The sequence below is a fragment of the Pseudoalteromonas sp. SCSIO 43101 genome (assembly GCF_023650775.1).
Taxonomy (GTDB): domain Bacteria; phylum Pseudomonadota; class Gammaproteobacteria; order Enterobacterales; family Alteromonadaceae; genus Pseudoalteromonas; species Pseudoalteromonas apostichopi.
The window spans coordinates 1,060,688-1,117,822 of the sequence record NZ_CP072673.1; the positions used below are offsets into that span (position 1 = coordinate 1,060,688).

A 57,135-nucleotide genomic window follows, 5' to 3' on the forward strand; every position below is an offset into this window, starting at 1 on the left:
TGGGCGTTTAGATGTTTCTAATGCAGTATTGGATTCTGACTTTTCTACATTAAGCGTTACTGGTACGGGCACTTTAAATGGTGCAACAACAACCAACGCTACGCTTGATACGACGACTAGTCTTACGTCAATTGCTGATTTAGATATTTCATCTGCAGGTGGTTCACAATCGGCAATCGACGTGATTGATGCAGCACTACGACAAATTGGTAATGAGCGTGCTGAACTCGGTGCTACCCAAAACCGTTTTAGTCAAACAATTAGTAATTTGGCGAATATTCAAGAAAATGCATCGGCATCACGGAGCCGTATTCAAGATACTGATTACGCCACAGAAACAGCGCAAATGACCAAGAACCAAATACTGCAACAAGCGGGTACGTCTATCTTGTCACAAGCAAATCAGTTACCGCAAGCGGCACTTAGCTTATTAGGTTAATAAGTCAAGCAAATAGCGTATAGGTTTGCTAGCTAATACTTAAAGTCAGTATTAGTATTAAAAGGAGGTGGCTTTGGCTACCTCCTTTTGTGGTTTAAGGGTATAAATTAAGCTATTGTTAGTCTGAAAAGCACACAGTTTAGGAGGCGTTATGAATACCATTACTTCAAACGCAGAAGTTACAATAACATCAACACCGTTAGCTGGTGAAGATAAGCAAGTAGGGCAGTCTGGAGCGGCATTGACTCAACGTAGTGTTGATGACGTAAATAAAATGGATGAACAAGGCTCTCAAAACCAGTTAAATAATCAATATTCACAGCAAAGCTCTGAGGGTAATGGTTCACAAAATCAACAGCTTGAGCGTGAGCAGCTTGAAAAGGTGGCGCAGCAATTGCAAGAGTTTATGGGAGAGATGAACCGTAGCCTGCAATTTCAAGTTGATGAAAACTCTGGGCGTGATGTAATTAAAATACTTGATAAAACCAGTGGTGAGTTAATTAAGCAGTATCCTTCAGAAGAAGTACTAAGTTTAGTGTCTAAGCTTTCTGAATCTGCCGGTATTTTAATTGATCAAACTGTTTAGCGGTACTTGCTACACGTATATTTAGTTAGCTTATTTTAAGGTGTTTAAAGAGGTGAAGTATGTCTATTACGTTTAATGGTTTAGGTTCAGGCTTAGCAGTATCAGATATTGTTGATGCGTTAGTTAATGCTGAGCGCACCCCTTTTACTTCACGTTTAAATAATAAAGAAGCAACCCTAACGACAGATATTTCAGCTGCAGGTGCACTAAAATCTGCACTTGAAAAATTACAAACGTCAATGGGAGCACTAGGCGAAGTTGATAACTACCAAAAGCGCAGTATTTCTGGTAGTGATGACTTTGTAACCCTAAGTTCTGACAAAGATGCGGAGCCTGGTGGTTACAATGTAAAAGTAAACAACCTTGCGACTGAACATAAATTGATGTCAAGTGCATTTGCAGAAGATGCCGCAGTTGGTGAAGGGACGTTAACTATAGCGTCAGGTGAGAATAGTTTTGATATTGATGTGTCAGATACTGCAACCTTATCTGAAATTCGTGATGCGATTAACGATAGTAAAGACAACGACAGTGTAACAGCAACGATTATCACCGGCGATAATGGCCAGCATTTAGTTTTATCAGCTAAAAACAGTGGTGTTGAAAACGCAATAAAAGTTACAGCAACTGATGCAGATGGCAATAATACAGACGCAGCAGGTTTATCGGCTCTAGCCTATGACACCGATTCAGGGGTAACAAACATTAGTGAAGTGATTGCTGCAACAGATGCTTCTATCACCATAGATGGTAATTTAACAGTTACAAGCAGTGATAACGAGTTTGCAAATGTTATTGATGGTGTAACGATTACCGCTAAAAAAGCACATGGCACTGATGACGACGATAGCACCCTTAAAATTACAGAAAATAATAATAATATTAAAGCCGGTTTAAATAGCTTTATAGAAAGTTATAACGAATTACTTGAGCTTAGCAATAACTTGGGTAAATCAGGCGAAGACGGCGCTGGTGTGATGGCTGGTGACTCTATGCTTCGCGGGGTAATGTCAAAACTCCGTCAGCAATTAACCAGTGAAGTAACCCTTAGTGATGGCAGTAGTTTGTCGCTATCAAAACTTGGGGTTGAAGTAGACCGTTACGGTAAGTTAAGCCTAGACACTGAACGACTAAACGAACAAGTAGAAGCCGATGTAGACCTAGTACAGGAGTTCTTTATAGGTGAAAATGAAGACGAGGGTGGTTTTGCACAATCTTTTGATGAGCTAATGAGTTTTTATACAGATTCAGATGGTATTGTACAAAACAGAATCGACAGTAAACAGACTCAGTTAGATGGCTTAGATGATGAGCGCATTGATTTTGCAAGAAAAATGGAGTCGTTAGAGTCTCGTTTATATGCACAGTACAATAGCATGGATTTACTTGTAGCCCAAATGAACTCAACCAGTAGCTATGTACAAGCGCAGCTTGATAACATGCCTGGCGTAGTTAAAAAGAGCGATTAATTTATTCCTTTCATTGTTTGAGCGCCAGATTATCGGCGCTTTTTTTGCCTCAATTGTAGTCGCGCAATTTATATCGATTACAGTTATATAACTAAGCTAAATATATAAAGTAAGAATGTGAAAGCAACTAAACGCTAATTAGCGTTTAGTTGCTTTATATTTAGAAATAGCTTTGTGTGATTTACGCTGGTTGATGAGCTCAGCCTGAGTTTTGTCTCTGGCGTTTTTAAGTTTTGCTGTAGCGGTTAAAATTTTGACTTGTATAGCTAATAACTCTTTTTCTTGAGGTGGTGTTTCACTCCTACACCAATGCTTCAACTCTTGGTCAATAGCTATTAACGTTCGGCTTGCCAGCTCAATCTCTGTTTTATCTATGTGCTCTGACAATGCAATGAGTAATGCATCTAGAGCGATATAATTCGGCATTATTGCTCAGCTTTAGGTATGCGCTCTTCGAGCGGAATAGAATCCCACCCTTCTTTTATTTCTTTAACGATACGAATAACATCGTCTACTGCTGCAATATCGTTGTTTACATTTGCTTTAGTTAACCTGCGTTGGCAAAAATCGTACAGCGATAGTAAGTTGCTTGATATATCCCCGCCATGCTCAAAATTGAGTGCATCTTGTAGCGCACCAAATAATAAAATGCAGCTAGAAATATTTTCACCTTTTTTTTCAAATTCTTTACGCTCAATAAAGCCTTTAGTCGCTGCTAAACGTCCGATAATGTTGCTGAAAATCAAATTGATCTGCTCATAAGGAGACATTTCATTAATGTTGCTAACGCTAACTTGACTGTACTTTTTTATCGATATGTGTGCCATGAGAAAATCCTATATTAAAAACACCGATTCATAAAAATAGATAAGCAATATTAATGCCATTGATGTTATCTTTCTTTGAGCATTTCTATAGAGATTATAGCAACGAGTATAGAATATTTTAAAACTCAAACAAGCTAAATTTTTAAGTTGGTTCTTTAGTATTAAAATTTAGTGCTAAGTGACTATTTTTTGGCGTTGATGTCAATAAATTGCCGCTTAGCGCTTGCATCCCTCCTAAACTCGCTTACAATTTAGAAATTAACTAACCTCGTGGTAACTGTGGTTCGCCAATAATGATCTTAATTTTAGACAATAATAATAATCGTGCGATAGGTTTACATGCAGCACTTACCTTCATTGGTGAAACTGCACAATTAGTTGATGAGACTTCGTTACAGTCTTTTTGTGAAAAACATCAACAGCAAGAATGCATGGTCATTCTTGGTGCTTTACAGCAGCTAAATCACGAGGCTGTGATCAAACAGTTTCCTGCCATTCCGTTTTTATTAATTGGTGAAACACTCAAACCGTTACTAAGCATTGCTAATGTCGTTGGTTTAATTTGTGAGCCGTTTAACCATGACGTAACTACTCAGCTATTGCATGATTGTCAGCAATATCAGCGCATGCTACCGGGTGACCATAAACAAGCTAAATCCAATAAGTCATTTGATGGTTTAGTCGGTGAAACCGAAGCTGTAAAAGATGTGCGCTTTTTAATTGAGCAAGTAGCAAAAACCGATGCAAATGTGTTGATCTTAGGTGAGTCAGGCACAGGTAAAGAAGTTGTTGCACGTAACGTTCATTTACTCTCTAAACGCAATACCGGACCATTTGTGCCGGTAAACTGTGGTGCTATCCCTGGCGAGCTTCTAGAAAGTGAGCTATTTGGCCATGAAAAGGGTGCTTTTACGGGCGCTATTTCTGCACGAAAAGGGCGCTTTGAATTAGCGCAAGGCGGCACGCTGTTTTTAGATGAAATTGGTGATATGCCTTTGCAAATGCAGGTTAAACTACTACGTGTGTTGCAAGAGCGTAGCTATGAGCGAGTAGGGGGTACTAAGCCTATTCAAGCTGACGTACGAATTATTGCTGCAACTCACCGTAACCTTGAAGAAATGATTGAAAAGGGCGACTTCCGTGAAGACCTTTTTTATCGCTTAAACGTGTTTCCAATTGAAAACCCTTCGCTAAGTGAGCGTGCTGACGATATTCCTCTACTTTTAAAAGAGTTAATGCGTCGTGTTAACGAGCAAAGTGGCACAACGGCCAAATTTACTGAGCGTGCGATTCAAAGCTTAAAAGAGCATGCGTGGCCGGGGAATATTCGTGAGCTTGCTAATTTAGTTGAGCGTATGGTGATCATGTTTCCTGATAAAGTGGTTGATGTGCCAGACCTTCCAGCTAAATATCGTTATATCGAAGTTGAGGCTTATGAGCCTGAGTACCCTGAAGAGTTGATGGAGCGAGATGCGTTCAACGATATTTTCAGCACTGGCTTTAGTGATTATGATGATGAAGAACCTGATGTACCAGCAACAACGGTTGACTCAGGTTTACTCCCTGATGAAGGCATTGAGTTGAAAGAGTATCTTGCTGAGCTAGAAATCAGCTTAATCAGCCAAGCATTAGAGCGCTACGATTATGTTGTTGCACGTGCAGCAGAAATTTTAGGTGTTCGCCGCACCACACTGGTCGAAAAAATGAAGAAATATAACCTAACGCGCGACTAAGCCGCGTTAGGTGACTTCCTCGATTTTATCTATTCGTACTCACTGATTATCTCAGCCTTTCTAAAGCAATCATTGCTATGATCATTTACCATGCCGCAGGCTTGCATATGCGCATACACAGTGGTTGGACCTAAAAACTTAAAGCCGCGCTTTTTTAAATCTTTGGCAAATGCTGTTGAGGCTTCAGTAATAGCCGGATAGTCTTCTAATTTATCAAGGTTGTTTACCAAAGGCTTGCCATCGACAAACTGCCATTGGTAGTTTGAGAAGCTGCCAAACTCTTTTTGAATTTCAATAAAACGTTGTGCGTTATTGATAGTCGCAGCTATTTTGGCGCGATTACGAATAATGCCTTCAAACTGCATTAACCGTTCGACGTCGTCTTCGGTCATTTGGGCAACCTCTTCAACTACAAAGTTTTTGAAGGCACTGCGATAGCCATCACGCTTTTTAAGTATGGTATACCAACTCAGTCCCGCTTGTGCTGACTCTAAGGTTATAAACTCAAATAAACGGTGATCATCATATAATGGCACCCCCCATTCTTGGTCATGATAGGCCACATAATCTTCTTTGCTGGTATCGAGCCATGGGCAACGACAATGGTGTTCTTTTTGCATTATTCCCTCGCGATTGTCATTTTTTTGTCAGTGTTGTTTTTGTCTTTAATTTATTGAAATAAAACAAAAATAAATTTGGTACGAATTGTGCATTCAGCTAGGTAGACACGATTTTTTGAGTATTGATTATGGCCTTAGCAAATGTCCTAAAACCACAATTTATCACAGCCAAACAATATAACCCATGCTTACTACAAGAAGAGTATGTGGGTGAGTTGAGCGAGTTGCGCCAACAAGCCAGCTGGTTGGGTCATTTGGTGGATACTATGCCCGCAGGTGTAGTTGTTTTAGATGGCCGAGGTATGATCGCGAAAGCAAATCAAATTGCCATTGATATGCTAGGTGAGCCCCTTGAAGGTGAAAAGTGGTTTAGCGTTATTCAACGTTCATTTCGACCACAACAAGATGATGGGCATGAAGTATCACTCAAAGATGGTCGTTTAATTAAGCTTGATATTACTGCGCTTGCCCCAGAGCCAGGACAGTTAATTTTAATGACAGATTTAACTGAAACCAGACGTTTACAAAAGCGGATGGCACATATGCAGCGCTTAAGTGCGCTTGGCAAAATGGTTGCTTCGCTTGCTCATCAAGTCAGGACGCCGCTATCTGCTGCCATGTTATATGCCGCAAATTTAGGCTCAAAGCGTCTCCCAGAAAGTTCTCGTGGTAATTTTCATACAAAGCTAATGTCGCGTTTAAAAGATTTAGAAACCCAAGTGAATGACATGCTGTTATTTGCCAAAAGTGGCGAGCAACAAGTGGTTGAAAGTGTGTCGATGCAGCAGTTACTTAATGAAGTAAAAGCGGGTGCTGATGCTATGGTTGCTCAAAATAACAGTAAACTTAGCGTGAACTTACCAGAGCCAGATATTGAAATTGTGGGTAATAAAACCGCTCTGGCGAGCGCTATTCAAAACCTGATCCATAACAGTATACAAATCATTGGCTCTGAGGCTGTGGTAACACTGAGTGCTGAGCGTGACGAAACTAGCGAAAACTGTGTTCGCATCAGTGTCAGTGATAATGGCCCAGGTGTTGATTTACGCCATGCCAACAAATTATTCGAACCTTTTTACACTACCAAAAGCCAAGGCACGGGGCTTGGACTTGCAGTTGTAAGTTCAGTCGCCAATGCGCACCAAGGACGGGTTGAAGTGACTAATAATGCTCATGGGGGAGCATGTTTTAGTTTGATCTTGCCAATTAGTGCAGAACCAATGTCAGCGGAGGCAAAATGAATACTAACTCTATTTTAGTCGTTGAAGACGACGCAGGCTTACGAGAAGCGCTAATCGATACCCTTGAAATGTCGGGGATTGATTGCGTTGCTGCAGATAGCGCTGAACAAGCGATGATCTTGCTTAAGCAAAATAGCTATTCATTGGTTGTTAGCGACGTGCAAATGGGCGCTATGAGCGGCCTTGACCTACTACGTAGCATTAAACTTAATTATCCTGAGCTGCCGGTATTAATGATGACGGCCTATGCCACCATTGATGATGCTGTAGAAGCAATGCGTCTAGGCGCGATTGATTACATGGCAAAACCGTTTGCCCCTGAAGTGCTACTTAACATGGTGAGCCGTTATTTGCCTGAAAAGGAAAAAGAAACTGATGGCCCAATTGTTGCCGATCCATCGAGCATTAAGTTATTAGAACTTGCGAGTAAAGTTGCGCGCTCCGATGCCAGTGTTATGGTACTCGGCCCAAGTGGCTCGGGTAAAGAAGTGTTGGCTCGTTTTATCCACGACAAATCAAATCGTAGCGATGCCCCCTTTGTTGCTATTAACTGCGCGGCTATTCCGGAAAATATGCTTGAAGCAACCTTATTTGGTTACGAAAAAGGGGCGTTTACCGGCGCTATTCAAGCCTGTCCTGGTAAATTTGAGCAAGCTCAAGGTGGTACCATCTTACTTGATGAAATTACTGAGATGGATTTAGGCTTACAAGCTAAATTACTGCGTGTACTTCAAGAGCGCGAAGTAGAGCGCTTAGGCGGACGTAAAACTATTGAACTTGATGTTCGCGTACTCGCCACAAGTAACCGAGATTTAAAAGAAGCGGTGAGCGAAAATCTATTTAGAGAAGATTTATATTATCGCTTAAATGTGTTCCCGCTAATGTGGAAACCACTAGCTGAGCGTCCTGGCGATATTATTGTATTGGCTGAGCATTTGATAGAGCGTCATTGCCTTAAAAGTAAAGAGCCTATCGCTCAACTAAGTGAGAGTGCGAAACAAAAGCTGCTATCGCATGCTTGGCCAGGTAACGTACGAGAGCTTGATAACGTTATTCAACGGGCGTTGATATTATGTGATGGTAATAGTATTCATCAAGACGATGTTTTTATTGAAGAGTTGTTATCTGCGGATATCAAGCCAGTCGCTACGCCATCACACAATGCACCGGCTTATCAAGAGCAGCCTGTAGAGGTTAATTTAGATACCGTGCCACAAGTAAGCGAGCAAGGTAATTACAAAGACGAGCTGAAAGATAAAGAGCATCGTATTATTTTAGAAACCTTAGCGCGCTGTAATGGTAAGCGTAAAGAGGTTGCAGAAACCTTAGGTATTAGTCCACGCACTTTACGTTATAAACTGGCGCAAATGCGAGACTTAGGTATAGCCTTACCTGCATAGATTCCTTCCAAAAAGTTAAGCAAACAAGCTCACATTTTTGTGAGCTTGTTTGCTGTCAAAACTCTGACAAACCAAGATTGCTGTTTAAGCTGTTGAAATTGTTGTGTTTATTTTGTGGCACGGTTTGTGCTTTATCAGTTCATAAGTAAACTGCATTGTCAGAGAGTATTATGAAAGTTCAAAACAGCGCATTATTTCAAGAAATGCAATCTATGGCCTTAGAAGCAGGCCGTAGCAACTCAATTAATAATTTACCAACACAAACTCAGCCAACATCGTCGGCACAGTTTGGTGATTTACTTACTAATGCACTTGATACAGTGAATGGCTTACAACAAGACGCTAAGCAAAAAGTAACGGCAATGGAAATGGGCGACCGCAGTGTTTCTTTAGCTGATGTGATGATTGCTTCGCAAAAGTCATCAGTGGCATTTGAAGCAACGGTTCAGGTTCGAAACAAACTTGTTGAAGCTTATAAAGAAATCATGAACATGCCTGTGTAACTAGGTAGTGGAGAATTATTGTGGCGCAATCTAATCAATCAACTGATCTAGCCTTAGCAGGCGGTGGTATCGATTCAACCGATACCGATGATCAACAAGAGCAAAAGTCAGGCTACCTAAGTGCCTTAAACGGAGTAGACGTTTTACGTCAGGTTACCTTAGTGATTGCTTTGGCAATCTGTTTGGCTATCGCAATTTTCATTATTATTTGGGCTCGTCAGCCAGATATGCGTCCGCTTGGTAAAATGCCAACGGAAGAGCTTATTCAAACGTTGGACTTTTTAGACGCTCAAAAGATTGATTACGAACTCGATGGTAACGTCATCTCTGTTGAAGAAGGTGAATACCAAAACATAAAGCTATTGATGGCTCGTGAAGGCCTAGAGCAAGCGCCAAGCTCAGGTACTGACATCATCATGCAAGACATGGGATTTGGTGTAAGCCAACGCCTTGAACGTGAACGTTTAAAACATGGTCGTGAGCAACAGCTTGCGCGTACCATCGAAGAGCTAAAAAATGTTACTCGCGCCAAAGTACTTTTAGCTATTCCAAAAGAAAACGTATTCGCTCGTCGCGAAAAACAGCCCTCAGCTACAGTAGTGCTAACCTTAAAACGTGGCCGTTCGCTTGATGGTGAAGAAGTTGACTCAGTGGTTGATATTGTTGCCTCAGCGGTACAAGGTTTATCGCCAGAGCGTGTTACCGTGACTGATCAAAATGGTCGCTTACTTAATTCTGGTTCACAAAACTCACTCGCGGCACGCTCTCGTAAAGAGTATGAAATTGAGCGTAAGCGTGAAGAAGAGTACTTAAATAAAATCGATAGTATTCTAATTCCTGTAGTGGGCCTAGGTAACTATACTGCACAAGTCGATTTAAACATGGATTTCAGCGCAGTTGAAGAAACACAAAAACGTTATAACCCAGATTTACCGGCAGTGCGCAGTGAAACAACTTTCGAAGAAAATAACATAGGTGGCCTCGCTGTCGGCATTCCTGGTGCGCTAACTAATCAGCCGCCAGTAAACTCTAATATTCCTGAAATTGCTGGCCAAGGTAGTGCGGGTTCAGCAACGAATCCTAGTCGTTCGCATAAAGAAGCAACACGCAACTACGAGCTTGATACAACTATTTCGCATAAGCGTCAGCAAACCGGTGTTATCCGTCGCATAAGCGTTTCAGTTGCCGTTGATTATGTGCCGCAAGTGGGTGAAAACGGTGAAACAACCATGGTTCCTCGCTCTGTAGAAGCATTGTCAAATATTCGTCGCTTACTACAAGGTGGTGTTGGTTTTGATATGCAACGTGGTGATGCACTTGAAGTTGTAACAGTACCATTTGTTCGTGAAGATGTTGGGGAAGCAATTGAAGTTCCGCTTTGGGAGCAAGATTGGTTCATGAAGATGCTACGCTTAGCATTAGGTGCTCTGGTTATCATTGTATTGATTGTCTTTGTAGTAAGACCTATGTTGAAACGTCTAATTTACCCAGACGATACACTAGAGGAATATGATGAAGATGCATTAAGTGCTGGTGTAGATATTGGTGATAGCACGCTAGATATGCTAAATAAAGACTTTGACTCTGCTGCTGTAGGATTCTCAAGTGATGGTACACTACAGCTGCCAGACTTACATGGCGATGAAGATTTACTCAAAGCAGTTCGTGCATTGGTTGCAAATGAACCAGAACTGTCTTCTCAAGTAGTGAAAGCGTGGTTAACAGAAGATGACTGATCAAGAACAAAAACAATTACCACCGGCGTTTGATGTTGATAAATTAGACGGCGTTGATAAGGCGGCAATCTTATTGCTGAGCTTATCAGAAGAAGATGCTGCGCAAATCCTTAAACACTTAGAGCCTAAGCAAGTGCAAAAAGTGGGGATGGCAATGGCTGCGCTTGATGATTTATCGCAAGCGAAAATTAGTGCAGTCCATAATTTGTTTATTGAGCAAATTCAAAGCTTCAGTACCATTGGCTTCCAGTCTGAAGACTTTATCAAAAAAGCGCTTACCGCAGCGCTTGGTGAAGATAAAGCCGCCAGCCTTATTGACCAAATTGTCATGGGGTCAGGTGCGAAAGGTCTTGATTCACTGAAGTGGATGGACTCAAAACAAGTGGCGAATATTATTCGCAATGAGCACCCTCAGATTCAAACCATTGTTTTATCTTATTTAGAACCAGAGCAATCAGCAGAAATTTTGTCGCAATTCCCAGAGAAAGTGCGTTTAGATTTAACTATGCGTATTGCTAATCTTGAAGAAGTTCAACCGGCAGCATTACAAGAGTTGAATGAAATCATGGAGAAACAATTCGCCGGTCAAGCTGGTGCGCAAGCTGCGAAAATGGGCGGCTTGAAAGCTGCTGCTGATATCATGAACTACCTAGATACCAATGTTGAAGGTCAGTTAATGGATTCAATCCGTGAACACGATGAAGAGATGTCGCAGCAAATCCAAGACCTTATGTTTGTCTTTGAGAACTTAATGGATGTTGAAGACCGTGGTATTCAAGCAATTCTTCGTGAAGTACAGCAAGATGTATTAATGAAAGCAATTAAAGGCACAGATGAAGCATTGAAAGAGAAAATTTTAAGTAACATGTCAAAACGTGCCGCTGAATTACTCGCTGATGATCTTGAGGCGATGGGCCCTGTTCGTATTAGTGAAGTTGAAGCTGCACAGAAAGAAATTCTTTCTACGGCACGTCGTTTGGCTGACTCAGGCGAGATTATGCTTGGTGGCGGTGGTGGTGAGGAGTTCCTGTAAGCCATGAGTAAGTCTTCTTTTCATACCGGACGTCCAGTGCATGCCAGCGAAGCTGCTGATGAATTACTTGAAAACTGGCCAATCCCTGAAGTTACGCAAGATACAAAAAAACTTGCTGGGCGCTCAACTGCATACGGCACGCCTCTAGCTGATTTATATCGTAAAGAACAGCAAAAACAACAAGCTGACGAACAACCAGAAGAGCCTGAAATCCCGTCATTGACTATGGCTGAACTTGAAAAAATCCGTCAAGATGCCTTTGAAGAGGGGCTAAAGCAAGGCCATGAGCAAGGTTACATAGACGGTTTTGAAAAAGGCGCTCATGAAGGTAAAGAAGCGGGGTTTAAAGAAGGTGTTGAGCTTGGTAAGGAGCAAGGCCAAGAAGAAATTAAGCCTATTTTAGAAGAGCAGCTCACTAACTTGAGAAGCTTGCTCGATAGCCTTTCTCAGTCTTTATCTAAAGTAGATGAAAGTGCAGAAAAGCAGTTAGTGCAGCTAGCGGTCATGTTAACTGAAGTATTAGTTTATCAAGAAATTAAAACTTCACCAGAAGTCATTTTGCATGCTTTAAAGCAGGCTATTGACGCTTTGGGTGAAGAACAAGCGAAAGTACGTATTCACTTACACCCTGATGATATCGATTTAATTACCCAAAGTTATGGCGAGCAAACCATCGCAGATAATCATTGGCAGTTAATCGCAGAACCCACATTAGATCGTGGTGGCTGTGAAATTAAAACCCCACAATCATCCTTAGATATGACAATTAAGACCCGCGTCAAAGAAACGTTGGAAAACTTTTTGCATAGCAGTGGTATCTAACACTTTTTAGACTCATTATGAGTGCTCAATCTATGACTCTAAGCGAACGCTTACAGCGCTATGAAAAACATATCAAGGCTCCCAAACCTGCTGTTGCTGGTATTCTGACGCGTGTTGTCGGTTTAACACTTGAAGCAAAAGGGCTTAGAGCACCGGTTGGCAGTCAATGTAAAATTGAGACCATCAATGGATTTGTTGATGCTGAAGTGGTTGGTTTTAATGACCAAACACTTTACTTGATGCCGAATGATCATATCTCTGGTGTACTGCCTGGTGCGCGAGTTATTCCAAAAGTAAACGAAACAGGATTGCCTGTAGGAATGAGCTTACTTGGCCGAGTGGTGGATGGTCTCGGTCGGCCGCTTGATGGCTTAGGTGCCATAAATGCTGAGCATCATCTAAAGTTTGCACAAAGTCCAATAAACCCGCTGGCAAGACGTCCTATTAGTCAGCCTATGGATGTAGGTGTTCGAGCCATCAACTCCGTTATTACTGTAGGTCAAGGCCAGCGTATGGGTCTGTTTGCAGGCTCAGGTGTCGGTAAATCAGTGCTACTAGGTATGATGACTCGCGGCTCTGAAGCTGATGTAATCGTTGTTGGTCTTGTGGGTGAGCGTGGTCGTGAGGTAAAAGAGTTCATTGAAGAAATTTTAGGTGTTGAAGGTCGCAAGCGCTCGGTGGTAGTTGCCGCTCCAGCCGATGCCTCGCCATTAATGCGTTTAAAAGGCTGTGAAAGTGCAGTGACCATTGCTGAATATTTTCGTGATCAAGGTCTTAACGTGTTGTTATTACTAGACTCTGTTACGCGCTATGCCATGGCGCAACGTGAAATCGCCTTAGCGGTTGGTGAGCCTCCTGCGACTAAGGGTTATCCGCCTTCAGTATTTGCTAAACTGCCTGCGCTGGTGGAGCGTGCCGGTAATGGTGGTGAAGGGCAAGGTGCGATCACCGCGTTTTTCACTGTGCTTAGTGAAGGGGATGATATGCAAGACCCAATTGCTGACTCTGCCCGTGCTATTTTAGACGGCCACATTGTTTTATCTCGAGATTTAGCCGACAGTGGTCATTATCCTGCTATTGATATTGAAAAATCGATTTCTCGTGTTATGCCACAGGTTGTATCTGAAGCGCATATGCAACAAGCTCGCGTGCTAAAACAAGTGTATTCAATGTATCAACAGAACAAAGATATGATCACACTCGGTGCGTATCAAAAAGGTACCGACCCTATGCTTGACCAAGCAATTAATATGATGCCACGTGTGAATCAATTCCTTCAGCAAGGCATGAAAGATGTGATCAGTTATGATGATGGTCTACAAGGTCTTGCGCAGTTATTAGGACAAGGTTAATGGCTAAAAGTAAACTTGATTTATTGTTAAAGCTTGAGAGCGATAAAGAAGAGTCTCTACGCATGGATTACTTAAAAGCGCAGCAGCACTTACAAAGTAACCAACAAAAACTGCAAGGGCTGAATAACTTTCGCATGGAGTATTCTCAGCAGTTACATTTGAAAGGTCGCTCTGGTTTGTCTAGTGCCGGGTTTAGTCAATATCATGCCTTTATCGCAAAAATTGAAGAAGCGATACGTCAGCAAGCAAGCACTGTGAATACCGCAAAGCAAGTTGTTACGCAGCGAAAAGCACTGTGGTTAAAACAGCAAGTGAAAGCTAAAGCAGTTGCGAAGTTAATCGAAAAGCAAGCTGAAAAACAAGCGATGCAAGTGGCTAAAGCGGAGCAAAAAATGCTGGATGAGTTCGCTTCAAATCAGTTTTATCAACGTCAACTTAAAAACGCACTTCTCTAAAATACGACCTTTTTTAGGCATGTTAATTGCATTTACCTAATCAGTAGCATTAATTTTGGCACTTGCGGCGGCAAATTGCCTCTTTAGTTTTAGGTGAATTATGGTGATCAGTGATATCAATTTGCAGGTTAAAACTGAGCAAGGTACTGGTTTTTCAGGCAAAGAATCAGAGTCTAGCGACAAAGCATCGGGCTTAAGTTTTTTAACTTCACTAACACAAGCAAGTGAAGCGGCAAACGCGCAAGCAAAAAGTGATGCAGGTGCTGACTCAGTTGATGAAACTAAAGCTATCAGTACTTCTGAAGAGCCTAAATCAGATGCTAAACCTGGTGATGAAAGCACAGCTGCTGATGCTAAAGCTGCAACTGCTACCACCTCTTCAGAACAGCAATCTAAAACAAGTCCAGATGTTCGTAATGAAGCTGTAACTAAAGAACAAAGCGATGAACTTGCTCTTGTAGAAGATGAGGAAAACTCACTGCTTTCGCAAATTAATGCGGCTCAAGCTATGAGTACGCGTGTTAATAAATTGATTGAAAATAATGATGTTAGCCCTGTAGTTGTTGATAAAAAACCATCCCCAATCGATACCATTACACCTGTTATACCTTCACCGATGACAGACGTTGCACAAACCGATGATTCAAAAGCCGACGCGGAAGGCGATAATTCAATAGCAAGCTTATTACATAAGTCTAAAGTTGCGACTGCGGTAGATAGCCAGCTAAAAGCGATGGGTGATTTACCACCAAAAGATAGCATAACCCCTGTTATTGACAGCCCATTAACCGATAAAGAAAAGCAGGGTGTTTCAGCTGTTAATACCCCTGATACAAAACCTCAGGTAAGTAATCTTAATAATGCAACTGAACAAACAGGCGGTAAAAAGGCTGATGTTGAATTAGATGCTCTGTTGAAATCTACTCAAAAACAGCAGACTGCGGATTTAGAAGGTAAAACGAGCGAAGTTAGTTCAAAACAAACTCAAAGCCACGTTGATAAATCTGCAGCAAGCATCATCGACAAGAAAGTGACAGATAACTCAATTGTTGGCCTATTCGCTAAGGTACAAAGTGGTGATGGAGAGGCTGTGAGTGAGTTCGCTAAAGGTTTGTCGCTAACCTCTGAACAGCAAAAGCAACTTGAGCAACAAATAAATCAACTGAAAGCTGATAATAAACTCAGCGCTGATGAGGTGGCAACAATCAAGTCGCTATTGTCTGAATTAAGCAATAGCAAGTCAGCAGCACAAAGCCCTGTATCACAATTTGCTGTAGAACAAGACATTGCTAATGAAAATCAGGCAAAACAAGATACTAAATTAGCTGACAATAAGGCTCTAGATAACAAGTTACCTACAGGCGTCGAAAAGCAAATCACGGCGTTGACTAAGGATGAACAGCAAGCGCTTTTAAATAAAGTGAATACTCAACTGCAAACGTTAACGCCGGGCACTGCTCAGTACGAAAAGCTCTCTGCGGCACAAACCTTGCTTACAGAGGCTATTAATGCTCCAGCTAAAGTAAATACAGCCACAGCAATGCCTGTTCCCGCAGCAACAGTCACAGCTGAATATAGCAAGGCGAAACAAAATAGCTCAGCGCAAGTTACAGCTGATGCAAGCAAAGCAATGATTGGTGATGACGTCACAACAGAACTGGATACAAAACTCAATACCGAACGCACACAAGAAGCTGTTACCCCGCGCGTAGCTCAGTTATTTACTCAGATTACGGCTCAAGCAAATGCAACAGTACAACCAGGTACTTATGAAATGGCTCATCAACAATACGAGCAAGCGCTTGAAGTACAAACAATGCATACGCAAACAACAGCACAAACCCAGGCTCAATCTAAATCAGTGGCCCTTGACCCTGGAGTAATGCAAGCGATTAACATTATAAAAAGTGATGCAGCAAAAATGCTTCAAGAGCGTGTTAGTGCATTATTAAATATCAATAATAAAGAAGCTGAAATTCGCTTAGACCCGCCAGAAATGGGCAGTATGCAAATTCGTATACGTAGCGATGCAGAGCAAGCTCAAATTAATTTTGTTGTACAAAATCAGCAAGCAAAAGAAGCTTTAGAGCAGTCAATGCCACGTTTACGAGAGATGCTAGCGCAGCAAGGTATTGAACTTGGTGAGAGTAGTATTCAGCAGGGTAACCCTGAGCAACAACAAGAGCAGTCAGGGCAAGGGCAGTTCGCTGGAAAACAACAAACACAAGAGCAGCAACAAGAAGTAACAGCGCAAAGCTCCGAAACTTCTCGACAACAATCTTCATCATCAATAGATTACTATGCATAAGTCCTGCTATTATAAGAAATAAAATAGTTACAGCCTGATGAACAGATTGCTGTAACTTTGAGGGAAGTGACAATGGCCGAAGAAGCAAATTTAGAAATAGAAGATACGGGTAAAGGCAAAAAGAAACTAATAATCATCATTGCTGCTGTAGTGTTGATAGTTAGTGCAGCTGCAGGGTACTTTTTATTTATGGGCGATGATGCCCCTGAAGAAAGCCTAGCAGATGAAACCACAGTGACTGAGTCCGCTGCACCATCGAGCTCCGCACAAATTGGTTCGGCTTTATATGTCGCAATGCCACGTCCATTTGTATTTAATGTGCCCGGTGCTAGTCGAGACCGTATCGTACAGATAAAAGTTCAGCTACTAGTGCGCGGTGAAGTAAACGAAGAAACTGCCAAAAAACACATTCCACTTATCGAAAGTACCTTACTTGGCGTTCTTTCAACAACGACCGCAGATGAATTATGTACTAGCGAAGGTAAAGAGTCAGTGCGTGTCGCTGCACTTGAAAAAGTACAATCAGCATTAAGTGATGTTGAAGGTAGCAAAGTGATAGAGCGGGTATTATTTACCGGCTTTGTGATGCAATAAGGGGTCAGCGTGAGCGATTTATTATCTCAAGATGAAATTGATGCGCTCTTACATGGCGTCGACGAAGTCGAAGAGGAAGATATTCACGAAGGTGATGACTTAGACAGTAATACCTTACAGTATGACTTCTCATCACAAGATCGTATTGTCCGTGGTCGTATGCCGACCCTGGAGATCGTGAATGAACGTTTTGCCCGTCATATGCGAATTAGCTTATTTAACATGATGCGCCGCACCGCAGAGGTGTCGATTAACGGCGTGCAAATGATTAAATTTGGCGAATATATTCACACCTTATTCGTGCCAACCAGTTTGAACATGGTACGTTTTCGTCCTTTGAAGGGCACAGGCCTAATTACCATGGAAGCCCGATTAGTATTCATTTTAGTGGATAACTTTTTTGGTGGAGATGGTCGCTATCATGCAAAAATTGAAGGCCGAGAATTTACCCCTACAGAGCGTCGTATCGTTCAAATGCTGCTTAAAATTATCTTTGAAGATTATAAAGAAGCATGGGCACCGGTAATGGATGTATCTTTTGAGTACCTTGACTCAGAAGTTAACCCTGCGATGGCTAACATCGTAAGTCCAACTGAAGTCGTTGTTATTAGCTCTTTCCATATTGAGCTAGATGGTGGTGGTGGTGATTTCCATATTGCACTGCCGTACTCTATGCTTGAGCCTATTCGCGAATTACTCGATGCCGGTGTGCAATCAGACACCGAAGACACTGACCTACGTTGGAGTAAAGCATTGCGTGATGAGATCATGGATGTTGAAGTGGATTTGTCGACTCAATTACTTGAGGTCGATTTAACACTACAACAAATCATGGAGCTTAAAGCTGGCGATATTATCCCTGTGGAAATGCCAGAACATATCACCGTCTTTGTAGAAGAATTGCCGACCTTTAGAGCAAAAATGGGTCGTTCTCGTGACAATGTTGCACTACAAATTAGCGAAAAAATTAAACGCCCTGAATCAGTTAAGTCAGAACTACATGTGTTCACAAAAGGTGGCAAAAAACTGGATTCAGATGCAGAATTAGCAGAACTAGAAGAAGATCTACATCTATCAGAAGGTGTGGATTTAGACTGGTAGTCGATTTATAAGGTTAAACATAATGAGTGATGATCAAGATACAATGGACGAATGGGCTGCGGCATTGGCCGAAGCTGAAGAAGCCGAAGGTGGTTCAGGTGATGCGGCTGTGGCTGAACTTGATGAACTAAAAGATGAAAGACATGAGCTGTCTGGCGACGAAAAACGTAAACTTGATACTATCTTGGACATTCCTGTTACTATTTCGATGGAAGTGGGTCGTTCAAAAATCAACATTCGTAATCTATTACAGCTCAACCAAGGTTCAGTGGTCGAACTAGATCGAGTAGCTGGTGAGCCACTTGATGTATTGGTTAATGGCACCCTGATTGCGCATGGTGAAGTAGTCGTAGTAAATGATAAGTTCGGTATTCGTTTAACTGACGTTATTAGCCAAGTTGAACGTATTAAAAAGTTACGATGAATGCTTTAGTTGTTTTAACAAGTGCGGCGAGCACTGTATTTCCCACGGCATCACCAACGGCAGATTTATTGTCTATGGTGATGTCTTTGCTTTTAGTGCTTGTGGTTATTATTGCCTTGGCTTTTTTGGTAAAAAAATTAAACCCAAACCTTGCCAACAGTGATGAGTTTAAAGTAGTGCGTAGCTTGCCCTTAGGCTCCCGTGAACGTTTGATGGTTATTGAAATTGATAACGCTCAACACTTAATTGGTGTTACCCCGCATAGTATTAATTACTTGCATAAGCTAGAGACACCTCTACAAGAAAAAGAACTCCCAGAACTTGCCAAGAAGTTTGGTAAGCTACTGAACCCACAATCACCTTCAAATAAAAAGAATTAACGCTATGATCAAGTGGATACTTATTTTAGCAAGTTTGCAGTTTTTGCCGTCGGTTAACGCTGAGGGTATAGAAGCCCTGACTATTACCACTAACCCTGATGGTTCTCAAGATTACTCTGTGACGCTACAAGTGTTAGCGATCATGACTGCGCTGAGCTTCATTCCAGCGGCAGTGATTATGATGACCTCATTTACACGCATTATTGTGGTACTGGCAATATTACGCCAAGCAATAGGCTTACAACAGACGCCATCGAATCAAATTTTGTTAGGTATGTCGCTGTTTTTAAGTATTTTTATTATGGCGCCAATTTATCAGCAGGTGAATGAGCGCGCTATTGAGCCATACTTGAATGAGCAAGTTACCTCAGTACAAGCACTTGAGCTTGCTAAAGAGCCAATGAAAGCTTTTATGCTCTCGCAAGTTCGTATAAAAGATTTAGAGACCTTTGCGAAAATAGCTGGTTATGAGCAATTAGACTCGCCAGAAGACACCCCACTGATTGTTTTAATCCCAGCCTTTGTAACCAGTGAACTGCAAACGGCCTTTATCATTGGTTTTATGTTTTTCATTCCCTTTTTGATTGTGGATTTGGTTGTGGCCTCCGTATTAATGGCCATGGGTATGATGATGCTTTCGCCGATGATTGTATCTTTACCATTTAAGATCATGCTATTCGTGTTAGTTGATGGCTGGGGTCTTGTCATGGGCACACTTGCGAAGAGTTTCGGGCTCGGGGTGTAACAATGCACTTCAAGGCACATAATTAGTTAGGAGAGACAAAATGGAACCGGAAATTTTTGTCGATATTCTGAGTGATGCACTATTTTTAGTCATTAAATTGGTATCGGCAATTGTGGTGCCAGGCTTGTTAGTCGGTCTTGTGGTGGCAGTTTTTCAAGCGGCAACATCCATCAATGAGCAAACATTAAGCTTTTTACCCCGTTTGTTAATTACAATTAGTGCATTAATTTTAGGCGGTCACTGGTTCACTCAAGAGCTTATGGACTATTTTACTCGTTTAGTGATGTCGATACCGGAGATTGCAGGCTAAATGGAATTTCCATTTGCTGTCATTATTCAATGGCTCAGCGATTTTTTGCTACCATTGGTGCGTATTAGCTCCATGATCATGATTATGGCAGGCCTTGGTGCGAAGAATGTGCCCACTCGAATTAAACTTGGTTTAGCGGTAGTCGTTACCTTTGTTGCTGTGCCTATGCTGCCACAAGCGACCTTCAATAACCTATTCTCCTTTGAAATGATCCTTGTCGTTATTCAGCAAATGCTTATTGGTGTGGCGATAGGCTTTGCTTCAGTACTATTACTAAACACTTTTGTACTAGCTGGGCAAATACTTGCAATGCAAACTGGTCTTGGTTTTGCGTCAGTTGTTGATCCATCTAACGGCATGAATGTCCCCGCGGTTGGTCAGTTCTATTTAATTTTGGCTACCTTGCTATTCTTCGTATTTAACGGTCATTTAATGATGATTCAAATGGTCATTCATAGCTTTGAGGTACTACCAATCGATGGAACTTGGTGGTCCGTTGATCATTACTGGGATATCGTCACATGGGGCGGTTGGATGTTTACTACTGCCTTGGTGCTTGCTTTAGCGCCACTGACGGCGATGCTTGTTATTAATATGTCATTTGGTGTAATGACCCGTGCGGCACCGCAATTAAATATTTTTTCGATAGGTTTTCCGTTTACCTTGGTGGCTGGTCTTGTGATTATTTGGGCTACTCTAGGTAACTTTATGACTCAATTTGAGTTTCAGTGGTTAAAAATGGTTGAGTTAATGTGCAGCCTAGTTGGTTGTACACCTTAGGAGCGCGCCATGGCTGAAGATTCAGGTCAAGAAAAAACCGAAGAACCCACAGGAAAAAAAATAGAAGACGCCAAGAAAAAAGGCCAGGTTGCTCGCTCAAAAGAGTTAGGCACTATGTTTGTGCTTATCTTCTCGGCAATTTCTTTATTATTGTATGGTCCTGAAATTGGTAAGGGACTTTATAATGTCATGGGGCGCTTATTAAGCCTTAATCGAAATGAAACCTACGACACCACTAAAATGTTCTCTGTGTGGGGAATAGTTGCGGATGCTTTACTATTCCCTATGGCAATGTTTGTTTTTATTATTGTAATTGCAGCTTTTATAGGCAATACACTATTAGGAGGATTTAACTTTAGTTGGCAAGCGGCGGCACCAAAAGCGAGTAAAATGTCACCAGCTAAAGGCATAAAACGTATGCTTGGCCCTCAAGCTGGGGTAGAGCTGGTCAAGTCTATTTTAAAGTTTGCTGTCGTTGCCGGTTTTGCGGTGTTTTTAATCAATACCTTCTTTGATGAAATACTACATTTAAGCCAAGAAAGCGCCCCTAGTAATTTTATTCATGCGCTTGAAATTTTATCTTGGATGTTCCTTGGGCTAACTTGTACATTAATTATTATTGCCGCCATTGACGCTCCTTACCAAAGTCATAAACACCATAAAGAGCTAAAAATGACCCTGCAAGAAGTGAAAGACGAATACAAAAACTCTGAGGGTGACCCGCAAATTAAAGCGCGTATTCGTCGAACCCAGCGGGAAATGTCGCAAAGGCGGATGATGCAAGATGTTCCTGATGCAGACGTTATTGTAACCAACCCGACTCACTATTCTGTTGCACTAAAATACGACACAGCTAAAGCTGGTGCGCCTATTGTTCTTGCCAAAGGCGTGGACGAGCTTGCTATGCAAATTCGTAAAGTGGGAAAGGGTAATGACGTGCCAATTGTCGAATCGCCAATGCTTACTCGTGCGTTGTATCACACTACCGATGTTGGTCAGCAAATACCTGATCAACTATTTACCGCAGTAGCGCAAGTGCTAGCTTATGTTTTTCAGTTAAAACGCTTCCAAAAAGGGCGCGGAAAACGTCCTGTTCCGCTCAATAAGAAGCTACCAATACCAGATGCTTACAAATATTAATTAATACCTTTATAACTTGGAATAGTTATTGCAAATTCCGTGTAGTGTCAATTTTTTGAAATTGTTGAATTATGGAATTTAAAGCGGTATTACAACAACTTAACAGAGATAAAAAAGAATATGCTAAGGGTATCGGTACGCCGTTAATGGTACTTGCTGCGCTGGGTATGGTGATATTACCTCTGCCTCCGTTTCTTTTAGATATTCTTTTTTCGTTTAATATTGCTTTAGCACTCGTGGTGTTACTGGTTACGGTTTATACCATGAAGCCCCTTGAATTTGGTATGTTCCCGGCGGTTCTACTGATTGCAACTATCATGCGTTTAGCGCTGAATGTTGCCAGTACCCGTGTGGTATTGCTAGAAGGTCATAATGGTGGAGATGCAGCTGGTAAAGTTATCGAGGCCTTTGGCTCGGTTGTTATCGGCGGTAACTATGCTGTTGGTTTAGTGGTCTTCCTTATTTTAATCATTATTAACTTTGTGGTTATCACCAAAGGTGCTGGCCGTATTTCTGAAGTATCAGCTCGCTTTACTCTTGACGCAATGCCTGGTAAACAAATGGCGATTGATGCTGACTTAAACGCAGGTTTTATCAGTGCAGAGCAAGCCCGTGAACGCCGTGAAGAAGTCACCCGTGAAGCCGACTTCTATGGTTCAATGGATGGTGCGAGTAAGTTCGTAAAAGGCGATGCAATAGCAGGTATCGTCATTCTAGTGATCAATATCGTTGGTGGTTTATTCGTCGGTATGATCCAACATGACTTATCTTTCAGCCGTGCGATGGAAGTATACACCTTGCTAACCATTGGTGATGGTCTAGTTGCACAGCTGCCTTCACTATTACTGTCTATCGGTACCGCAATCGTTGTTACTCGTCAGAATGAGTCGCACAATATGGGCGACCAAGTTAAGACACAGCTAGGTAACGAAAAGTCACTTTATATTGCATCAGGTATTCTGATCATCATGGGTCTAGTACCAGGTATGCCGCACATCGCATTTTTAAGCTTAGGTGCTTTACTTGGTTACCTTGCTTATTTCACACAACAACAAAAAGCGAAAGCAGAAGCTGAAAAAGCCGAGCAAGAAGCAAATGGTGGCGCACCAGGTACAGGGGTTGCCAACAAACAAGAGCAAAAAGAACTGGGTTGGGATGACGTTCAGCAAGTTGATGTTATTGGCTTAGAAGTAGGTTATCGCTTAATTCCACTCGTTGACCAATCTCAAGGTGGTGAACTGTTAAATCGTATTAAAGGTGTGCGTAAGAAACTGTCTCAGGAGCTTGGTTTCTTAGTACCTCCTGTACATATTCGTGATAACTTAGAACTCGACCCTAATGCATACAGAATCACTATGATGGGTGTTTCAAGCGGTGAGGGTGAGCTTAAACATGGTGATGAGCTAGCGATTAATCCAGGCCAAGTATTTGGTCCAATCAAAGGGGTTGCCACAAAAGACCCTGCATTTGGATTAGATGCGGTTTGGATCAAACCTGACCAAAAAGATGAAGCACAATCACTTGGCTATACCGTCGTTGATTCAGCAACGGTAGTTGCAACTCATATTAGTCAGTTACTCACGAACAGTGCTGCTTTACTACTTGGTCATGAAGAAGTACAAAACTTATTAGATATGTTAGCGAAGAGTCATCCACGTCTTGTTGAAGGACTGGTTCCTGACGTATTACCACTTACTACTATCGTAAAAGTGCTACAAAACTTACTCAATGAAGGGGTGGCAATTCGCGATATGCGCTCGATTGTTCAAACCCTTGTTGAGTATGGTCCACGTAGCCAAGACCCTGATGTACTAACGGCTGCAGTGCGAATTTCACTTCGCAGACTTATCGTTCAAGACGCTGTTGGTATGTCTTCTGAGATCCCTGTCATTACCTTGGCGCCTGAGTTGGAACAGATGTTGCATCAGTCACTTCAGAATGCAGGTGACGAAGGTGCCGGAATAGAGCCAAGCCTTGCAGAGCGACTTCAACAATCATTGAATGAAGCGCATCAAAACCAAGAAATGGCCGGTGAACCTTCGATACTGTTAACGTCAGGAATGTTACGTACTGTGTTATCTCGCTTCGTTAAGTACACAATCCCAGGTTTAAGGGTGATGTCTTATCAAGAGGTACCAGACGAAAGACAGATTAAGATTGTCAGCTCAGTAGGCCAACAATAGGATAGTAAAGGGGTTGAACCATGAAAATTAAACGTTTTTTTGCTAAAGATATGCGCACTGCACTGAAAGAAGTGAAAGATGAGTTAGGTGTTGATGCGGTTATTATGTCGAACAAAAAGCTTGCTAACGGCGTTGAAATCGTTGCAGCTGTTGATTACGACAAAGCAGCCCCGAAAGCCGAAGCTAAACCTGCAGTGGCACAATCAGCACCTGCACCACAGCATAATTTTGTTAAGCCTGAGCCAATGCGTGCTAAACCTGAGCCGCAAGCGAAAGTTGCTGATAGCCTACAAGCGTTACTTGAGCGTCAAGCCCCACGCCCTCGTTCGCCAGAGCTGGCGTCAATGTTTAGTCAATCTGGTATTGATACGAGTGAACATTATCAACCAAAAGAACCAAGCTTTGAGCAGCAACAGCCTGAATATAAGCAAGCTCCTCGTTATCAGCAGCAAGCAGCACCTCGTGTACAAACTCAAGCTCATAGCCTAGGGTTTGATGACGATTTAGACGCAGGTTTTGATGATTTAGACTCACCCGCTGATCATAAAAACTCAGCCCCAGCTAATCAATCAGAAATAACGACTATGCGCGAAGAAATGAATGCGATTCGTCAATTACTTGAACACCAAGTATCTGGATTAATGCAACAAGATATGGCGCGCCGTGATCCAACACGCGCTTGTATGATTGATCGTTTAGCTGGTATGGGGATTGAGCGTGATGTTGCTGAGCAAATGGCGTGTTTTATTCCTGATGATGTATCTCGCCAACAAGCATGGCAAGCGCTGCTGCAAATGGTTGAAAACCAAATGCATACAACTAACAACGAAATCCTACGCCAAGGTGGAGTTTTTGCACTAGTTGGTCCAACGGGCGTTGGTAAAACAACCACAGTTGCGAAATTAGCAGCACTTGGAGCACAAAAATATGGTGCTGATAAAGTTGCACTGATCACCACTGATACATACAGAATTGGTGCCTACGAACAATTGGCTACTTATGGTCGTATTATTGGTTGTGGTGTAAAGCAAGTAAAAGATGCGAATGAATTAGCTGAAGTGTTATACCATTTACGTAATAAGCGTCTAGTATTAATAGACACTGCGGGTATGAGCCAACGAGATTTACGCTTAACTGAACAATTAAACACCTTAATGCGTAATCAGCGTGTTGATATTCGTAGTTATTTAGTATTAAGTGCTACAGCGCAGATAAATGTGTTGCAAGAAACCGTAAGACACTTTAAAAAGGTTCACCTAAGTGGCTGTATCTTCACTAAATTGGATGAATCTTTAAGTTTAGGTGAGATTATTAGCATAGCGATTCAAAATCGTCTGCCAATAGGGTATCTTACTAACGGTCAGCGCGTTCCTGAGGATATTCGCGTAGCGAATGCTGAAAAACTAGTGAAAAAAGCTGAACAATTGTATTTAAAACGAGCAAAAGCACAACATTCAAGACGTCAAGCAGTAGCGTCGAACACAGTAGGGATGTATGATTAACACAGTATTAGATCAAGCAAGCGGCCTGCGCAAAATGAATCAAAATAATAATAGTGGCGTTAAAGTTATCGCTGTTACTGGCGGTAAAGGTGGAGTGGGTAAAACCAACGTCTCACTCAACACCGCAATCGCATTAGGCCAGCAAGGAAATCGTGTATTAGTATTAGATGCCGATTTAGGTTTGGCAAACTGTGACGTGATGCTTGGCCTTCGTGTTGAACGTAACTTATCTCATGTTTTGTCGGGCGAGTGTGAGCTTGATGAAATTCTCGTCGAAGGCCCTGCAGGAATCAAAATTGTACCAGCAACGTCTGGTTCTCAAAGTATGGTTGAATTATCGCCATCTGAGCATGCAGGTCTTATACGTGCATTTAGCGAGTTAAACACTGAGTTTGATATTTTAATTGTTGATACCGCCGCAGGTATTTCAGACATGGTATTAAGCTTTTCTCGTGCAGCCCAAGACGTTGTTGTAGTTGTATGTGATGAACCCACCTCAATTACTGATGCTTACGCACTTATAAAAGTACTTAGCCGTGAGCATGGCGTATATAAATTTAAAATTGTTGCCAATATGGTGCGCAGTTTGCGTGAAGGGCAAGAATTATTTGCTAAACTTTCAAAAGTAACGGATCGTTTTTTAGATGTTTCGATGGAGTTAGTAGCAACCATTCCTTATGACGAGAACATGCGTAAGTCTACGCGCCGTCAAAAAGTAATCGTTGAATTATTCCCGAATTCACCAGCAGCGGTGGCGTTTAAAACATTAGCAACAAAAGCAGTTAAATGGCCGATCCCTAATCAACCGTCTGGCCATTTAGAATTTTTTATTGAAAAACTAGTAAACGGCTAACTATGACAACATCGGTGAATAAAGCGATGGGATATCAATCAGCACAAAATTTAAATGCGATTGTTGAAAAACATGCCTCTTTAGTGAAAAAAGTGGCGTGCCATCTAATTGCTCGTTTACCTGCCAGTGTGCAACTCGATGATTTAATTCAATCAGGCATGATAGGCCTGATTGAAGCGTCAAAAAACTTTGATGCTAGCAAAGGTGCTAGTTTTGAAACCTTCGCAGGTATTCGTATTCGTGGTGCTATGCTGGATGAAATTCGCCGAGGTGACTGGGCTCCACGTTCAGTTCACCGAAATGCCCGCCTAGTGGCAGAAACCATTGCCGAATTAGAGAGCACGTTAAATCGTGAACCAAAAGACACTGAAGTAGCTGAAAAACTTGATATTACACTGGATGAGTACCATCATATTCTACATGATGTAAATTCTAGTAAAGTATTAGGCATTGAAGACTTAGGCGTGGATGAAGATGTCATCACACCAGTAGGTCAGGATTTAGGACTAGACAAACCGTTTAATAACGTTAAAAATGAGCGGTTTAACCAGTCTCTATTAACGGCTATCCAATCGTTACCAGAAAGAGATGCTCTCGTTTTGTCTTTGTACTACAACGACGAAATGAACTTAAAAGAAATAGGACACATACTCGATGTTAGCGAGTCGCGTGTGAGTCAAATACATGGTCAGGCGATGATTAAGCTCAAAGCAAAAATCAATGACTGGATTAATTAGTAGTAAGTAAATAAAGGTTCAAACCTCACCGGAGGATGTTTTGGATAAAAACATGAAAATTCTTGTTGTTGATGATTTTTCTACAATGAGACGTATCATTAAAAATCTATTAAGGGATTTAGGTTTTACCAATGTGCAGGAAGCTGACGACGGTTCAACAGCATTGCCAATGCTACAAAATCAAGAATTTGATTTTGTTGTAACAGATTGGAACATGCCTGGTATGCAAGGTATTGATTTGTTACGCGCAATTCGTGCTGATGATAGCCTTAAGCATATTCCTGTGTTAATGGTGACAGCTGAAGCGAAAAAAGAACAAATTGTTGCTGCTGCTCAAGCAGGTGTTAATGGCTATATCGTTAAACCATTCACTGCTGCGACACTTAAAACCAAATTGGAAAAAGTGTTTGAACGTTTAGGTTAATCTAAGGGGAGAGGCTTATGTCAGCACTTGCTGCGCCTCAAATAAGTTTAGAGCAAGCTCGTCAACTTGTTGAGTATCTTGAAAATGGTGAACAAGAAAAAGCTGATAAGCTAATTCTTGATGCTGCGTCAAAAGAGCAATCAGAGTTGTTTGCTGAAGTCGGTAAATTGACGCGTCAACTTCATGAAGCGTTAAAAAACTTTGACCTAGATACTCGTCTCGCTGATTTAACTACCGACGCTATCCCAGATGCTAAGCAGCGCTTAAATTATGTTATGGAAATGACAGAAAGTGCCGCCAATAAAACTATGGATGCAGTTGAAGCAAGTTTACCGATAGCGCAACAACTTGCTGATGAAATTGCTGCAATTAAGCCTACTTGGGATCGTTTAATGAACCGAGAAATTGAACTCGGTGAATTTAAATCGTTATGTCATAGCCTAGATAAGTTCATGAATAACTCGCACACAAAAACCGATGAGCTTCAAGGCTTGATGACCAATGTGCTGATGGCGCAGGATTATCAAGATTTAACTGGACAAGTTATTCGTCGTGTCATTGAACTAGTGCGAGAAGTAGAAGACAGTTTAATTAATCTCTTAACTGTGTTTGGCAGTCAAGAAGATGGTCATCAACAACAAGAAAAACAGGCCATAGAAAAAGCACCTGCACCAAGTGACACACTAGCAGGTCCTGAAGGGCCGATTATTGATAAAGAGTCTCGCGATGATGTTGTTTCAGGACAAGATGAAGTCGATGATCTATTATCAAGTCTGGGCTTCTAAGAGGAGAGTAGCTGCATGAGCTTTGAAGTCGATGAAGATATATTACAGGATTTCCTTGTTGAAGCAGGAGAAATCTTAGAGCTATTGTCGGAGCAATTAGTTGAGCTTGAAAACAACCCAGAAGACAAAGATCTATTAAACGCCATTTTTAGGGGCTTCCACACTGTTAAAGGTGGTGCAGGTTTCTTAAGTATGACTGAACTTGTTGATGCTTGTCATGGCGCAGAGAATGTTTTCGATTTATTACGCCAAGGTGTACGCACTGTTACGCCTGAGCTAATGGACGTAATATTACAAGCCCTTGATACTATTAATGAAATGTTCGCCACGATTCAAAATCGCGAACAACCAGAGCCTGCAGATCCAGCCCTATTAGAAGTCCTTCATAAATTAAGTCAGCCGCCTACTGCAGAAGAGCTTGCAGGTGAAGATTTATCTGTAGCAGAGGACGTTGCAGTTGCACCTGAAGAACCAGCAGTTGAAGAGGTTGTTGTTGATACGCCTGAAGTCACAGCAGATACAGCAACAGACAACATCGATGAAGATGACCCATTTGCGTTCGATATGTTATTTGATGGCGGCGGTCTTGCTGATAGCAGCGCTGAGTCTCAAAATATTGACGAAATCACTGAAGATGAATTCGAAAGCCTGTTAGATGAGCTGCATGGAAAAGGCCAAGGACCAGCAGCATCTGCTCCTGAGTCAAATAGCAGTGACAGTGATGATATTACCGATGATGAATTTGATAGTTTATTAGATGAATTGCACGGTGTTGGTAATTTTGGGGAAGTAAAACAAGATAATACTGCCAAGCCTGAAGCTACAAGTTCTATTGAGCCAGCCTCTGCCACCCCTACTGCGGAGGCAGCAAGCAGCGATTCAGACGATGAAATTAGTGATGATGAGTTTGAGGCACTTCTTGACGAGTTACATGGCAAAGGCACAGCTCCTCAATCATTGGAAAGTTCAACCGCGGAAAAAGCACCTGAGCCACCAAAAGCTGAACCTACAAAACCTGCTCAGCCTGCAGCCTCTAAACCGGCACCTGCACCTGCACCGAAACCTGCAGCTAGTAACCCTGCTCCAGCTCCTGCAAAAGCGCCAGCAGCTTCAGCGGCACCGAAAAAGGCTCCGCCTCCACAGGCAGAAACAACGGTTCGTGTTGATACCAAACGTCTTGACGAAATCATGAACATGGTTGGTGAGCTTGTATTGGTTCGTAACCGCTTGGTAAGTCTTGCGAATAACAGCAACAGTGAGTCAATGGGTAAAGCCATCTCGAACCTAGACGTGGTAACCGCAGACTTACAAGGTGCGGTAATGAAAACCCGGATGCAGCCAATTAAGAAAGTATTTGGTCGTTTCCCACGCGTAGTTCGTGACTTAGCTCGTAGCTTGAAAAAAGACATTAATCTGCAGCTAGTAGGTGAAGAAACCGATTTAGATAAAAACCTTGTTGAAGCACTTGCTGATCCATTGGTGCACTTAGTACGTAACTCTGTAGACCATGGTATTGAAATGCCAGATGTGCGTGAAGCTGCAGGTAAGCCGCGTACAGGTACAGTCACGCTCTCAGCATCACAAGAAGGTGATCATATTCTGCTTACCATTCGTGATGATGGTGCTGGTATGGATGCTGATAAGCTGAAAAAAATCGCAATCAGCAAGGGTGTAATTGATCATGATCAAGCAAGCCGTTTGTCGGATACAGAAGCATACAACCTAATATTTGCTCCTGGTTTCTCAACGAAAGAAGAGATCTCTGATATTTCAGGGCGCGGTGTCGGCATGGATGTGGTTAAAACTAAAATAACCCAGTTAAATGGTTCGGTTAACATCCAGTCGGAATTGGGCGTAGGTACTGCACTAGAAATTAAGGTGCCATTAACGCTTGCTATCTTACCAACTCTAATGGTTGTTGTAGGTGAGCAAACCTTTGCTCTACCGCTTGCTGGCGTAAGCGAAATTTTCCACCTTGATTTAACTAAAACTAACGTAGTTGATGGCCAACTGACAATAATAGTTCGTCAAAAAGCGATTCCGCTTTTCTATTTACAACATTGGTTAGTAAAAGGTGCCAACCGCCAAGAGCGTAAAGCAGAAGGTCACGTGGTGATTGTACAAATAGGTACTAAACAAGTGGGCTTTGTTGTTGACTCATTAATTGGTCAAGAAGAGGTGGTTATCAAACCTTTAGATGCCTTATTACAAGGCACGCCAGGAATGGCAGGTGCGACAATTACTTCTGATGGTGGGATTGCATTGATCCTTGATGTACCTAGTATGCTTAAACATTACGTTGGCTAATAATAAATAATAAAGTGCAGTGTTTAGCTGCACTTTAAATGATATAAAACAAGAGAGTGCCAATGGCAGTCAAAGTATTAGTTGTTGATGATTCAAGCTTTTTTCGCCGCAGAGTAAGCGAAATTTTAGAGCAAGACAGCAATATTCAGGTAATTGGTTTTGCCGTTAATGGTCGTGAGGCGGTAGATAAAACCCGTGAATTAAGACCTGATGTAATTACTATGGATGTTGAGATGCCAGTTCTTGATGGCATTAGTGCTGTGAAAGAAATAATGGCAGCAACACCGACTCCTATTTTAATGTTCTCATCACTCACCCGTGATGGTGCAACAGCAACCCTCGATGCACTTGATGCTGGTGCTTTAGATTTTTTACCGAAAAAATTCGAAGACATTGCACGTAATAATGAAGATGCAATCGCGCTTTTACAAAATAAAGTAAAAGAAATTGGTCGTCGTCGCCTCTCTCGTTTTTCGCGCCCAGCACCTATTTCGAGACCAACTCCGGCTCCTGCACCAAGGGGCAGTAGCGCTACAAGTACTAGCAGCGGTATTGTTCAGCCTGATCGCAGCTTTAGCCGTTCAGCTCCTGCTAGTTCGCCTGCGGAATCGTCATCGAGTACAAGTAAAATTCGAGCTTCGGGCAAGCAATATCAGTTGGTTGCTATTGGTACATCAACTGGTGGGCCGGTTGCGCTACAGACCATTTTAACTCAGCTGCCTGCTAACTTTCCGCATCCTATTTTGCTTATTCAACATATGCCAGCTGCGTTTACTCCTGCTTTTGCAGCACGCCTCAATGGTTTATGCAGAATCAATGTGAAAGAAGCGCAAAATGGTGACCGCTTAATGCCAGGTACAGCCTATTTAGCGCCAGGTGGTCAACAAATGTTGATTGAAGGGCGCAGCGGCTCTCGTACATTACGTGTGTTTGAAGATGATAGCCCACGTATTACTTATAAGCCAAGTGTTGATGTTACCTTTGCGAGTGCAGCAAAAACCTATGGCGGTGATGTTTTAGCCGTGGTGTTAACGGGTATGGGCGCTGATGGTCGTGATGGAGCGCGTATGCTTAAGCAAGTCGGTGCAACCATTTGGGCGCAAGATGAAAAAACCAGTGTAGTGTATGGTATGCCACAAGCCGTTGCGAATGCTGGTTTGGCTAGTGAAAGCTTAGCGCTCACAGATGTTGCAGCCCGCCTAACGCGTGAGACTGGCTGTGGATAAGCTGTCTTTTCTCGGCTTAATTATCGCAATTAGTGCTATTGCATTTGGTTATGCATTAGAAGGCGGCGTTGTCACAGCTTTGTTCAATGGACCTGCGCTGATTATTGTTCTTGGCGGTACGCTTGGGGCTGTTATGCTCCAGACCCCTGGTAGTGTTTTTGCAAAAACACTCAAAATTAGTCATTGGGTGTTCTTTCCGCCATATCATGATATTGATGCAGCTATCGAACAAGTAAAGCGCTGGTCGCACAAAGCACGCCAAGAAGGTTACTTAGCGCTTGAATCTGAGGCACTTTCTCATACAGATCCATACGCGGCAAAAGGGTTGAGTCTACTCGTTGATGGTATCGATGAGCAAAAGCTTAGAGATACCCTTGAAATTGACTTAATGCTTGAACGAGAGCGCTTGTTAGAGGTTAGCCGAGTTTATGAAGCGATGGGGGGGTATAGTCCAACAATTGGTATTTTAGGTGCGGTACTTGGTTTGATTCAGGCAATGCAATTTATAACAGATCCTGAAAAATTGGGTGCGGGTGTCGCCACCGCTTTTATCGCTACCATCTACGGTGTAGGTTTAGCTAATTTATTATTCTTACCTATGGCCAATAAGTTAAAGCAGCAAATTGAACAAAAGATGCTGTATCATGAATTACTTGCTGAAGGCATTATTGCTATCTCGCAAGGTGAAAGCCCACTGAATATAGAACTAAAACTTGAGGCGTACCGTGTTGAGCGTCCAAGCTTAGTTGAAGAGTAATTTATTATGATGCGCCGTCGTCTGCGTCATAACACGTCAAAAAACCAACATACCGAGCGTTGGCTTGTTTCTTATGCCGATTACATGACTATCATGTTTGCTTTTTTTGTGGTCATGTATGCCATAGCAATTAATAAAAATGAAGACTTTCAAATTCTCTCCGATTCGCTTGAGCAGGTTTTCGAGAAATCAGCTCGTGAGCAACAGCAAGTTGGAACCGGAGTGAACGGCACCGGAATTTTAACAGACAGAGTCAGTCCAGAAAAAGACATCCTTTACGGTGAAAGTATCCGAAAGGATGAGCAAGGGCCTGAATTACTTGATGGGCAAAGTGAAACGAGTAATATTGATAAAAAGCATCTAGGCAAGCCCCTTGATAGTTTGCTAACTAAACTACAATCTGCACTCATTGATGAAATTCGTGATGGTGAAGCAAGTTTAGAGCTTCATCAAGACTGGCTTATTATTGAACTAAGCTCAGGTATGTTGTTTTCTTCGGGCAGTGCTGTTGCACAGCAACGTGCAAAGGAAGTTGTAGGTTTAGTTAGAGATATTATAGCGCCTGTTGATAACTATATCCGCGTGCGTGGTTATACTGATAACGAAGGTATTCGTAATGAAATGTTTCGCTCTAACTGGGAGTTATCGGTAGCCCGTGCAACATCAATACTTGTTGAACTTGAGAGTTTAGGTATTAATCCTGCTCGAATGGCAATTGAAGGTTATGGTGAATATTCACCTTTCGCTAGTAATGACACTGAGCAAGGTCGCGCGGAGAACCGTAAAGTGGTCGTAGCGTTATCGAAGTTTGGTTTACCCCCCGAAGAGCCGCAAAGTACTGAACAAGAATCACAAAATCAACCGGAAAAGACGACAGAAATTGAGTTGCCAAGTGATGATAACAGCATTAAAGTGATTCAATTACCGCACGGTGGCATTAGGATTACCACGCGCAATGAACAATAATAAGGTGTGATGTGAAAGTTTGGACCGTAGCGAATCAAAAAGGTGGGGTAGGGAAAACAACAACAGCTGTTAGCCTTGCTGGCATTCTTGCTTTACAAGGAAAACGAGTGTTACTTATTGACACTGATCCGCACGCATCATTAACTTATTATTTTGGCATTGACTCTGAAGAGCTTGAAGTCAGCGTGTATGATATCTTTGCACGCGGCAATAGTATGGCCAGTGAAGAAGTTTTACAGGCTCTGTGCCCATCTACGCTAGAGAATCTTGACATTTTACCGGCGACAATGGCAATTGCTACGCTAGATAGAAGCATGGGCAATAAAAATGGTATGGGTCTGATACTTAAAAAAGCACTAGCTAAAATTAGTGACCATTACGATTATGCAATTATTGATTGCCCACCTGTTTTAGGTGTTTTAATGGTGAATGCACTTGCCGCGAGCGAACGGATATTAGTACCAGTACAAACAGAGTTTTTGGCCTTGAAAGGTCTTGACCGTATGATGCGTACGATGGAGCTGATGCAAACATCGCAAGCAAAACAGTACCAATATACGATTATTCCAACAATGTACGACAAACGTACTAAAGCATCACTTGAAGCTTATAAGACTCTGCAGGATAATTACAAAGATAAAGTATGGTCAGGCGTGGTGCCCGTCGATACAAAATTTCGAGATGCTAGTTTAGCACAACAGGTGCCGATTCAATTTTGCCCACGCTCACGTGGCGTGTTTGCATATCGCGCACTGCTTGATTACTTAATTGCACAGGGTTAAAGATGAGTAAGCATTTATTTGCCAATGAAAAAGTGATGACCCAATATTTGGGCGCTTTGTTGTGTGAAGATGAGCCTACTGAAGAAAATCTAGAGCCGGTTGCAAAGTTACTGGAGCAGGTTAAAGAGCCTGAAACTAAGACAGAAGAAAAGCTGACAGAGGTTCAGCCTACCCCAAAATCTGCTTTACCGACCCCTGAACCGACTAAAGAGCTTGAGAAAACCGAGAACCAAGCTAATATCAAAGATATAGTTGCAGAACCTAAAGCTGAACTGGTTGCAAAAACTTCGTCTGATCGTCAAGAAGACTATTTTGATGGTGAGTTTCAGGCGTTGTTCTTTGAAGTGGCGGGTTTAACTCTTGCTGTACCTTTAAAAGCATTAGGGGGAATTCATCAGCTGGGAGAGGTTAATCAATTATTTGGCAAGCCTAAATGGTTCAAAGGTGTAATGCTTAACCGAGAAGAAAAGCTTAATGTTGTTGACACAGCACGCTGGGTAATGCCAGAAAAATATGATGAAAAATTAGAACAATCACTAAATTATCAGTATTTAATCACCTTAGGCGACAGTCAATGGGGATTATTGGCTGAAAAGCTCGTAAATAATATTACGCTTCGTAAAGAAGATGTAAAATGGCGAGCGAAATCAGGTAAGCGGCCTTGGCTTGCAGGTGTCATCAAAGAGAAAATGTGCGCCTTGATTGACGTTGAAAATTTAAATAAATTGCTAGAGCAGGGCTTAGACAGCCGTGAGCAGTAACTATTTTTACGGAGTAATAGCATGAGTGAAGAAAGACTACTGTCAGCAAATAAAAACGCTGATAGCAACGATGAAGTGTTACAGTGGGTAACCTTTAAACTTGAAGAAGAAACGTACGGCATTAACGTAATGCAAGTACAAGAAGTACTTCGCTATACAGAAATTGCTCCTGTGCCAGGTGCGCCTTCTTATGTGTTAGGTATCATCAACTTACGCGGTAATGTTGTTACTGTTATTGATACTCGTGCGCGTTTTGGTCTGATGGGCGCAGAGGTAACTGATAATTCACGTATCGTCATCATCGAAGCAGAAAAGCAAGTGATCGGTATTTTAGTCGACAGTGTTGCTGAAGTGGTTTACCTACGTAGCTCTGAAATTGATAGTGCGCCAAATATTGGCACTGAAGAGAGTGCTAAGTTTATCCAAGGCGTATCAAACCGTGATGGTGAGTTATTGATCTTGGTTGATCTTAATAAATTATTAAATGACGATGAGTGGGACGAGCTAAGCGCACTATAAGCGTTTGGAAATTATATGCTGTTATACTCTTTGTTTGGTGCCTCAATCTTGCTTGTATTAGTGTGTTTGGGGCTTATTTTTGTCAATAACAATAAGCAAGCGGTGGCGATTCAAGCCAAGCAAAAACAGCTACAAGAAGCTCAGCAACAGTTGAGTATTTTGCGTAGCGAAGTGGCTGAAATGCGTGCCGGAATGCTTAGTATTGGCAAACGAGTTGTCGCTGTTGAAGAGAAAAGTAAAGAGCTTGAGCAGCTGCAAGATGCACAAAAATATGATGATCCGAATGCGAAAATTTATTCGCGAGCGGTAAAAATGGTTGAGCTAGGTGCTGATTTAGAAGAAATAATTCGTGAATGCGAATTACCCAGAGCCGAAGCAGAGCTGCTCATGTCACTTCATAAACAAAAAGGCGCCCAATGAGGCTAATGCTGATCAGTTAAGAAGTTGATCAGTTGACCGATCAGAATGATCATGCACAATCCGTAGTTAGGCAACTAACTACGGATTTTTTTGTGAATATAGAACAAGCTCTTCATTCTGCTTTCGAAGAAAGCACTCGTTACCACACGTTTGAAAAATTATCTGAAATTTTATCTTCTGACCTTATTGAACAAGGCTTTCAACAAGCAGGAGTAGCCACAGTTAGAAAACGCAGGTTGCCTCTAGAAGCTGTGCTTTGGTCTGTTATTGGCATGGCATTATTCCGTAAAGAGTCTGTCTGGAATATTGCGAATAAACTAGACATTATGCTGCCTGGCAAAAATCAGTTAGTCGCCCCAAGTGCCATGGTTCAAGCTCGCCAGCGATTAGGTGATGACCCCGTTAAGCAAGTCTTTAATAAAGCTGCTGATAATATGTACCATACAGAAGAGTTTGACACGTGGGCTGGGTTAAATTTATTAGCGGTTGATGGCGTTGTTTGGCGTACGGCCGATTCAGATGAAAATCGTGAAGCATTCTCATCGGCTAGCAACCAATATGGTGATACAGGATTCCCACAAATTCGTATGGTTTGTCATATGGAACTCACCAGCCACCAACTGATAAGCAGTGAGTTTGATAACTATAAGACGAATGAAATGAAGCTTGCTGAACGACTGATTGAGCGTACACCTAACCACTCATTGACCATGTTTGATAAAGGATACTATTCACTGGGCTTGTTAAATCGATGGCACAGCACTGGAGAAGAAAGGCATTGGCTAATACCTGCAAGACCTGATTTACAATACGAAGTCGTTTCTAAGGTTGGTAACAATGACCTGATAATTGAGCTTAAAACCACTAAGCATGCGCAAAAGAATTTCCCCGATGTTCCAGAAGTTATTAAAGCAAGATTGGTTAGTAAAACCATAAAAGGTAAAAATTACCGAATATTAACCTCGATGGTAGATAGGCTTCGTTTTCCAAGTAGCGAAATTGTTGATTTATACAGCCATCGCTGGGAAATAGAATTAGGGTATCGAGAAATAAAGCAAACAATGCTAGATAGCACATATCATCTTCGAAGCAAGCGCCCTGATATGGTCAGACAGGAGCTATGGGGGATCCTCCTAGCATACAATTTAATTCGAAGGTTGATGACCCTAGCAGCAAAAGCTGAAGGAATATGGCCTAACCAACTCAGTTTCTCAAGCTGCTCGATGGCAGTTATTCAATACTTCTCATCAATATCAATTATGAGCCCCGGTAATATCCCAATTCACTGGGAGCACCTGTTAGGTACGCTAAGACTATTTAAGCTGCCACCTAGAAGAGAAGATAGGCGGTATCCAAGAGCGATTAAGCCTAAGCCATCAAAGTACCCACATAAAAAAAGAAATGCCAGTCAGCTTAACTGACTGGCATTGGCCCAATGAGGCGCTTTTTTATTTGAGTTTTTGAACCCTAAGCTTGAATGTTGAGCTTACCCTGAAAATCTTGCCAACCCGGTGGAAATTTACCACGTAATACATATGAAAAAGCAATTAACTCTGCAATCACGTAGTAAAGCTCTTTTGGAATTTCTTCACCTAACTCAAGATGCGATAAGGTTTGTGCTAAGTCAGCATCTTGGTGTATCAAAATACCTTTTTGCTCAGCAAGTTTAACGATTTCTTCAGCCAATTCACCAAAGCCTTTACTGGTTACTCGTGGTGAGCTGCCTGCTTCATATAGTAGGCCAATTGCTGATTTATGCACCGATTGTTCACTCATAAATATTACACCTTAATATTAATAATCGCATGCGATTTATAAAAAGCTTGGTGGCTTGATGTACCTTGCTGCAAGTTTAGCTCGCCTACATTTAAGCCATGGCCAGCTAATTTATGACGCAGTGTTTCTAAGTGCGGATGAGCAAGTGCGGTTACTTCTTGTGAAGAAGCGAGTAACTGACAATCAACTGCTTTATCCATCACCTCTGCGGTAATTTGTAACTTGCCAAGCTGGGCATAATCAAAGTTCAACCGCACAAACCAGACATTCTTAGCTTCGAGTTTATTTTTACTTGGCTTTTTATACTGCCCTAAGCTGATTTCTGTTTGCCCAGTATCAGGAGGTAACTTCATCGGCAAGAAAAACTGCGCCAAAGCACTGTTATCTTGTTGCTGATTGATGGGCGTTGTTTGCACCTGAGCCAAAGTGTTTTTTAGTTGTGAAGCTTCAGCTGCCATAGCTTGCATCGCAGGCTGCTGTAGCTGTTCTAGTAACTTACTGCCGTTAACGGCTTTAAAGTTGGGCACTAACACTTGCAGTAAGGCATCAAGACCTGTCTGATTATTAAAACTAAGGTTGGTTGGTGCTTGGTTAATAATTGGTGCGGCAAGTGTAGCCACTGCTAATTGTTCTAACCCTTGGCTAAAGCTTGCTTGCTGAGTTTGGCTAGGCAGCGCTGTTGGCCTGAGGATACTTAAAAGTTCTCGTTCAATCGTTGTAGGGTGCATGTTTTGACTCGAGATCATGCGATTAAATGCTTGATTAACGAGTCGATTTAAATCTACTGAAGATGATGTATTTTGTTCACTCAGTGCTACAAGTTTTTCTGTTAATTGCACCGGTAGAGGTATGCTTGCTATAAGCTTGCTTTCAGGAAGCGGTAATAGTTTCGAAATCAGTGCCGCTTCAATCGGTCTTATCGGCAATAATGGCTGACTCAAGTTCGGTTCTTTCAAAGCTAAAAAAGGGGCGTGTAATTGAGTTTGCTGCTGAGCAACTTTTTGTAACCCTGCGGTTTGCTCACTAAGTGCTCGAGTCGCTGAGTTTAATGTCGCTTGTTTAGTTTGTATAACCTGCTCACTGCTATTTTTAACTACTGAATTTGCAAGATTACTTTTAACTTGAGCAAGCTGTTCAGGTACAGGCTTACCAGAACTCAGTGTATTAACAGCTTTGTTGTCTGTAGGCGCTGTTTGCAAAGTATTATCTGTGCTCAGCAAAGAAGGTTGTGTTTTGCTACTGTTTGTTGATGATTGACTCGCCTGAGTTTGTGCATTAACAAGCGGCTCTAAACTGACTTTTATTCGCTGCAATAGTTGTATTAAAGGTGCCGCCTTGTTATAGCTTACGGGTAAACTAACTTGCTTTGCAGACTGACTTTCGGTTAATGATTCTGTCTGTTTAGACGTAGGTAATGGCGTATTAGCTGTAACTGGCCCACTGGCTTTTTGCGCTACTTGGAACGCTGCGTGTTGTGGCCCGGTTTGTTGAACAGCGGCAAACTTTATTATATTGATTTTATTAGCATTAAAGCCTAGCTGGCTAATCGTGTTTTTGCTTTCAATCAGCTGATGCGTTGACTGGTTTACAGCAGCTTTTGTGGTAGCAGGGAGTTTTTCAAAATAGCGCACTGCATCACTGATACGCGTTTTTAAATCAGCAAAACTGTCTTTTAGCCAAGAGCTAATTGGTGAATTTGAGCTGCTCGATGGTGCTAACAACGTATTCTTAGCTTCAACAGCTTGGCTTTTTAATGCTTGGTTAAATGTTTCAGACAGCGAATTCTTTAACAGTATTTGTTGCACAGGTGCTTTATTTATCAGTTCAACAGTATTTTTAACTTGCTGGGGGATTAGTTTTAATGCATGCGGGTGAAATTGCCACTGGGCTTGAATCTGTTTGGCTTGCTTTGGCGACATTTTTGAAAGAGGTAGAATTAATTCGTTTTGTTGTTTGTTAGCAACACTCAGTTGCACTTGCTGCCCAGCTAGTTTTAAGTTCATTTCAGGGGTTAGCTTAGCCACCAACTCGGCTACTTTTTGTTGGTTAACACTTTGTTGATGCAATGAATCGCCAAAGCGATTAATAATATTTAAGTTAAAGCTGTTTTGTTGATTGGTAGCAGGCAGCAAAATGGCTTTAAGTGGTGCTTCAGCTTTTAAAAGAGCAACGAGGCTATTGTTAAGAGTAAACTCTGTTTTTAATGTTGGTAGTTGTAGTAAAGGTTTGCTTGGCGCAATTTGAGCTGGGTGTGGCAGATTTGTATTTGCACTCCCTTGCGTTAGCAAGTTCAGTAGTGCTTGTAACTGCTGGCTTTTGCCAAGTGTAATCGTCAGCGGTGATGGTGTGATAGTCAGCTGTTTACCATCACTACTTAATTGAATGTTGGCCGCTAAAAAGCGCTCAGTTTTGAGATTCTCTTGCTCTGTTGATAAGCGTAATGTTTGCCATGAGTTATTGATTAGCTCGTCCATTTGCACGCTGTGCTTACCAATCACAATATTACGGGCAGTTAGGCTCTGCTCAGCCAGCATTTTTAAGGCATCATTTGGTGAGTGTTCTGATGCACTGCTGATTGCTTTTGGGTCTAGATTAAGCTGAGTACTGAGAGTCAACTGGCTTTGTTTATTCATTATTTTAGATCAAATATAAGTTAATCGTTTTAAAGCAATATTCGTATTACCCTATCATTATGGTAGACTAACGCCTAATTTTGGGTATAGAGAATCGTCATCTTGTTACACATTAAGGCCGTCACCTGCATCAAGCAAGATCGTTGTTTGTTTGCGGAACTTAATTTCAGCTTGAAATCGGGGCAAATTATGCAGTTAGCTGGTCCGAATGGGGCTGGTAAAACATCATTATTGCGCATTATCGCGGGTTTCGCTATGCCAGATGAAGGCGATGTTTTTTACCAAGAGCGTTCGATTACAAAATACTATGATGAATATGCACAAGAGCTAATGTTCATCGGCCATAAAACCGGTGTAAATACGCAACTCACTGCCCTTGAGAATGTTGCATTTTGGCTAAAAATTAATGGTTATGATTGCAAGCAAGACTTATATCCGATCCTAGCAAAAATAGGTTTAGTTGGCCTTGAAGATGTGCCTGTTCGCATGTTGTCAGCAGGACAGCAGCGCCGTGTAGCCTTAGTAAGGTTGTGGTTAAATAGTGCCAAGCTATGGATCCTTGATGAGCCATTTACGGCTCTTGATAAAAGCGGTGTAGCATTTTTGCAAGAACGCTTTGTTGAGCATTTAAATGCTGGCGGCGCAATTCTTTTAACTACCCACCAAGATTTAACGACACAATTTAGTGACCTAAAAACAGTGACTTTGGAGTATCGCCACTGATGGTAAAGCAGCATTCGTATTGGCAATTATTCTCTGCGGTTTTTTCTAAAGATCTGAAATTAGCGTTTCGTCAGCGTGCTGAAATCGTTAACCCCATCTTGTTTTTTCTTATTGTTATTACACTTTTTCCGTTAGCAATTGGCCCTGAGCCTGAACTGCTAGCTCGCATGGCTCCGGGTATTATTTGGGTTGCTGCGTTACTATCGACAATGTTAGGCCTAGATAAACTATTTCGTGATGATTATCACGACGGAACATTAGAGCAATTAATTGCCTCTTCGTATCCATTACCGTTGACAGTGCTTGCAAAAGTTGCGGCTCATTGGGTTATTACGGGGCTGCCTTTAGTGTTAATGACACCGGTATTTGCTTTGTTATTGAATTTAGAAAGTTCAGCGCTTTTAGCAACTGTTCTCACGTTATTGTTGGGGACACCATTGCTTAGCTTCATTGGCGCAATTGGCGCTGGACTTACTGTGGGACTGCAAAAAGGCGGCATTCTGATGAGTTTGCTTGTTTTGCCTTTGTATATCCCTGTACTAATCTTTGCAACCTCTGCTATTGATACCAGCTCTATGGAGCTTGCCTATAGCGGACAGCTTGCAATTCTTGGTGCCATGCTAATCGTAGCGATTATAGCGGCGCCAATTGCCATATCGTCAGCATTGAAAGTGAGTGTAAGTTAATATGTGGAAGTGGTTACATCCCTACGCAAAAGCAGATCGTGCTTACCAATTGTGTAACACCTTACTGCCTTATTTCGCCGTCGTTACGGTGGTCTGTATGATTGTTGGATGGGTCTGGGGGCTTGCTTATGCTCCAGCCGATTACCAACAAAAAGATAGCTACCGAATTATTTTTATCCATGTGCCTTCAGCAATTTTATCAATGGGCGCTTATTCTTCTATGGCGATTGCAGCAGTGATCGCACTAGTATGGCAATTACGTAATGCTGAACTTGCTGTAATTGCAATTGCACCAGTTGGGGCATGTGTGACAGCGATAGCACTAATTACCGGCGCAGCATGGGGTAAGCCTATGTGGGGCGCATGGTGGGTGTGGGATGCGCGTCTTACCTCTGAGCTCATTCTGTTATTTTTATACTTGGGTGTGTTATCGCTTTATCATGCTTTTGAAGATAAAAAAGCAGCGGGTCGTGCCGCCTGTATTTTAGCGATTGTTGGAGTTATCAACTTACCGATTATTCACTTCTCGGTAGAGTGGTGGAATACCTTGCACCAAGGTGCAACCATTACAAAGTTTGATACTAAAGCCATTGATCCAAGCATGTTTTGGCCATTAATGGTGAACATAGTTGCGTTTGCAGGTTTTGTTGGGGTTGTGACTTTAATCCGCCTTAAAAACGAAATTTTACAACGTGAAAAGCACCGCCCTTGGGTGCGTGATATGCTTAAGCGAGGTTAATCATGCAGTTTGATTCTTTTTCAGATTTTATTGCCATGGGTGGCTATGGCTTTTATGTGTGGTTGTCTTTTGGCAGCTGTGCATTGATTTTACTCGGTATTTTATTTAGTTCGTTAAACGATACAAAGCGTATTTTCTCTTCAGTTAGGCAGCAAGCACAACGTGAAGAGCGCATTAAGAAAGCGAAGCAAGAGGCAGGGCAATGAATCCAAGACGTAAAAAACGTTTATTAGCTGTTGTAGCCATTATTTTTGGTGTGGGTGCAACCATTGGTTTAGTGCTTTATGCACTGCAAGAAAACATCAATCTATTCTATACCCCAAGTGAACTTGTTGAGGGTAAAGGACCAAATAAAGAAAAACCGCACATCGGTCAGAAGCTACGTATAGGTGGCATGGTTGTGCCAGGCTCAGTTGTTCGAGATGAATCAAGCTTAAAGGTAAGCTTTAAGTTAATAGATAAAGGCCCTATGGTGACCATTAATTATCAAGGGATTTTGCCAGACTTATTTCGTGAAGGCCAAGGGATTGTGGCGCAGGGCGTGTTAGTAAAAGCGAATGAAATTGATGCCTTTGAAGTTCTTGCAAAGCATGATGAAGAGTATATGCCAGCAGAAGTTGCAGAAGCAGTGAAAGGTATTAAACACGAAAAACCGACGTATAACTTAGAGAACGGTAATTAATATGATCCCAGAACTCGGTTATTTTTCTTTAACACTGGCTATGGTGCTCAGTGTTTTACTGTGTATTTTTCCTTTGTGGGGGGCGCATACCGGCAATTTACGTTTAATGCGCGCAGCTCCATCATTAGCAATTGGGCAGTTCGTATTTGTACTTTTATCATTTGCAGCACTTATTTATGCCAGTTTAACCGACGACTTTACCGTATCGTACGTTGCTTATCACTCAAGTAGCACCTTACCTTGGTACTACAAAATCACTTCGACATGGGGTGGTCATGAAGGAGCAATTTTACTTTGGTTAGTGATGCAAGCAGGTTGGACAGCCGTTGTTGCTATGCGCTCGCAATCATTGCCTTGGGTTTTACGTGCCCGAGTGCTTGGTGTGTTAGGCTTTTTAGGTGTCGGCTTTATGCTGTATACCTTGTTAATGTCGAGCCCATTTGAACGTCTATTGCCGTATTTCCCAGTTGAAGGTCGCGATTTAAATCCATTACTGCAAGACCCAGGTATGATTATTCACCCGCCATTGCTTTATATGGGTTACGTAGGTCTATCAGTGTCTTTCTCATTCGCAATCGCTGCGCTACTTACTGGTAAACTCGATAATACTTGGGCCAAGTGGTCTCGTCCTTGGACTATGGCTGCATGGGGGTTTTTAACTTTAGGTATTACCATCGGTAGTTGGTGGGCATACTCAGAACTAGGCTGGGGCGGCTGGTGGTTCTGGGATCCCGTTGAAAACGCTTCTTTAATGCCATGGCTTGTGGCAACAGCGCTATTACACTCACTCTCAACCACAGAAAAACGTGGTGTATTTAAGTCATGGACAGTGTTACTGGCTATTGCGGCATTCTCTCTAAGCTTACTGGGTACTTTTATTGTTCGATCGGGCATTATTGTATCTGTGCATGCCTTTGCGTCAGATCCTAATCGCGGTATGTTCATTTTAGCTTTCTTAGCCATTGTTGTGGGTGGCGGTTTATCGCTGTATGCACTGCGTGTTTCACAGGTGAAAAGTGAGGGCCGTTATAAGTTTGCCTCACGTGAAGTTGCCCTTTGGTTAAACAATATATTTTTAGTTGTGGCAACGCTGATTGTACTTCTAGGTACTTTACTGCCAATGATCCACAAAGAGCTTGGCTTAGGCAGTATTTCGATTGGTGAGCCTTTCTTCAACAAGATGTTTGCTATTCTACTAGTGCCATTTGCCATTTTAATGGGTATGGGTCCACTGTTACGTTGGAAACAAAACAAATGGTCAATGCTGCAGAATAAACTTGTTCTGTCGGCAGCAGTAAGTTTAGTTGCAACGGCGGCATGGTTGTATTCAAGCTACGACGTGATTGCGCCAATTACTTTTATTGCAACAGCATTGGCGGTATGGATTTTTGTTACCACTCTTGTTGATTTAGCTGCAAAAGTGACTATTCATAGCTCTCTAGGCGAAGGCTTTAAACGACTAGGGCTAAGTTACTGGGCGATGGTTTTAGGTCACATTGGTTTAGCATTCGTGATTGCAGGTGTAACGTTAACTTCTGCTTACTCAGTTGAGCGTGATGTATCAATGAAGCCTGGCGAAACCGTGGCTTTAAATGAATACCAGTACCGATTTGACGGCGTTAAAACAATTCGTGGCGCAAACTATAGTGGTCATGCAGGTGTCGTCACTGTACTGAAAAACGATAAAAAAGTGACCGTTTTACATGCTGAAAAGCGTCGTTATGACATTGGTATGCAATTTATGACAGAAGCGGCTGTTGATGCCGGTTTTACACGAGACTTATACCTAGCACTGGGTGAGCAATTAAGCCAAGGTGCTTGGTCGTTACGTATTTATCATAAACCTTATGTTCGTTGGATGTGGCTCGGTGGTATCTTGATTTCACTGGCAGGCTTTTTAGTGCTTGGTGATAAACGCTATCGCCAGAAGTCGACTAAGCAGGAGGCTTTAGTATGAATCGCAAACTCATCGCACTAGCGCCTTTATTGGTGTTCGTTTTACTGTGTGTGTTTTTATATCAAGGTTTGTTTGCTAATCCTCGTGAGTTACAAACAGGGCGTATTGGGCAGGCTATGCCTACTTTTAACTTGCCAGATTTGATGGATGAGTCAAAGCGTTGGACTGACGCCGATTTAAAAGGTGAAGTTTACCTACTTAATGTATGGGGTACTTGGTGTCCGACTTGTTTAGCTGAGTTAGGTTACTTGACTGAGCTTAGAGAGCAGGGCGTTAAGATAGTTGGTTTATACTATGAACAAGGCTATGACCCTGATTTCGATGGTCAGTTTGATATTAACGCACTACGTGAAGACGTAACTAGCATGCTTAATCGTGCCGGCGACCCGTATCAATTTAATATCTTAGATTTAAAGCGCACTTTAGCTCTTGATTTAGGGGTTTCTGGTGCGCCAGAAACCTTCTTAGTCGATAAGCAAGGCACTATTTTGCTGCACCATACAGGTGATATTAATCCGCGTGTATGGCGTGCTAAATTCGCACCGTTAATGCAGGAGTTACAGTAATGAGACTCGTGATCTTTTTAGTAAGTTTGTTTATCACGTTTACAGCATTTGCAGAGCAAGACAAGTATCAATTTGATGATAAAGAACAAGCCGTTCGCTTTAGTGAGCTAACCAAAGAGCTGCGCTGTCCAAAATGTCAAAACCAAAATATAGCTGACTCAGACGCGGTTGTAGCCAAAGACTTACGCGATAAGGTGTTAGCGCTGGTAAAAGATGGCAAAAGCAAAGATGAAGTCATTGATTACATGATTGACCGTTATGGTTACTTCGTACACTACGATCCACCAGTCACACCAGCAACCTTGGTATTGTGGGTATTGCCTGTATTGATTGTGGTTCTTGGCTTTGGCTTTATAGTTTTACGCCAACGCAAGGCATCAGTGAAACAAACATGGACAGAGCAAGACGAAGCATTACTTGCAAAATTAATTGAACAAAATCAACGTCAGGAGCAAAGCTAGATGGCATTAATGTGGGCTTCTTTTGTTTTACTCACACTGATTGCATTGCTATTTGTTGTCGTACCGTTTTTTAAACGTGAGCGTATTCAACGTCTTGATCACAATGCAAACTCGGAGTTAATCCGAATTTATCATCAACGTTTAGATGAACTTAAAACTGAACTCGATAACCAACGTATTGATGCACAAATGCACGATGAGTCAGTTATCGAACAAAAACGTCGTTTACTCAATGAGTTGTCGCCTGAAAAAGCGTTGAACAGTAAAGGTAATAACCGTATTTTTGCCCTTACTGGCGCAGGCTTTTTGATTGTTTTAACAGCTATCTTTTATGGTTATACCGGTAGTCAGCAGCAAATTAAAGGCTGGCATGACGCGATGGCTAATCTTAAGTCATACGGTGAGCGTGCCGTTATGCAAGAAGGTGAGCCTTTAACACCGAATGAGCTACAAGCTTTTGCTTTAGCACTGCGTACTAAGCTTGATCAAAGTGGTGATGATGAAGTGGCGTGGATGCTACTAGGTCGTGTTGCTATGTCATTAAATGAATTTGATATGGCAATGCAGTCATTTGATAAAGTGCTTAAAATGAATCCTGATAACAAACAAGTGCTGATCAGCTACTCGCAAGTTTTGCTAATGGAAGGCAGTGATGCGAATATGTCTCGAGCAGCGACTATGTTATCAAGAGTGCTAAAAGCAGAGCCAACTAATATTGATGCAATCTCATTATTAGCATTGATTGCTTATGAGCGTAAAGATTGGCTTCAAGCTAAAACAGCATTTGAAGTATTGCTTGCAAGTATGCAGCAAAGCGACCCGCGTTATAGCATGATTGCAGAGCGTATTGCCGAAATCGATGCCCATTTAAGTAATGATCAGCAAGTCAAAAAGACTGAATTAGCAGAGGCTACAAGCAGTGAAATTAGCATCATAGTTGATTTAGACCCTGCACTTGCCGATTCACAGCCGCAAAACGGTACATTGTTTATTTTTGCTAAAGCGGCAAGTGGCCCGCAAATGCCATTGGCTGTAGTTAAAATGACAGAGTATAGTTTTCCGTTAACAGTGATGTTAAGTGATACTAATGCGATGGTTGAAGGTCTGAATCTATCTAGTGTCGATAAAATTATTTTAACTGCGCGTTTATCAAAAGATGCAACTGTGGTAACTTCAAGCGGCGAGTTGGAAGGCAAGTCGGATGTCTTAGAGCGTGCAAACGTTAAAGAATATTCACTGCTAATTAATGAGTTAATACCGTAAGGATAGCCGATGTTTAGGCACAGTATATTTTTTATCTTTTTTTTAGTACTTGCAGGATGCGCACAGATACCTGAAGAAAAAGTGGATGAGCGAGACCCATTACAGTCGTTTAACCGTCCTATGTATGATTTTAATATGGACGTGCTTGATGCCTATATTCTTCGTCCAGCAGCCGTTGGTTATGTTACAGTGACACCAACCCCTGTTAGACGCAGTATTGTTAATTTTACTGATAACATTACAGCGCCGACAGATATGGTCAATGCTGGTCTGCAGGGTAAACCAGGTAATATGGGTATTAGTTTAGCGCGCTTTCTAGTGAACTCTACGGTAGGTCTACTTGGCTTATTTGATGTAGCCTCATCGCTTGGTTTAGAAATTGTCGATGAAGATTTTGGTCAAACCCTAGGTGTATGGGGAGTCGGTGATGGTGCTTATTTAATGATCCCAGGTATGGGGCCAAGTACAGCACGAAATCTAACTGGTGATGTGGTAGATAACTTCGTTCTACCTGAAATTACACTAACCACACCACAAACTATTCTGGTATTTGCGCTAAAAGCCGTTGAAGCACGTGCCTCGTTGATGCCGCAAGAGAGCTTATTAAATGAGTCGTTAGACCCTTACATTTTTATGAAGGATATCTACTTCCAGCGTCAATTATATGAGCTACATGATGGTAATCCACCAGTAGAAAAAGAACCCGATGATTTTGATGAAGATTTCCTAGAAAATCTCTAACCTAAAAAATCAAACCAATAAAAATGCCAGCAATTGCTGGCATTTTTATGTTTATATGGGGGAAGTTAATCTCCAAATACACCCATTTGTTCATTAGACCAGCTTAATGCATCGTGGTAAGCATCAGGTACTTCTTCGGGTTTAAGACCGAGTTCTTCTTGAATATCCTTTGCTTTATCCCACTCAGCTTGTTCATAAAATTTTACTAAGCGTAAATAAGTCGCTAGTAATCCTTCACCATGAAGCAAAGCACCTTTGATTTCATTTGTAAGAGGAAGTTTACCCATTACGCTTGGCATATCTTCATCGAGGATAGCGTCCATTAACGACATCATACCGGTTAAAAATGCCATACCCGTATCACGTAACTTGCCATGGCTTATTGCTAATAACTCAGCAAAACGGGCGCGGGTTAGTGATAAACGTATCAGCTCTGCAGGTTTATCTGCCGCAACTTGTGCAGCAAATAAAAGTGATAAGAAACGTTTGATTTCTTCACTGCCTAAAACAATCAGCGCTTGTTTTATCGTGCTAATTTCAGCTCTGCGTTTGAAAGCTGCTGAGTTTGAATAGCGTAACAACTTGTAAGATAAGTTAACGTCTCGTTCAAATACCTCGGTGATTTTTCTGAGATTTAAATCAATACTTGAGGTTTCGTATAAAAGCTCGGCAAGAGCCATCTCAGAAGGTGGTAAAGTTTTACTTTGCACCATTTCAGGCTTTGAAAAGAAAAAGCCTTGAAAATAGCTAAACCCCATGTCCAAAGCAAGTTGGTATTTTTCGTATGTTTCAACTTTCTCGGCGAGTAACTTGATGTGCGGGTGAGGTTTGATTGCCTCAACGACGGATTCAATAGACTCTTTATCACAGGTTAAAAAGTCAATTTTGATAATATCGATATACGGATAAAAATGGCGCCAAACAGGTTGGTGTATGTAATCATCAAGGGCAAGCGTATATCCGCGCTCTTTTAAATCTTGAACCATTGCTAGTAAACGTTTACCCGGTTGAATCGTTTCAAGAATTTCGACAACTACTTGCTCTTTACCCAGTAAAAGTGGGTAGCCTTTTTGGAGTGTCTCTAAAGTGAAATTAATGTAGGCTGGTTTGTTATCCGTTAAATCTTCTAAACCAAAATTGAACTGACTACCTTCAATGAGTCGAGATGTCGCTTCATCACCGTCAATATCAGGAAAAACGTTATCTACGCCATCCCTAAACAAGAGTTCGTAGCCGACAAGTTTCTTTTCCTTATCTAAAATAGGTTGGCGTGCAGCGTAAAAATACATAGTCCTAGCAAGTCCACTTCGGTTAATTCATTTATCCATGAGCAATATAAGTCATCGTGCCTAAAATAGCATTAATTAAATATTCATTTTTGAGGATAAATACTGATTTTCTGTGATCCTAAGACTAGGATAAATTGTAATGAAATTCTATAACTAGCGATTAAATATCACATTTTTGTTATGAAAAGGTTGTAATTGTAAACCTGCCACTGAACGGCTTGATTGGAGTTGTAGGGTAGAAGCATGTTATAGTCATGAGTGATATCGGTTTTTACCCCAATAATGTCTTAAAATTAAGTAACTTGCGAGTCATTATTCGGATTAAAAGCCAACATTAAACAATTATTGGAGGCTAATTTGGAAACAGGAATGATAATTTCGTTAGCATTGTACTTCATCGTAATGTTGGGGATTGGGCTATACGCTTATAAGCAATCCACAGACGATGTGTCAGGTTATATGCTAGGTGGTCGTAATTTATCACCAAGTGTTGCTGCGCTTTCAGCAGGTGCATCAGATATGAGTGGTTGGCTGCTAATGGGCTTACCAGGTGCAATGTATCTGTTCGGCTTAAGCAAAGTTTGGATTGCTATAGGTCTAGTACTCGGTGCTTGGGCTAACTATTTCTTGGTAGCGCCTCGTTTACGTGTTTATACTGAGAAAGCGAATGACTCAATCACCATTCCAGATTATTTCGCAAACCGCTTTGATGATAATAAAAATATACTGCGTGTTATTTCTGCGATAGTAATCATTGTTTTCTTCACCTTGTATACTTCATCAGGTGTTGTCGCGGGTGGTAAGTTATTCGAAAACTCATTTAATATGAGCTATAAAATGGGTCTGTATATCACAACTGGCGTTGTAGTGTTATATACCTTGTTTGGTGGCTTCTTAGCAGTAAGCCTTACAGACTTTGTTCAAGGCTGTATCATGTTTATCTCGCTGCTTGCAGTACCAATTGCGACATATACTATGCTTGATCAACCATTCATGGATACACTCGCCAATGCACGCTATGATTTATTGTTAAGCTCACCAAAAGAAACTGAAATTCATGCACTTAATATGATGGACTGGTTTGCTGGTGGTTCGACGATTGCTATTATCTCTGCAATGGCATGGGGTCTTGGTTATTTTGGACAGCCGCATATTATTGTTCGTTTTATGTCTGTGCGTTCAGTTAAAGATATGCCAACTATGCGACGTGTGGGGATGTCGTGGATGACACTTTCAGCAATTGGTGCTGTGTTAACAGGTTTATTTGGTGCTGCTTATATGCTTGAAAACCAAATGCCAATTGATGATAAAGAAACTATTTTCTTGGTACTGTCTGAACTTATCTTCCATCCTCTAATTGCTGGTTTCTTATTGGCTGCTATTTTAGCTGCGATTATGAGTACCATCTCATCGCAATTACTAGTGTGTTCAAGCTCTCTAACAGAAGACTTCTATAAGATTTATTTAAACCGAAGTGCTTCTCAAAAAGAGCTAGTATTAGTCGGTCGTATTAGTGTTATCTTGGTTGCTCTGTTTGCTATTTACCTAGCGTATGACCGCGATAGCTCTATTTTGGATTTAGTAAGTAATGCATGGGCTGGTTTCGGTGCTGCATTTGGTCCATTAGTACTACTTAGCCTTTACTGGAAGCGCATGAACTTACAAGGCGCTATCAGTGGTATGGTTGTCGGTGCTGCAACAGTACTGTTTTGGATTTACGCGCCAATTAAGATCGATGGCCAATCGCTAAGTGCAATTATTTATGAGATTGTCCCTGGCTTTATTTTATCAACGATTGCCATTATTGTTGTGAGCCTAATGACGACTGAGCCGAAAAAAGAAATTACAGATTTATTTGATGAAGTTGAGTCATCACTTTAGTTTTGAGTAAGCACAAAAAAGGGCAACATTTGTTGCCCTTTTTTAATTTTATAACCAATGCTTAGCTTGCAGCTTTTTCTTTTATATCTGCAACGTTATCGTCTGATTTTGCTTTTTTAGGCTTCGCAGGAACCTCTTTTGCACCTTTAAGTACAGCCATAAATTGGTCTTTTTCTTTTGCCATTTCAAGCGCTAGTGATTCAATTTGTTGCTCGCTTAATGGTACATCAACTTTTTCAAGCATTAATTCTAATGACTCAGCAATGTCGAGCATTTTGTCATACGCATCAGCTTCTTTCTTAGTAGTAAACGTCATGCGCTCGACTCCGTTTCTTTCTACAACATATTTAACAACAACAGCCATGATTTCTCCTGCATTTAAGCGTGGCATTTGCAGCGTAAAATCGCCACTTTGATTACTGTTTTTATATACAGTAATGCTTCGGGCCTTACTTTGCAAGTATCTAAAGAAATTTTTTATGGAACAAATTTGACAATAATAGGGGCATTAGCTTTATTTATATTGTTACCCAAAGTTAAACACAAGCGATGGAGTGAGTGTTGGGTAATAGCTAACTACCTGTCCAAGATGGACATCACGGAGGAAATTATGAAATTACTATCAAGTCTTTTACTTGCCACGAGTATTGCGTTACTGCCTACAACACCGGCATTCGCCGTAAAACCAACCGAAGCAACACAAGTTAAAATGCAAAAGCTCAGTATTAACAAAGCTAGCATCGATCAACTTACTCAATTACCGGGTATTGGTGAGTCTAAAGCTAAAGCGATTGTTGAGCATCGCAATAAGCAAGGTCCGTTTAAGTCGGTAGAGCAATTAAAAGAAGTAAAAGGAATAGGCGATAAGGTATTTGCTAAACTTGAGGGGAAAATTACGCTTTAAAAGACTAGGGCGTGTATATGGTCTCCTCCAACATTGCAAGAATAAACAATGAGTTTTGACAGGGATAGGTTTGCGTTCGTATATCCGGCTTCTTAATTGAAACACTTTGGTTTCGAGCCTCGATGAACTTCGCACATATCGTCCTTATCGTTGACACGAGTTTATCAAACTCACACGCCCTATCAGGTTTTCGATATGTCGGTTTTACCTGTTTGTCATCACTTGATGTTTATTCAGCAATCCTCTGAAGTGAACTCGTTATTCATTGTTAAGCCGTTACCAAATCATCGTTGTAACGACCGCCGTGTTTTAATATCGCCCAACCAACGCGAGCTAACTTATTGGCAAGCGCAACCGCAGCTTTGTTCCTGCCTCGCGTTTGCTCTATTCGCTTTATCCATTTTGCCAGTGGCGTATCTTTGTTCGCACTGACTCGCATAACGGCTCTGGCACCGTGTATCAATAAGGTTCTTAAATACCCATCGCCCCGTTTACTGATACCCAGTAAATTTTGTTTACCGCCGGAACTATGTTGCCTCGGAACTAAACCTATGGAAGCTGATACCGCTCGTCCATTGTTAAATTCACTGCCATTGCCCACATGTTGATAAAACGCACTGGCAATCAATGGGCCAATACCCGGAATACTCTGTAATCGAACACAGGCATCATCTTTACTTAAGTCATGGATTTTTTGAGTATAAACATCCAGGTGCGCTTTAAGCTCTGACAACTTTTTATAGTGTTGTTCCAATAATTCCTTGAACAACTCACTCAACCCATTATTTGCTTCTCTATCGTATAACTCAGGCAAGGCCTTATAAACATTATGTACTCCCAATGGAATGACAATCCCATACTCATACAATAAGCCTCGTATTTCATTACTATTCGCTGTTCTGTCTCGCTCACATTTCTTGCGTAGTACATGCAGCGATTGAATATCTTGTTGGGTTTGGGTTTTTGTTCTAACAAAACGCATTTCTGGTCGCACAACAGCTTCGGCTATGGCTAATGCATCATTAAAATCTGTTTTGTTACCTCTGACATAAGCCTTTACGTGTTGAGGCGCTATTTGTTTTACCCGATGCCCCAGTTTTTCGAGTTCTCTTGCCCAGTAATGTGCACTGGCACATGACTCGACTCCAACTAGGCAATCATCTAGTTGAGCAAAATAATTCAGTATTTCTTTTCTTCTCAGGATTTTTTTCTTAACAATTTTACCTACTTGATTACAGCAAACCACATGACTCACATTCTTTGCTAAATCTAATCCAACTGTTGTAATATTCATCTCGGTCTCCTCGCTTTATTACTTGAATCGTTCAATTCCAAGTTTGGCACATTGCGATGCCGAAAGGGAGGAGACCATTTCATCGTTGACCTATTGTGATTAATTTTGCAGCAGTATGTTTGGTATTTAAGCAAGGCAGAGCCTATGTCGTGTGGTTGTTCAACATAAATAGGCGATAACGCAGCATCCATACCAAACACGCGCTACCTTTTGGGTTCTTCCTAGGGGCGATTATCTTTTTATTACTTAAATAGATGAAGCTAAAGGCCGTGGGCAGAACGCGGTAGCTTTGCTCGATTTTTACTTAGTCCACTAGGTTACAAATCTCGCGCCGCGATTAAATTGCCCCTAGAGTGAACAAACTTTAATCCACAAAGGTCAACACGCCCTAAACAGGGCGTTATTCGCCCTGTTTAAATTCATTGATAGCTTTGTCTAAATGCGCTAGTGCGAACAAATTTTCGATAGGTGTTGTGATAAGTGGGTAACTTAAGCCTGCTAATAATAACCAAGGTAACAGCATCCAGCCTTCAAAGTAGGCTAAACCTAAAAATAATGGCGCAAGAAAGGCAAGCTTACACACCGATAAAATAATCTTTTTACTTGGGCTTAAATGAGCCAGAGCAAGTGCAATTATTTGCTGGCGCTGCCTTACTTTAAAAGTTTTTAAAGCAGGGATTTGACTAGTAAAAAAATAAATCATTATAACGACTTTTTAGTTACTAAACGGCTAAATAAAACTGCTACAAAGACTATTGAAAACGCAGCGAAAATAATCTCCATCCATGCAGGCATACTCATTGATGCAAATTGCCAATCAATATTGCCGCAATCGCCAGTGGCTGCAAAAAAGCTAGGGATCCATTCATGCAGTGGCATAAAGCTTGGGAAATTAGGCTCAAATGCGCAGCTAAATGCAAAAGGGTCGGTATTGTTTTGCATTGCAATGTGTTCTTTAGCAATAAAGTAACCCCAGATTGCAGAGATACCCCAAGTAGCAAATGCAACAAGGCGAACAACCATATTTTGTGGGTTAATCGCTCCAATCACACCTGCTGCAAGTAAGCCTAAAACAGCGGTACGTTGATAAATGCACATAATACATGGTTCAAGTCCCATGCTGTATTGAAAAAACAACGCAGTGACTTCAAACGCTAGTGAAATAAATGCTAATAATAACCAAGGTGTTCTTTTAGTTGCTAATTCTGCTAACCAATTCATGAATGATCCAATTTGAAATTGTTTTCAAGATTATGCTTAGACGGGGCTGTGGGTGCAAGTATCTAAGATGAAATTATACGAAAAAGGAGCCAAGCGGCTCCTTTCATTAATCAGTAATGATCGTCAGTTAAACACTTACAGCTTGCAAAGACTCACTTTGATAACAACCAAGTACACGGGTGTACTGAGTATGTTCTTTTAGCTCTTCTAGTGCCTGTTTAACATGTAAGTCATCAAGGTTTGCTTCGAGATCTACATAAAACACTTCTTCCCAAGGGTTTCCAGGTACTGGACGTGACTCTAGTTTTACAAGGTTAATTTTGTGATGTTTAAAAATCATTAAGGCGTCAGCTAACGAACCCGCTTGTTGCTTGGTGGCCATAATTAAACTCGTTTTGGTTGGGATTTGTTTCGACACTTGAAGAGGTTTACGGGCTACTACAATGAAGCGGCTATGGTTTTCACTTTGATTGGCCAAGCCTGATTTAACCACTTCTAAACCGACGTTTTTCCCTGCTTGTGCAGAGCCGATAGCGGCACTGTTTGCGGTTTCAACTGCTGATTGCAATGCATGGAAAGTTGAATCACAGGTTTCATGTTGAATGTCACCTAAGCCCTGAATGAAACGGCTACATTGAGCAAAAGGCTGTGGGTGAGCAAATATTTTATTGATATGAGATAACTCAGTACCAGGCATCGCTAATAAACAGTGTTCAACGCTGTGCGTCACTTCACCAACAATTGATACTTGAGCGTGCTGTAATAAATCGAATACTTCATTGATACTACCAGAACTGGTGTTTTCAATGGGTAATAAACCAAAATCAGCTTGGCCACTTTCTACTTTACCGGTGATTTGGTCAAAGCTAGAACAACCCATTTCAATTACTTTACCCGGGCGGCGGCTGAAATATTTATGACAGGCTAATTGACTGTATGAACCTTGACCACCCAAATAAGCAACACGATGACTTTCGCTCATGGCTTCTGGGTTAAGGTTTTTTTGCAACATCGCTTGTTGGTTTAGAACAGAATCTTCAAGAATGGTTTGGAACACGTTATTAATGTAGTACGCATCAAGGCCTAATGATTTTCCATAACTAATGAGCTTTTCGAGTAATGCTTGTTCGCGAGCCTCATCGCGAATTGGTTTGTTATTGGCTATCTTGTACTCAACCACGCTGTGGCTGATACGACGTCTTTTTGCCAGTAAGACAAGTAAGTCGGAATCTATTTCATTAATATCGTGTCGTAACGCATTTAATGTATCAATGCTCATGTTGGTTTCCTCATTCCAAAACAGTGCGCAAACAAAAAAGCCTCCCAAGTGGGAGGCTTTAGCTATTCGGTGAATTTATCTCGCAAACAGTTAAGCCTCCTCTATTTAAAGAAGCTAAAAAACGAAAAGTAAGTGCGAGAGATAATTTGTTTCATTGAGTTAATGTAAAAACACTTGTATGTAAAGTCAACCGCCTATCGAGGCTAATTTTGAAATCATATGTGTTTATTCAGAAAATTCATTAATCTTTATAAAAAATTTATAAATATAAAAATGAATCTGGTATATTTGTTTTTGCACAATAAATAATAACAATTATTAATAAGGTAGTCCTGTGGTGTATCGACGACCGCCATCACGTTTTGGTGTGAATTCATTAAGTATGAAATTGTCGCTGCTGATCTCTGCGATTTGTTTGATTGCAGGTATATGTGCTGCGGCTTTGATGCTTAAATCTGAAGAAAAACAGCTTGTTTTTGAAGAGCATGAACTTTTAAAACACTCGAGTGAACGCTTGAGTCGTCAATTTAACCGCCTGATTAAAACTAAAATAAATATCGCTGAGCAGGCTAATAATGTTGTAAGCAGCCAACTGCTTCACAATGAGTCTCACTTACAAAGCAAACGAAGCGCCGATATTAAATTTTCCGTTGATGGCAGTATCCGCAGTACTTCAGAAAATGGTTTATCTGCAGCGTTTATCCCTCAAGATAAATATTCTGAATTTTATAAGCAGCTTATAAACGATTCTGAATCATTGTGGAAAATCGTTTCACCTACTTTAATTCAGGATTTCTTTAATTTTTACTTAGTTACGAAA

The 57,135-nt window shown here is 41.5% G+C and carries 60 protein-coding genes (2 of these 60 only partly in view); 49 read left to right on the plus strand and 11 right to left on the minus strand.

The features are described 5' to 3' along the window. The 3 genes from J8Z25_RS20780 to fliD all read left to right on the plus strand — a co-directional run. Positions 1-439: the final stretch of a flagellin gene (locus J8Z25_RS20780; protein ID WP_284693411.1), read on the plus strand. The gene continues 1,115 nt to the left of window position 1, outside the view; the window shows 439 of its 1,554 coding nt (coding positions 1,116-1,554); its start codon lies off the left edge, out of view; it ends in the stop codon at positions 437-439. 151 nt (positions 440-590) lie between these two features. Next, entirely contained in the window at positions 591-1,025 is a 435-nt protein-coding gene (locus tag J8Z25_RS05035) for a flagellar protein FlaG (protein WP_250661773.1), read from the plus strand. A gap of 59 nt (positions 1,026-1,084) precedes the next feature. After that, positions 1,085-2,494, plus strand: coding sequence for a flagellar filament capping protein FliD (fliD, locus tag J8Z25_RS05040; protein ID WP_250661774.1), 1,410 nt, complete (start codon positions 1,085-1,087; stop codon positions 2,492-2,494). A gap of 138 nt (positions 2,495-2,632) precedes the next feature. Here fliD and J8Z25_RS05045 read toward each other — a convergent pair whose 3' ends face one another. Together J8Z25_RS05045 and fliS are read right to left on the minus strand one after the other, a co-directional pair. Beyond that, positions 2,633-2,920 (minus strand): hypothetical protein, encoded by a 288-nt coding sequence (locus J8Z25_RS05045; RefSeq protein WP_250661775.1) that lies wholly within the window; start codon positions 2,918-2,920, stop codon positions 2,633-2,635. Beyond that, complete coding sequence (gene fliS, locus J8Z25_RS05050) at positions 2,920-3,321, minus strand: flagellar export chaperone FliS (RefSeq protein ID WP_250661776.1); 402 nt, start codon at positions 3,319-3,321, stop codon at positions 2,920-2,922. Before fliS ends, J8Z25_RS05045 begins: the two co-directional genes overlap by 1 nt. A 293-nt stretch (positions 3,322-3,614) precedes the next feature. Between fliS and J8Z25_RS05055 the strand changes: the two genes are divergently transcribed. Then, on the plus strand, positions 3,615-5,054 hold the full coding sequence (locus tag J8Z25_RS05055; RefSeq protein WP_055197959.1) for a sigma-54 dependent transcriptional regulator: 1,440 nt from the start codon (positions 3,615-3,617) through the stop codon (positions 5,052-5,054). Positions 5,055-5,083: 29 nt separating this feature from the next. On the opposite strand, the gene J8Z25_RS05060 is transcribed toward J8Z25_RS05055, so the two are convergent. Continuing rightward, positions 5,084-5,674, minus strand: a complete 591-nt coding sequence (locus J8Z25_RS05060) for a DNA-3-methyladenine glycosylase I (RefSeq protein ID WP_130052078.1) — start codon at positions 5,672-5,674, stop codon at positions 5,084-5,086. Positions 5,675-5,802: 128 nt separating this feature from the next. On the opposite strand from J8Z25_RS05060, the gene J8Z25_RS05065 reads away from it, so the two are divergent. From J8Z25_RS05065 to J8Z25_RS05220, 32 genes are all read left to right on the plus strand, one after another. Continuing rightward, a complete protein-coding gene (locus tag J8Z25_RS05065) occupies positions 5,803-6,915 on the plus strand; it encodes a sensor histidine kinase (RefSeq protein ID WP_250661777.1) in 1,113 nt (370 codons plus the stop codon). Next, positions 6,912-8,315, plus strand: a complete 1,404-nt coding sequence (locus tag J8Z25_RS05070) for a sigma-54-dependent transcriptional regulator (RefSeq protein WP_130052076.1) — start codon at positions 6,912-6,914, stop codon at positions 8,313-8,315. Before J8Z25_RS05065 ends, J8Z25_RS05070 begins: the two co-directional genes overlap by 4 nt. A 170-nt stretch (positions 8,316-8,485) precedes the next feature. After that, on the plus strand, positions 8,486-8,818 hold the full coding sequence (gene fliE / locus J8Z25_RS05075; protein WP_130052075.1) for a flagellar hook-basal body complex protein FliE: 333 nt from the start codon (positions 8,486-8,488) through the stop codon (positions 8,816-8,818). Positions 8,819-8,838: 20 nt separating this feature from the next. Beyond that, a complete protein-coding gene (gene fliF / locus J8Z25_RS05080; RefSeq protein ID WP_130052074.1) occupies positions 8,839-10,554 on the plus strand; it encodes a flagellar basal-body MS-ring/collar protein FliF in 1,716 nt (571 codons plus the stop codon). After that, on the plus strand, positions 10,547-11,587 hold the full coding sequence (gene fliG, locus J8Z25_RS05085; RefSeq protein WP_130052073.1) for a flagellar motor switch protein FliG: 1,041 nt from the start codon (positions 10,547-10,549) through the stop codon (positions 11,585-11,587). Before fliF ends, fliG begins: the two co-directional genes overlap by 8 nt. 3 nt (positions 11,588-11,590) lie before the next feature. Next, positions 11,591-12,409 (plus strand): flagellar assembly protein FliH, encoded by an 819-nt coding sequence (gene fliH, locus J8Z25_RS05090; protein ID WP_250661778.1) that lies wholly within the window; start codon positions 11,591-11,593, stop codon positions 12,407-12,409. Between the two features lie 17 nt (positions 12,410-12,426). Beyond that, positions 12,427-13,761 carry a flagellar protein export ATPase FliI gene (fliI, locus tag J8Z25_RS05095; RefSeq protein ID WP_167657941.1) on the plus strand — a complete coding sequence of 445 codons (1,335 nt, stop codon included), beginning with the start codon at positions 12,427-12,429 and terminating at the stop codon, positions 13,759-13,761. Further along, positions 13,761-14,216, plus strand: a complete 456-nt coding sequence (fliJ, locus tag J8Z25_RS05100) for a flagellar export protein FliJ (RefSeq protein ID WP_130052070.1) — start codon at positions 13,761-13,763, stop codon at positions 14,214-14,216. The genes fliI and fliJ overlap by 1 nt, the downstream gene beginning before the upstream one ends. Positions 14,217-14,316: 100 nt before the next feature. Beyond that, positions 14,317-16,524, plus strand: coding sequence for a flagellar hook-length control protein FliK (locus J8Z25_RS05105; RefSeq protein ID WP_250661779.1), 2,208 nt, complete (start codon positions 14,317-14,319; stop codon positions 16,522-16,524). A 72-nt stretch (positions 16,525-16,596) separates the two neighbouring features. After that, positions 16,597-17,118 (plus strand): flagellar basal body-associated protein FliL, encoded by a 522-nt coding sequence (gene fliL, locus J8Z25_RS05110; protein ID WP_250661780.1) that lies wholly within the window; start codon positions 16,597-16,599, stop codon positions 17,116-17,118. Between the two features lie 9 nt (positions 17,119-17,127). After that, on the plus strand, positions 17,128-18,219 hold the full coding sequence (fliM, locus tag J8Z25_RS05115; RefSeq protein ID WP_054553268.1) for a flagellar motor switch protein FliM: 1,092 nt from the start codon (positions 17,128-17,130) through the stop codon (positions 18,217-18,219). A 22-nt stretch (positions 18,220-18,241) separates the two neighbouring features. Then, a complete protein-coding gene (gene fliN / locus J8Z25_RS05120) occupies positions 18,242-18,643 on the plus strand; it encodes a flagellar motor switch protein FliN (RefSeq protein ID WP_054553267.1) in 402 nt (133 codons plus the stop codon). After that, on the plus strand, positions 18,640-19,023 hold the full coding sequence (gene fliO / locus J8Z25_RS05125) for a flagellar biosynthetic protein FliO (RefSeq protein ID WP_250661781.1): 384 nt from the start codon (positions 18,640-18,642) through the stop codon (positions 19,021-19,023). Before fliN ends, fliO begins: the two co-directional genes overlap by 4 nt. 4 nt (positions 19,024-19,027) lie before the next feature. Beyond that, positions 19,028-19,768 (plus strand): flagellar type III secretion system pore protein FliP, encoded by a 741-nt coding sequence (gene fliP, locus J8Z25_RS05130; RefSeq protein ID WP_250661782.1) that lies wholly within the window; start codon positions 19,028-19,030, stop codon positions 19,766-19,768. A 40-nt stretch (positions 19,769-19,808) separates the two neighbouring features. Then, positions 19,809-20,078: a flagellar biosynthesis protein FliQ gene (gene fliQ, locus J8Z25_RS05135; protein ID WP_036970111.1), complete on the plus strand. Its 270-nt coding sequence runs from the start codon at positions 19,809-19,811 to the stop codon at positions 20,076-20,078. Further along, positions 20,079-20,858 (plus strand): flagellar biosynthetic protein FliR, encoded by a 780-nt coding sequence (fliR, locus tag J8Z25_RS05140; protein WP_130052065.1) that lies wholly within the window; start codon positions 20,079-20,081, stop codon positions 20,856-20,858. It abuts the gene before it with no gap. A 9-nt stretch (positions 20,859-20,867) separates the two neighbouring features. Further along, complete coding sequence (flhB, locus tag J8Z25_RS05145) at positions 20,868-21,998, plus strand: flagellar biosynthesis protein FlhB (RefSeq protein ID WP_130052064.1); 1,131 nt, start codon at positions 20,868-20,870, stop codon at positions 21,996-21,998. A 71-nt stretch (positions 21,999-22,069) separates the two neighbouring features. Beyond that, positions 22,070-24,181 (plus strand): flagellar biosynthesis protein FlhA, encoded by a 2,112-nt coding sequence (gene flhA / locus J8Z25_RS05150; protein ID WP_130052063.1) that lies wholly within the window; start codon positions 22,070-22,072, stop codon positions 24,179-24,181. Between the two features lie 20 nt (positions 24,182-24,201). Beyond that, positions 24,202-25,683, plus strand: a complete 1,482-nt coding sequence (gene flhF, locus J8Z25_RS05155) for a flagellar biosynthesis GTPase FlhF (protein WP_250661783.1) — start codon at positions 24,202-24,204, stop codon at positions 25,681-25,683. After that, positions 25,676-26,536: a MinD/ParA family ATP-binding protein gene (locus J8Z25_RS05160; protein WP_130052061.1), complete on the plus strand. Its 861-nt coding sequence runs from the start codon at positions 25,676-25,678 to the stop codon at positions 26,534-26,536. Before flhF ends, J8Z25_RS05160 begins: the two co-directional genes overlap by 8 nt. Before the next feature lie 26 nt (positions 26,537-26,562). Then, complete coding sequence (locus tag J8Z25_RS05165; RefSeq protein ID WP_054553325.1) at positions 26,563-27,273, plus strand: RNA polymerase sigma factor FliA; 711 nt, start codon at positions 26,563-26,565, stop codon at positions 27,271-27,273. A gap of 40 nt (positions 27,274-27,313) precedes the next feature. Next, positions 27,314-27,697, plus strand: a complete 384-nt coding sequence (cheY, locus tag J8Z25_RS05170) for a chemotaxis response regulator CheY (protein ID WP_016708035.1) — start codon at positions 27,314-27,316, stop codon at positions 27,695-27,697. A gap of 17 nt (positions 27,698-27,714) precedes the next feature. Further along, complete coding sequence (locus J8Z25_RS05175; RefSeq protein ID WP_130052060.1) at positions 27,715-28,482, plus strand: protein phosphatase CheZ; 768 nt, start codon at positions 27,715-27,717, stop codon at positions 28,480-28,482. 15 nt (positions 28,483-28,497) lie between these two features. Then, complete coding sequence (locus J8Z25_RS05180) at positions 28,498-30,789, plus strand: chemotaxis protein CheA (protein WP_250661784.1); 2,292 nt, start codon at positions 28,498-28,500, stop codon at positions 30,787-30,789. A 62-nt stretch (positions 30,790-30,851) separates the two neighbouring features. After that, entirely contained in the window at positions 30,852-32,015 is a 1,164-nt protein-coding gene (locus J8Z25_RS05185) for a protein-glutamate methylesterase/protein-glutamine glutaminase (RefSeq protein WP_178926721.1), read from the plus strand. After that, positions 32,008-32,772, plus strand: coding sequence for a flagellar motor protein (locus J8Z25_RS05190; RefSeq protein ID WP_250661785.1), 765 nt, complete (start codon positions 32,008-32,010; stop codon positions 32,770-32,772). The genes J8Z25_RS05185 and J8Z25_RS05190 overlap by 8 nt, the downstream gene beginning before the upstream one ends. Before the next feature lie 6 nt (positions 32,773-32,778). Further along, positions 32,779-33,738: a flagellar motor protein MotB gene (locus J8Z25_RS05195; RefSeq protein ID WP_250661786.1), complete on the plus strand. Its 960-nt coding sequence runs from the start codon at positions 32,779-32,781 to the stop codon at positions 33,736-33,738. Between the two features lie 11 nt (positions 33,739-33,749). Then, positions 33,750-34,520 carry a ParA family protein gene (locus J8Z25_RS05200; protein WP_130052055.1) on the plus strand — a complete coding sequence of 257 codons (771 nt, stop codon included), beginning with the start codon at positions 33,750-33,752 and terminating at the stop codon, positions 34,518-34,520. A gap of 2 nt (positions 34,521-34,522) precedes the next feature. Further along, on the plus strand, positions 34,523-35,281 hold the full coding sequence (locus J8Z25_RS05205; RefSeq protein ID WP_250661787.1) for a chemotaxis protein CheW: 759 nt from the start codon (positions 34,523-34,525) through the stop codon (positions 35,279-35,281). Positions 35,282-35,302: 21 nt separating this feature from the next. Further along, the gene (locus J8Z25_RS05210) at positions 35,303-35,800 is read left to right on the plus strand and encodes a chemotaxis protein CheW (RefSeq protein WP_054553251.1); all 498 of its coding nucleotides are present in this window, start codon (positions 35,303-35,305) and stop codon (positions 35,798-35,800) included. Positions 35,801-35,815: 15 nt separating this feature from the next. Further along, the gene (locus J8Z25_RS05215) at positions 35,816-36,220 is read left to right on the plus strand and encodes a DUF2802 domain-containing protein (RefSeq protein ID WP_130052053.1); all 405 of its coding nucleotides are present in this window, start codon (positions 35,816-35,818) and stop codon (positions 36,218-36,220) included. A 92-nt stretch (positions 36,221-36,312) separates the two neighbouring features. Then, a complete protein-coding gene (locus J8Z25_RS05220; protein WP_062564240.1) occupies positions 36,313-37,641 on the plus strand; it encodes an IS4 family transposase in 1,329 nt (442 codons plus the stop codon). 46 nt (positions 37,642-37,687) lie between these two features. Here J8Z25_RS05220 and J8Z25_RS05225 read toward each other — a convergent pair whose 3' ends face one another. Both J8Z25_RS05225 and fliK read right to left on the minus strand, forming a co-directional pair. Further along, the gene (locus tag J8Z25_RS05225; protein ID WP_130052052.1) at positions 37,688-37,996 is read right to left on the minus strand and encodes an EscU/YscU/HrcU family type III secretion system export apparatus switch protein; all 309 of its coding nucleotides are present in this window, start codon (positions 37,994-37,996) and stop codon (positions 37,688-37,690) included. Between the two features lie 5 nt (positions 37,997-38,001). Then, a complete protein-coding gene (gene fliK, locus J8Z25_RS05230) occupies positions 38,002-40,629 on the minus strand; it encodes a flagellar hook-length control protein FliK (RefSeq protein ID WP_250661788.1) in 2,628 nt (875 codons plus the stop codon). A gap of 102 nt (positions 40,630-40,731) precedes the next feature. Between fliK and ccmA the strand changes: the two genes are divergently transcribed. Genes ccmA through J8Z25_RS05280 form a run of 10 tightly spaced genes read left to right on the plus strand, consistent with a single transcriptional unit; the run spans position 40,732 to position 48,447 of the window. Beyond that, positions 40,732-41,352 carry a cytochrome c biogenesis heme-transporting ATPase CcmA gene (gene ccmA, locus J8Z25_RS05235; RefSeq protein WP_250661789.1) on the plus strand — a complete coding sequence of 207 codons (621 nt, stop codon included), beginning with the start codon at positions 40,732-40,734 and terminating at the stop codon, positions 41,350-41,352. After that, positions 41,352-42,038: a heme exporter protein CcmB gene (ccmB, locus tag J8Z25_RS05240; RefSeq protein WP_250661790.1), complete on the plus strand. Its 687-nt coding sequence runs from the start codon at positions 41,352-41,354 to the stop codon at positions 42,036-42,038. Before ccmA ends, ccmB begins: the two co-directional genes overlap by 1 nt. A gap of 1 nt (position 42,039) precedes the next feature. Further along, positions 42,040-42,777: a heme ABC transporter permease gene (locus J8Z25_RS05245; protein WP_130052050.1), complete on the plus strand. Its 738-nt coding sequence runs from the start codon at positions 42,040-42,042 to the stop codon at positions 42,775-42,777. A gap of 2 nt (positions 42,778-42,779) precedes the next feature. Continuing rightward, positions 42,780-42,983 carry a heme exporter protein CcmD gene (ccmD, locus tag J8Z25_RS05250; protein ID WP_167657948.1) on the plus strand — a complete coding sequence of 68 codons (204 nt, stop codon included), beginning with the start codon at positions 42,780-42,782 and terminating at the stop codon, positions 42,981-42,983. Further along, positions 42,980-43,459, plus strand: coding sequence for a cytochrome c maturation protein CcmE (gene ccmE / locus J8Z25_RS05255; RefSeq protein ID WP_130052048.1), 480 nt, complete (start codon positions 42,980-42,982; stop codon positions 43,457-43,459). Before ccmD ends, ccmE begins: the two co-directional genes overlap by 4 nt. Before the next feature lies 1 nt (position 43,460). Next, positions 43,461-45,416, plus strand: coding sequence for a heme lyase CcmF/NrfE family subunit (locus tag J8Z25_RS05260; RefSeq protein WP_178926723.1), 1,956 nt, complete (start codon positions 43,461-43,463; stop codon positions 45,414-45,416). Then, positions 45,413-45,982 carry a DsbE family thiol:disulfide interchange protein gene (locus tag J8Z25_RS05265; protein WP_130052046.1) on the plus strand — a complete coding sequence of 190 codons (570 nt, stop codon included), beginning with the start codon at positions 45,413-45,415 and terminating at the stop codon, positions 45,980-45,982. The genes J8Z25_RS05260 and J8Z25_RS05265 overlap by 4 nt, the downstream gene beginning before the upstream one ends. After that, a complete protein-coding gene (locus J8Z25_RS05270; protein ID WP_130052045.1) occupies positions 45,982-46,443 on the plus strand; it encodes a cytochrome c-type biogenesis protein in 462 nt (153 codons plus the stop codon). Before J8Z25_RS05265 ends, J8Z25_RS05270 begins: the two co-directional genes overlap by 1 nt. After that, positions 46,444-47,706 carry a c-type cytochrome biogenesis protein CcmI gene (gene ccmI, locus J8Z25_RS05275; RefSeq protein WP_250661791.1) on the plus strand — a complete coding sequence of 421 codons (1,263 nt, stop codon included), beginning with the start codon at positions 46,444-46,446 and terminating at the stop codon, positions 47,704-47,706. It abuts the gene before it with no gap. A 9-nt stretch (positions 47,707-47,715) separates the two neighbouring features. Next, positions 47,716-48,447, plus strand: coding sequence for an MlaA family lipoprotein (locus tag J8Z25_RS05280; RefSeq protein WP_130052043.1), 732 nt, complete (start codon positions 47,716-47,718; stop codon positions 48,445-48,447). Between the two features lie 65 nt (positions 48,448-48,512). Here the strand turns inward: J8Z25_RS05280 and J8Z25_RS05285 are convergent, their stop codons facing one another. Beyond that, on the minus strand, positions 48,513-49,736 hold the full coding sequence (locus J8Z25_RS05285) for an EAL and HDOD domain-containing protein (protein WP_130052042.1): 1,224 nt from the start codon (positions 49,734-49,736) through the stop codon (positions 48,513-48,515). Between the two features lie 369 nt (positions 49,737-50,105). Between J8Z25_RS05285 and putP the strand changes: the two genes are divergently transcribed. Then, a complete protein-coding gene (putP, locus tag J8Z25_RS05290; protein WP_250661792.1) occupies positions 50,106-51,617 on the plus strand; it encodes a sodium/proline symporter PutP in 1,512 nt (503 codons plus the stop codon). A 61-nt stretch (positions 51,618-51,678) separates the two neighbouring features. On the opposite strand, the gene J8Z25_RS05295 is transcribed toward putP, so the two are convergent. After that, positions 51,679-51,981, minus strand: a complete 303-nt coding sequence (locus J8Z25_RS05295) for a YebG family protein (RefSeq protein ID WP_130052040.1) — start codon at positions 51,979-51,981, stop codon at positions 51,679-51,681. A gap of 246 nt (positions 51,982-52,227) precedes the next feature. Between J8Z25_RS05295 and J8Z25_RS05300 the strand changes: the two genes are divergently transcribed. Then, the gene (locus J8Z25_RS05300; protein WP_130052039.1) at positions 52,228-52,521 is read left to right on the plus strand and encodes a ComEA family DNA-binding protein; all 294 of its coding nucleotides are present in this window, start codon (positions 52,228-52,230) and stop codon (positions 52,519-52,521) included. Between the two features lie 268 nt (positions 52,522-52,789). Here the strand turns inward: J8Z25_RS05300 and J8Z25_RS05305 are convergent, their stop codons facing one another. From J8Z25_RS05305 to J8Z25_RS05320, 4 genes are all read right to left on the minus strand, one after another. Then, positions 52,790-53,815: an IS110 family RNA-guided transposase gene (locus tag J8Z25_RS05305; protein ID WP_250659740.1), complete on the minus strand. Its 1,026-nt coding sequence runs from the start codon at positions 53,813-53,815 to the stop codon at positions 52,790-52,792. 400 nt (positions 53,816-54,215) lie between these two features. Beyond that, entirely contained in the window at positions 54,216-54,518 is a 303-nt protein-coding gene (locus tag J8Z25_RS05310) for a DUF6170 family protein (RefSeq protein ID WP_130052038.1), read from the minus strand. Next, positions 54,518-55,036 (minus strand): disulfide bond formation protein DsbB, encoded by a 519-nt coding sequence (gene dsbB / locus J8Z25_RS05315; protein WP_130052037.1) that lies wholly within the window; start codon positions 55,034-55,036, stop codon positions 54,518-54,520. Before dsbB ends, J8Z25_RS05310 begins: the two co-directional genes overlap by 1 nt. A gap of 127 nt (positions 55,037-55,163) precedes the next feature. Continuing rightward, the gene (locus J8Z25_RS05320; protein WP_130052036.1) at positions 55,164-56,315 is read right to left on the minus strand and encodes a chorismate mutase; all 1,152 of its coding nucleotides are present in this window, start codon (positions 56,313-56,315) and stop codon (positions 55,164-55,166) included. A gap of 334 nt (positions 56,316-56,649) precedes the next feature. Here J8Z25_RS05320 and J8Z25_RS05325 point away from each other — a divergent pair, with 334 nt between their 5' ends. After that, positions 56,650-57,135 carry the start of a bifunctional diguanylate cyclase/phosphodiesterase gene (locus J8Z25_RS05325; RefSeq protein WP_167657951.1) on the plus strand. Its footprint extends 2,514 nt past the window's final position, so 486 of the gene's 3,000 nt are visible here — the first part of the coding sequence; its start codon is at positions 56,650-56,652; its stop codon lies off the right edge, out of view.

Excerpts from the sequence above, each read along its gene's own strand:
- J8Z25_RS05035 (WP_250661773.1), top strand. The coding sequence starts at position 591 with ATGAATACCATTACTTCAAACGCAGAAGTTACAATAACATCAACACCG.
- fliD (WP_250661774.1), top strand. The coding sequence starts at position 1,085 with ATGTCTATTACGTTTAATGGTTTAGGTTCAGGCTTAGCAGTATCAGAT.
- J8Z25_RS05045 (WP_250661775.1), bottom strand. The coding sequence starts at position 2,920 with ATGCCGAATTATATCGCTCTAGATGCATTACTCATTGCATTGTCAGAG.
- fliS (WP_250661776.1), bottom strand. The coding sequence starts at position 3,321 with ATGGCACACATATCGATAAAAAAGTACAGTCAAGTTAGCGTTAGCAAC.
- J8Z25_RS05055 (WP_055197959.1), top strand. The coding sequence starts at position 3,615 with ATGATCTTAATTTTAGACAATAATAATAATCGTGCGATAGGTTTACAT.
- J8Z25_RS05060 (WP_130052078.1), bottom strand. The coding sequence starts at position 5,674 with ATGCAAAAAGAACACCATTGTCGTTGCCCATGGCTCGATACCAGCAAA.
- J8Z25_RS05065 (WP_250661777.1), top strand. The coding sequence starts at position 5,803 with ATGGCCTTAGCAAATGTCCTAAAACCACAATTTATCACAGCCAAACAA.
- J8Z25_RS05070 (WP_130052076.1), top strand. The coding sequence starts at position 6,912 with ATGAATACTAACTCTATTTTAGTCGTTGAAGACGACGCAGGCTTACGA.
- fliE (WP_130052075.1), top strand. The coding sequence starts at position 8,486 with ATGAAAGTTCAAAACAGCGCATTATTTCAAGAAATGCAATCTATGGCC.
- fliG (WP_130052073.1), top strand. The coding sequence starts at position 10,547 with ATGACTGATCAAGAACAAAAACAATTACCACCGGCGTTTGATGTTGAT.
- fliH (WP_250661778.1), top strand. The coding sequence starts at position 11,591 with ATGAGTAAGTCTTCTTTTCATACCGGACGTCCAGTGCATGCCAGCGAA.
- fliI (WP_167657941.1), top strand. The coding sequence starts at position 12,427 with ATGAGTGCTCAATCTATGACTCTAAGCGAACGCTTACAGCGCTATGAA.
- fliJ (WP_130052070.1), top strand. The coding sequence starts at position 13,761 with ATGGCTAAAAGTAAACTTGATTTATTGTTAAAGCTTGAGAGCGATAAA.
- J8Z25_RS05105 (WP_250661779.1), top strand. The coding sequence starts at position 14,317 with ATGGTGATCAGTGATATCAATTTGCAGGTTAAAACTGAGCAAGGTACT.
- fliL (WP_250661780.1), top strand. The coding sequence starts at position 16,597 with ATGGCCGAAGAAGCAAATTTAGAAATAGAAGATACGGGTAAAGGCAAA.
- fliN (WP_054553267.1), top strand. The coding sequence starts at position 18,242 with ATGAGTGATGATCAAGATACAATGGACGAATGGGCTGCGGCATTGGCC.
- fliO (WP_250661781.1), top strand. The coding sequence starts at position 18,640 with ATGAATGCTTTAGTTGTTTTAACAAGTGCGGCGAGCACTGTATTTCCC.
- fliP (WP_250661782.1), top strand. The coding sequence starts at position 19,028 with ATGATCAAGTGGATACTTATTTTAGCAAGTTTGCAGTTTTTGCCGTCG.
- fliQ (WP_036970111.1), top strand. The coding sequence starts at position 19,809 with ATGGAACCGGAAATTTTTGTCGATATTCTGAGTGATGCACTATTTTTA.
- fliR (WP_130052065.1), top strand. The coding sequence starts at position 20,079 with ATGGAATTTCCATTTGCTGTCATTATTCAATGGCTCAGCGATTTTTTG.
- flhB (WP_130052064.1), top strand. The coding sequence starts at position 20,868 with ATGGCTGAAGATTCAGGTCAAGAAAAAACCGAAGAACCCACAGGAAAA.
- flhA (WP_130052063.1), top strand. The coding sequence starts at position 22,070 with ATGGAATTTAAAGCGGTATTACAACAACTTAACAGAGATAAAAAAGAA.
- flhF (WP_250661783.1), top strand. The coding sequence starts at position 24,202 with ATGAAAATTAAACGTTTTTTTGCTAAAGATATGCGCACTGCACTGAAA.
- J8Z25_RS05160 (WP_130052061.1), top strand. The coding sequence starts at position 25,676 with ATGATTAACACAGTATTAGATCAAGCAAGCGGCCTGCGCAAAATGAAT.
- J8Z25_RS05165 (WP_054553325.1), top strand. The coding sequence starts at position 26,563 with ATGGGATATCAATCAGCACAAAATTTAAATGCGATTGTTGAAAAACAT.
- J8Z25_RS05175 (WP_130052060.1), top strand. The coding sequence starts at position 27,715 with ATGTCAGCACTTGCTGCGCCTCAAATAAGTTTAGAGCAAGCTCGTCAA.
- J8Z25_RS05180 (WP_250661784.1), top strand. The coding sequence starts at position 28,498 with ATGAGCTTTGAAGTCGATGAAGATATATTACAGGATTTCCTTGTTGAA.
- J8Z25_RS05185 (WP_178926721.1), top strand. The coding sequence starts at position 30,852 with ATGGCAGTCAAAGTATTAGTTGTTGATGATTCAAGCTTTTTTCGCCGC.
- J8Z25_RS05195 (WP_250661786.1), top strand. The coding sequence starts at position 32,779 with ATGATGCGCCGTCGTCTGCGTCATAACACGTCAAAAAACCAACATACC.
- J8Z25_RS05205 (WP_250661787.1), top strand. The coding sequence starts at position 34,523 with ATGAGTAAGCATTTATTTGCCAATGAAAAAGTGATGACCCAATATTTG.
- J8Z25_RS05210 (WP_054553251.1), top strand. The coding sequence starts at position 35,303 with ATGAGTGAAGAAAGACTACTGTCAGCAAATAAAAACGCTGATAGCAAC.
- J8Z25_RS05215 (WP_130052053.1), top strand. The coding sequence starts at position 35,816 with ATGCTGTTATACTCTTTGTTTGGTGCCTCAATCTTGCTTGTATTAGTG.
- J8Z25_RS05225 (WP_130052052.1), bottom strand. The coding sequence starts at position 37,996 with ATGAGTGAACAATCGGTGCATAAATCAGCAATTGGCCTACTATATGAA.
- fliK (WP_250661788.1), bottom strand. The coding sequence starts at position 40,629 with ATGAATAAACAAAGCCAGTTGACTCTCAGTACTCAGCTTAATCTAGAC.
- ccmB (WP_250661790.1), top strand. The coding sequence starts at position 41,352 with ATGGTAAAGCAGCATTCGTATTGGCAATTATTCTCTGCGGTTTTTTCT.
- J8Z25_RS05245 (WP_130052050.1), top strand. The coding sequence starts at position 42,040 with ATGTGGAAGTGGTTACATCCCTACGCAAAAGCAGATCGTGCTTACCAA.
- ccmD (WP_167657948.1), top strand. The coding sequence starts at position 42,780 with ATGCAGTTTGATTCTTTTTCAGATTTTATTGCCATGGGTGGCTATGGC.
- ccmE (WP_130052048.1), top strand. The coding sequence starts at position 42,980 with ATGAATCCAAGACGTAAAAAACGTTTATTAGCTGTTGTAGCCATTATT.
- J8Z25_RS05260 (WP_178926723.1), top strand. The coding sequence starts at position 43,461 with ATGATCCCAGAACTCGGTTATTTTTCTTTAACACTGGCTATGGTGCTC.
- J8Z25_RS05265 (WP_130052046.1), top strand. The coding sequence starts at position 45,413 with ATGAATCGCAAACTCATCGCACTAGCGCCTTTATTGGTGTTCGTTTTA.
- J8Z25_RS05270 (WP_130052045.1), top strand. The coding sequence starts at position 45,982 with ATGAGACTCGTGATCTTTTTAGTAAGTTTGTTTATCACGTTTACAGCA.
- ccmI (WP_250661791.1), top strand. The coding sequence starts at position 46,444 with ATGGCATTAATGTGGGCTTCTTTTGTTTTACTCACACTGATTGCATTG.
- J8Z25_RS05280 (WP_130052043.1), top strand. The coding sequence starts at position 47,716 with ATGTTTAGGCACAGTATATTTTTTATCTTTTTTTTAGTACTTGCAGGA.
- J8Z25_RS05285 (WP_130052042.1), bottom strand. The coding sequence starts at position 49,736 with ATGTATTTTTACGCTGCACGCCAACCTATTTTAGATAAGGAAAAGAAA.
- putP (WP_250661792.1), top strand. The coding sequence starts at position 50,106 with ATGATAATTTCGTTAGCATTGTACTTCATCGTAATGTTGGGGATTGGG.
- J8Z25_RS05295 (WP_130052040.1), bottom strand. The coding sequence starts at position 51,981 with ATGGCTGTTGTTGTTAAATATGTTGTAGAAAGAAACGGAGTCGAGCGC.
- J8Z25_RS05300 (WP_130052039.1), top strand. The coding sequence starts at position 52,228 with ATGAAATTACTATCAAGTCTTTTACTTGCCACGAGTATTGCGTTACTG.
- J8Z25_RS05305 (WP_250659740.1), bottom strand. The coding sequence starts at position 53,815 with ATGAATATTACAACAGTTGGATTAGATTTAGCAAAGAATGTGAGTCAT.
- J8Z25_RS05310 (WP_130052038.1), bottom strand. The coding sequence starts at position 54,518 with ATGATTTATTTTTTTACTAGTCAAATCCCTGCTTTAAAAACTTTTAAA.
- dsbB (WP_130052037.1), bottom strand. The coding sequence starts at position 55,036 with ATGAATTGGTTAGCAGAATTAGCAACTAAAAGAACACCTTGGTTATTA.
- J8Z25_RS05320 (WP_130052036.1), bottom strand. The coding sequence starts at position 56,315 with ATGAGCATTGATACATTAAATGCGTTACGACACGATATTAATGAAATA.